The organism is Pseudomonas sp. NPDC077649 (assembly GCF_044542855.1).
Lineage (GTDB): Bacteria > Pseudomonadota > Gammaproteobacteria > Pseudomonadales > Pseudomonadaceae > Aquipseudomonas.
The window spans coordinates 110,092-166,155 of record NZ_JBITVF010000007.1; the positions used below are offsets into that span (position 1 = coordinate 110,092).

Genomic DNA, 56,064 nt, shown 5'->3' on the forward strand with positions numbered 1-56,064 from the left:
GCGATGCTGTCGCCGGGCCCGCGCCCTTCGACGCGGCGGATCAGCTCGCCGATCAGCCAGCCATAGGTAATGGGTGCGTAGCCATGGCCCTCGCCCAGCGGCCACCAGGGTTCTTCGGCGGCCAGCGCGGCGGTCATGGTCGGCCAGTCGTACAGCGCTTCGGCCGGCAGCATCTGATGCAGCGCCGGCAGGCCGGCCTGATGGCAGAGCAGGTGGCGCAGGGTGATGCGCTGTTTGCCGGCGGCGGCGAACTCGGGCCAGTAACGCGCCACCGGCGCGTCCAGCTCCAGCTTGCCCTCGCCGACCAGCTGCAGGGCGACCACGGCGGCGAAGGGTTTGGTGCAGGAGAACAGGTTGGCGATGGTGTCGCTGTGCCAGGCCTGCTGGCCGTCCTTGTCCATCACCCCGGCCCACAGGTCCACCACGGTCTCGCCGCCGATCTGCACGCAGAGCGCGGCGCCGCGCTCCTGCGGGTCGTCGAAGAGCGCGGCGAAGGCCTCCTTCACCGCTTCGAAGCGCAAGTCGAAATAACCCTGAACCTGCACGCCTGACTCCTAGCTCACTGAATTGCCGCGCATTGTTCCAGCCCGCGGGCGCCTTGGGAACCGCTGGCAATCGGCAATCAGCCCGCAGCCCGCGGGCTTCAGTGAATTTCCCGACGAAAGGGCGGCAGCGCATTGAGAATCGCCTTGCCGTAGCGCTGGGTGACCACCCGGCGGTCGAGCAGGGTGATGGTGCCGCGGTCGGCCTCGGTGCGCAGCAGGCGGCCGCAGGCCTGGACCAGACGCAGGGAAGCGTCGGGCACGGCGATTTCCATGAAGGGGTTGCCGCCGCGCGCCTCGACCCACTCGGCCAGCGCCGCCTCCACCGGGTCGTCCGGCACGGCGAAGGGGATCTTGGCGATCACCACGTGCTCGCAATAGGCGCCGGGCAGGTCGACCCCCTCGGCGAAGCTGGCCAGGCCGAACAACACGCTCTCCTCACCGGAATCGACCCGCGCCTTGTGCTTGTTCAGGGTCTCCTGCTTGGACAGGTTGCCCTGGATGAACACCCGCTTGCGCCAGTCGCGGTCGAGGCCGTCGAACACCTCCTGCATCTGCTTGCGCGAGGAAAACAGCACCAGGGTGCCGCGACTACCCGCCACCAGGCCGGGCAACTCGCGGACGATGGCCGCGGTGTGCGCCGCCGCCTCGCGCGGGTCGGCCTTGAGGTCGGGCACCCGCAGCACGCCGGCATCGGCATGGTGGAAGGGGCTCGGCACCACGGCGCTGACCGCCGCCTTGGGCAGGCCGGCGCGCATGCGGTAGCGGTCGAAGGTGCCCAAGGCGGTCAGGGTGGCCGAGGTCACCAGGGCGCCATGGGCGACGTTCCACAGATTGCGCCGCAGGGTCTCGGCGGCGAGGATCGGGCTGGCGTTGACCTCGATGTCGAACAGCGCGCCGCCATCGGCCAGGGTCAGCCAGCGCGCCATCGGCGGGCTTTCCTCGGGGTCTTCGGCGGTGAAGGCCAGCCACAGTTCCCAGTTGCCCTTGGCCCGCGCCAGCAGGCTGCCGAACAGCGGGTACCACTCCTCGGCCTGGTGGCTGGCGATGCCGTTGGCGCCCTCGCCGTCCATGGCCTCCTTGAGCAGTTCGGTGACGCCGGTGAACAGATCGTTGAGCTTGGAAAAGCCCTTTTTCAGCTCCAGGCCCAGCTCGCGCAGGTGCTCGGGGACCACGCCGCCGACGAAGCGGTGACGCGGGCGCTCGCGGCCTTCCATGTCCTCGCCGGCCTTGAAGTCGGCGAGCTGCTCGCAGGCGGCGAACATGAACTGCTGCTGGGTCTTGAGCTCGCGGGCCAGCTCCGGCACCTGTTCGATCAAGCGGCCGAGATCGCCCGGCAGCGGGTTCTGCGCCAGCAGCTTGGTCAGGTTCTTGTCGATCTGGGTCAACCAGTCGGCGGTGGAACGCAGGCGGGTGAAGTGGGCGAAGTGGCCGATGGCCTTGTCCGGCAGGTGGTGGCCCTCGTCGAACACGTAGATGGTCTCGCGCGGGTCGGGCAGCACCGCGCCGCCGCCGAGGGCCAGGTCGGCCAGCACCATGTCGTGGTTGGTGACGATCACGTCGACCTTGCCCATGCCTTCGCGGGCCTTGTAGAAGGCGCACTGCTGGAAGTTCGGGCAATGGCGGTTGGTGCACTGGCTGTGGTCGGTGGTCAGCTGCGACCAGCGGCTGTCCTCCAGCTCCTCGGGCCAGCTGTCGCGGTCGCCGTCCCACTTGTTGCCGGCCAGCTTCTCGATCATCGCGGTGAACAGCTTCTGGCCCTGCTCGTCGACGTCGATGCGAAAGCCTTCCTCCTCGAACAGCTGGGCAGTGGCGCTCTGCGCGGCGCCGTCCTGCAGCAGGTGGTCGAGCTTGGACAGGCACAGGTAGCGGCCACGGCCCTTGGCCAGGGCGAAGCTGAAATTCAAGCCGCTGTTGCGCAACAGGTCCGGCAGGTCCTTGTGCACGATCTGCTCCTGCAGGGCGACCGTGGCGGTGGCGATCACCAGGCGCTTGCCGGCCGCCTTGGCGGTAGGAATGGTGGCCAGGCTGTAGGCCACGGTCTTGCCGGTACCGGTGCCCGCCTCCACCGCGACCACGGCGGGCTCGCCCAGGCGCTTGCCCTCGTCGTCGGTCTTGATCGCGCCGAGCACCTTGGCGATCTCGGCGATCATCAGGCGCTGGCCATAGCGCGGCTTGAGCGACTTGGCCTCGAGAAAGCGGGAATAGGCGCCCTGGATCTGGGACTTGAGTTCGGTGCTGAGCATGGGATCTAGGGCGAAAAAGGCTGGATAAATTTTCAGTGTTTGAGCATCGGCCGCTATCATAGCGCGCTAATCGCTTCGGCGCAGATTCCATCGCGCCGCCCCTGCCTCGACCGGAGACGCCGCATGACGCCTTACGCCCCGCTCTACACCCTGCACCTGTTGGCCGCCCTGATCTGGGTCGGCGGCATGTTCTTCGCCTGGATGATCCTGCGCCCGGCCGCGGTTCAGGTGCTGGAGGCGCCGGCGCGGCTGCGCCTGTGGCTGAGCGTGTTCCAGCGCTTCTTCGTCTGGGTGTGGGCGGCGGTGCTGGTGCTGCCGGTCAGCGGCGTGGGCATGCTGCACCTGGGCTACGGCGGTTTCGATGCGGCGCCGCGCTACGTGCACATCATGATGGGGCTGTACCTGGCCATGCTGGCGCTGTTCCTGCGCATCCAGGCCCTGCAGCTGCCGGAACTGCGCCGCGCGGTGGAAGCCGAGAACTGGCCGGCCGGCGGCGAAGTCCTGGGCAGGATTCGCAAGGTGGTGGGCGGCAACCTGCTGATCGGCCTGCTCCTGGTGAGCATCGCGGCGCTGCGGCCGGGCTTCTGAGGCGAGCCGACGCCACCGACAGGGGATCGCCGGGCCAAGCCCTGCAGGCTGCCTGTTGGGCTTCGCCGGGCTCAGCGCCAACCTACCCATCGGCGCGCATCGCGCACCGGGCGGGCAGAGGCGCGCGGCTAGAAGCGCACCACCTGCAGTTCGCCTTCGCGCCCCGGGCTGCCTTGCCGGCCGGGTAGGCCCGGCTGGCCGTCGGCGGCGCCATCGACGCTGTACAGCAGACAGCCCTTGCTCGCACCGCCGCGCCCGGCCTTGCCGCCTACGCCGGGCACACCGCCGGCGCCGCCATCGAGCAGCACCTGGATGCTCTCCAGCGATGCCGCCTCCGGTACCTCCAGGCGCACCCGACCGCCCGCGGCGCCGGGTTTGCCGTCGCCGCCGTTCTGGCCTTCGTGGCCATGGCTGGCGCGCCCCCAGGTGCAGCCGCCGGCCTGGCCGTTGGCGCCGTCCAGGCCGCGATAGCCCGGCGCCCCGCGACCGCCGCGCACGTCCAGGGTCAACGACTGGATACTGGCCTGCTGCAGGCGCAGGCTCAGCTCGCGTCCCGCCGTGGCCGGCTTGAGCACCCCGCCCGGCGCGCCCTGAGCGCTGATCCAGACGTCCGCGGCGACCGTCGCCTGGAGCACCTCGAGACGCAGCGGCTGCTCGCCGGGGGCGATGCCGATGCGCGCCGCGGGCCCCAGATGCAGTTCGCCGATATGCAGCTCAGTGACGCCGGCCGGAATCAGCAGGGTGCCCTGCTCGGCCACTTCCAGGCGTGCCAGCTGCAGCCGCGCCTCGGTCGCGGGCAGGCGCAACAGGCTGTGGGAAGCGACGCTGAGGTGGTTTTCGGCCCAGGCCGAAGCGCTGGCGAGGCACAGCAGCAGGGCCAGGTTACGCATGGGCCACCTCCTCGCCGCCGAGCAGCGCCGGCTCCTGCTCCGGCATGGCCGATTGCAGGGCAAGCAGGTGGAACACGCCGAACAACAGGATCTGCACGCGATCCTGCCAGGGATTGGTGCGCCCCTTGAGCAGGGCGGCGAACAGCCAGAGTTCCAGGCCATGGATCACCAGCAGCAGCGCCGCCAGTAGATAGAGCAGTTGCTCGAAGGGGCTGCCCAGCCATTTCGCCAGGGCCGCGCCGAATGCCAGCCAGAACAATCCGGCCAGCGCCTTACCCAGCATCGTCAGTGCTTGCATCCCCGCCCTCGCCTGCTCTTTTTCTAGTTGTGCCGCACCTTAACCGCTTGCCCTCCGCATGACCAGAGCCAGAAAAAACACGGGGGCCTTGCGGCCCCCATTGGCAACACCGCACCGCTAGCGCGACACGTGCAGCTCGACGCGCCGGTTCTCGGCACGCCCGGCATCGCTGCCGTTGTCCGCCACCGGCTGACTCTCGCCGCGGCCTTCGGTGCTGACCTTGCCGGCCGGCACACCCTGGGCGATGACGAAATCCGCCACGCTGCGCGCGCGCCGCTCGGACAGGCCCTGGTTGTAGGCATCGCTCCCCACCGAGTCGGTATGCCCGACCACCCGGACGCTGACCAGGTTGGCGCCGGTCAGGCGCGTGGCGACGTCGGCGAGCAAACCGCGCGCCTCGCCGGTCAGCTCGGCCGAATCGAAGGCGAACAGCACGTTGCCCAGATCGCTAAGGACGATGACCTCGGCCTGCGGCGTCTCCATCGGCGGCGCCTCGGCGACGCTGGCCGGGTACTGCGGCAACGGGCAGCCGTTATGGCCGACCGCGGTACCGGCGGGGGTGTCGGGACAGCGGTCGCGGCGGTCGAATACGCCATCGCCGTCCTCGTCGCCGTCCTGCGCATAGCAGACGATGGTACCGAGCAGCGCACCGGCGACCGCGCCGCCGGCTGCCCAGGTGGAACTCTCGATTGCGCCCAGGCCGCCACCGGCCAAGGCACCAATCGCACTGCACAGGGGCCAGTTCCCCTGGTTGAGCGGCGCGTCTCCCGTACTGGAAGTCGTGGCACAACCGGAAAGAACACTGCTGACCAAGAGAAGGGGGATAAACCTGGGAAGGTTCGCTCTCATGGTGGGGTTCTCCTGTGTTACCGGCCTTATGCCGGTATCACTGGAGTAAAGACGGCCGCCCCCCGCTGCACAAGAAAGCCCGCACTGCCCAGGCAACCCTGGACAGCGCGGGCTCGGTTGCCACGCGGGGCCGGCTCAGGGCTGAGCTTCGACCTCGGCTTCCACCCGGCGGTTGATGGCGCGCCCCTCGCTGGTGGCGTTGTCGGCCACCGGGCGGCTTTCGCCATAGCCCACGGCCTGCACGCGACCGGACTCGACCCCGTACTGGTTGACCAGCACGTCACGCACCGCACCGGCACGGCGCTCGGACAGCCCCTGGTTGTAGGCATCGCTCCCCACCGAGTCGGTGTGTCCTTCGACCACGGTGCTGGTCTGCGGGTATTGCTTCATGAAATCGGCCAGGGCTTTGATATCGCCATAGCTCTCTTCCTTGACCTGAGCCTTGTCGAAGTCGAACTTGACGTCCAGCTCGACCCGCACCGCCTCGGCCGGTTCGGCCACCACGACCTCCTCGACCACCACTTCCTCGACCACGGCAACCTGCTCCTCGGCGCCATGCACCCAGCAGTAGGCCGCGGCCATACCGGCACCGAGCACGGCGCCGCCGCCGGCCCAGGTGGAACTTTCGATGGCCCCCAGCGCCGCGCCGCCAACACCGCCCACCGCCGCACAGGTGGGCCAGTCGGACTTCTGCAGGCCGGCACAGCCGGTCAACAGGGTACTGGCCAGAATCAGGGGTACAGCTTTCCTTGTGATGCTCATACTTTAGGTCTCCAATGTTCATCGGCCCATAACCGACTCAAGAGTAGTAAAGACAGGAGTTATGCAATCCGCCAGCTATAGAAGGCATAGCGCATAATTTCTCCTCGCTCTAGGCCGATTGCCGGCGCCACGTTAGTCTTTGCCGCCCTGTTCGAGGATGTTCGATGACTGCCAACCACTCTTCCCGTACCCCGCAGCAGGCCCTGGCCGCCCTGCTCGCCCGCTATACCCCGGAGAAACTGCTGTTGGTCGGGGCCAGCGAACTGCCCGCGCTGAGCGCCTTCCACGGCGCTCACCCGCAGTGCCGGGTGGCCACGGCGCCGGCCGCCGCCCTGCCGGCCGAGCTGGCCGCCCAGCGCTTCGACCTGGCGCTGCTGGTCGACTGCCTGGAACACCTGAGCAAGCGCGACGGCCTGCAACTGCTCGGCGGCATCCGCAACCTCAACGCCAGCCGCGTCGCCGTGCTGGTCGACCTGCAGGCCGCAGACTGGCGGGAAACCGATTTCTTCGCCCTGGCCATGCAGGCCAGCGAGCAGTTCCAGCGCGAAGGCCAGACTCTGCACCTGTTCACCTACGACCTGCTCGACTACAAGCAGGTGCCTGACTGGCTGAACGCCAAGTTCTGGGCCAACCCGGAAAACTTCGGCAAGTACTGGTGGTAACGCCATGAATCCACTCGACCCCGTTTGCCCCTGCGGTAGCGGCAACCCCCTCGGCCACTGCTGCGGCCCCTACCATGCCGGCACCGCCGCGCCCAGCGCCGAACTGCTGATGCGCTCGCGCTACAGCGCCTACGTGCTGGGCCTGGTGGACTACCTGGTCGCCACCACCCTGCCGGCCCAGCAGAGCGCGCTGGATCGCGCCGCCATGGCCGCCTGGAGCGCGCAGAGCACCTGGCTCGGCCTGGAGGTGGAGAGCAGCGAGCTGTTCGGCGGCCAGCCCGAGCATGCGCAGGTCTGCTTCGTCGCCCGCTGGCACGATGCGCAGGGCGAGCACAGCCACCGCGAACGCTCGGCCTTCGTCCAGGTCGGCGGGCGCTGGTATTTCCTCGACCCGAGCGTGCCGCTGAAAGCCGGACGCAACGATCCCTGCCCCTGCCGCAGCGGACAGAAGTTCAAGAAATGCTGCGCCGGCTACCTGGGTTGAACGCACGTACCTGACGCCTGCGGCCTTTTCTGCTTGAGTTGTGGGCGCCCGCGCCGGCACACCGCCGGGCGCGGACGCTCAACAAGGAGAAGGGCATGCACAAGCAAAGTGGTGTGGCGATCATCCTGGCCAGTCTGCTGTTCGGCTGCGCCAGCCAACTGTCCGGACAGCAGGGGGAGCGCCTCGATCTGGGCGACAGCGCGCGCGTCAGCCGCCTGTTCGCCTATCCCAACAACTGCAGCGTGATCTGCTACCGCGACTGGACGCTGGAGCAGACGGTGCAGCACTACCTCGAACAGAGCCTGGCGCGCGACGGTTACGCCGACGCCCGGGTGACCATCCAGCGCCAGGGCGAGCGCCTCTACGCCGACTTCGCCGGCACGCCCAAGGGCTACGGGCAACCGCTCAAGCAACTGCTCGACGCCGGCGACCTGGCCTACGATGGCGCCAACCAGCTCAACCGCGACGGCAAATGGCAGTACGACTGGTACTTCTTCCTGCCCCTGGGCATGGCCCTGGACAACCGCAAGAGCGTCGAGCTGCTGCATTTCCCCCCGGACTATTCGCTGACCCAGGCGCAGGACTACCTGCGCTCCAGCACCACCGATCGCTGGGCCGCGCTGCTGGTCAGCAACGGCGTGCCGGCGACGCAGACCCCGGCCTACCAAACCATCGTCGATATCGCCCCGATCGCCGCGCCGGCCAACGCCGGCAGCGCCCTGCAAGGGGTCTACGGTTATTTCAACGACTACCAGCAGCGCATGGTGCGCGAGCTGAGCGCCGGCAAGGGCGGCGGCAGCCTGCCCATGGTCGCCTTCGGCAGCCCGGTGCGCGACTGGGTCAAGCAGCAGTATGGCGTGCAGCTGGCGGTGCTCGGCCTCGGCCAGATCGAGGCCGCGCCGGGGCAGCAGGTCTCGGTGCTGGGCGCCAACCACCCCAGCTATATCTGGTACGCCGCCGATCCGGCCAACAACCAGGGCAGCCAGGCCAAGGCCGATGCCACCGGCATCCGGGTCATGGGCCAGGATCTCAGCGCCGCCTGCTGGCAAGCCGGCATGGGCCGGCAGCCCGCCGCCGACCCGCAGCAGACGCTCGCCAGCTGCCTGCAGAAATGGCAGGTCAACGACCAGCTGCAGACCTGCGAGCTGTTCTACGTCTCGGTGCGCAAGCTCGAGCCCGCAGAGGCCGAGGCCAAGTGCCAGGCAAGCTGAAACGATCGGGCCCGCAGTGGCGGGCCCGGTGTCATTCCTGCAGTTTCAGGTGCGAGGTATCCGGCGGCGGCGCGGCCGGCGCCGCCTTGGCCTGCCCCATGTCGCTGCCGACCGGCGCCAGGCTGAACTGCGATAGATCGACCTGCGGCGCGGCGGCCTCGGGCTTGGCGTCCTGCAGATCGGCGCCGACCGGGGCGATACCGAAGTCCGGCGCGTCCACCTCGCTGAAGGCGGCCATGTACTCGTCGCGCGGCGCCACCCGCAGGCGGCCGCCAGCGGCGCTCGCCGACGGCGCTGCAGGCGCAGGCTCGGCGGCGGGCGGCGGCGCCAGTTCCACCTCCTCCACCGGCAGATCCATGTCCACCACCTCGACCCGCGCGCCGGCGCGCTCCAGGGTGGCGCGATACTTCTCCGCCCCGGCGGCATCGAGGTTGTTCTTGATCACGATGCGCCGCCCGGAAAACAGCTGGGCGATGCGCTGGGCATCGGCCTGGAACAGCTTGGCCAGATTGGCCTTGACCAGCTCCGGCTGGGCACCCGGTACCAGTTGCCCGGAAAAGGCGATCTCGTAGCGACTCATGGTCACACTCCTGTCCTATTCGGCCCTCAGTATGGCGCAGGTTTTTTGGCGCTAACACCGCAGGCGTCTCATCCACCGCTTTTCCACCGACTTGGACAGGAACCTGCGGCAACCTCGCGGCAAAAAATAATGATGGAGTGCCCAGGTTGCAGCCGAGCGGTTGCTTGTTACACTGGGGGCGTTATCGGGGGTATGACATGCTTTATCAGGCGCAAATGATAAGAATTATCAGCCTATTGATGTTTTTCGGCCTGTGCTCGGGCCTCGCAGGATGCTCCACCTGGATGACGGGTGGTTTCAAGGACCCGGACGTCCAGCTCATCAAAGTTGATGTAATCAAGGCCAGGCTGCTCGAACAGGAGTTCCGCCTGCGCTTTCGGATCGACAACCCCAATGGCTTCAGCCTGCCGGTGCGCGGCCTCGACTACGCCGTACACCTCAACGAGATGAAACTGGCCGAGGGCTATTCCAATGAGTGGTTCACCGTGCCCGCGCATGGCCACCACAGCTTCGAGGTGCCGGTACGTACCAACCTCTGGCGCCACGTGCGGCAGATCGTGAAGATGCTGGAGAAACCCGACCAGCCGATCCGCTATCGCCTGCAGGGCGAAGTGAAAACCGGCATGTTGTTCGGCCGCAGCGTGCACATGTCGCGCAATGGCGAGATAATTCCCGGCGATTTCATCCCGGAGTAACCGCCATGAGCAACCAACCCCACGTCCACGGCCCCGACTGCAACCACGATCACGACCATCATCACGATCATGACCACGTCCACGGCCCGCATTGCAACCACGGCCATCAGGAGCCGGTGCGCAACGCGCTGAAGGACGTCGGCCGCAACGACCCTTGCCCCTGCGGCAGCCAGAAGAAGTTCAAGAAATGCCACGGCGCCTGAAGCCCCGATGAATGCGCCGACCCTCGCCCTGCTGCTCGCCGGTCTGCTGCTGATCGCGGCTCTGGCCGCCTATGCCTGGCATCTCTGGCGCCGCGTCTGGGCGCAGCAACGCAGCCAGGCCGCCGCCCAGCAGGAGCGCCAGCAGCGCCTCGGCGGCGACCTGACGATTCTCGCCGGCAGCCTGCTCGACGAGCAGTTGCCGCTGATCGAAGGCGCCATCCGCATCAAGGTGCTGCTGGACAACTACGACAGCGAACTGAGCCGCGACAGCCGTTGCCAGGTGTTCCACCTGCTGTTCGAGGCCACCGCCGAGGTGCCCACCCATGGCGCCTGGAAGGCGCTGGACAAGCACGAGCGGCGGCGCTTCGAGAAGCGCTTCAACGAGCTCGAGCTGCAGCACAAGGCCGCCGCCCGTACGGCCGCCCGCTGGTTGCTCGACGAAGGGCTGAAGAGCGCTCGGCGAAACGCCTGAACCCCCTCTTGCCAGGCTCTGCGCCCCTCATTACCGTGGCGACTTCATGGCCGATCGGCAGCGATCGGCCCGTCGCGCGCAGCCGCCGCACCCCGACCTATTGCCTGCCAAGGAATTTCGCCATGCGCACGCTGGCCTGCCTGACCCTTGCCGCCTCGCTGACCGGCCTCGCCGGCTGCCAGTCCCTGCTCAACAGTCGCTATGCCGACAGCGTGCCGCCGACGCGCGGCGTGGAACGCATCCAGGGCCTGGCGGAAAGCGCCTCGATCCGCCGCAACGCCCTCGGCATGCCGCTGATCGAGTCGGGCACCTTCCACGATGCGCTGTTCGCCCTGGGCTACGTGCATGCCGGCGACCGCCTCAGCCAGATGGTCGGCATGCGTCTGCTGGCAGAAGGGCGCCTGGCGGAAATGGCCGGCCCCGGCGTGCTGGAGATGGACAGGTTCATGCGCGCGGTGAACCTCAAGCGCAGCGCCGAGGAGCTCTATGCCGGCGCCTCGCCGCGGCTGAAACGCTTCTTCGAGGTCTACGCGCGCGGCGTCAACGCCTACATGTTCCGCTACCGCGAGCGCCTGCCGATGGACCTGGCCGAGTCCGGCTACCGGCCGGCCTACTGGAAGCCGGAGGACTCGGTTCTGCTGTTCTGCCTGCTCAACTTCGGCCTGGCGGTCAATCTGCAGGAGGAGATCGCCGCGCTGGTCATGGCCCAGCAGGTCGGCGCCGACCAGCTGCCCTGGCTGCTGCCGATCTACCCCGACGAGGCGCTGCCGTTCGACGAGGCGCAAAAGCTCGCCGGCCTCGACCTCAAGGGCCAGCTGCCCGGCCTGCAGGCCGTCGGCCAGGCCGCGGCGCAGATCGCCGCGCAGCACATGCTCGGCGTCGCCGCCTCGAACAACTGGGCCATCGCTCCCGAGCGTACGCGCGGCGGCAAGAGCCTGCTGGCCAACGACACCCACCTGCCGCTGGCGATGCCCTCGCTGTGGAATTTCGTGCAGATCCGCTCGCCCAAGTACCAGGCGGCCGGCATCTCGCTGGCCGGCGTGCCGGCCGTGGTCGCCGGCTACAACGGCAAGCTGGCCTGGGGCATGACCATGGTCATGGGCGACAACCAGGACCTGTTCCTCGAACGGGTCAAGCGCGAGGGCGGCCGCCTGCTGTACCTGGCCGACGGCCAGTGGCTGCTGGCCGGCGAGCGCCAGGAGACCTTCTTTATCAAGGGCCAGCGGCCGATCCGCGAGACACTTTACGAGACCCGCAACGGCCCGCTGCTGAACTCGGTGCTGGGCGAGCGCAAACACGCGCTGCAACCAATGCGCCTGGAGAGCGGCTACGGCCTGGCGCTGAAGACCACCCAGTTCGAGCGCGACGCCAGCCTCGACGCCTTCTTCGACCTGTCCCGCGCGCAGTCGGTGGACGCGGCCTTCGAGGCCACCCGCGAAATCCGCGCCATGCCGCTGAACATCGTCTTCGCCGACGCCCAGCACATCGGCTGGCAGGTCACCGGGCGCTACCCGAACCGCCGCGAGGGCCGCGGCCTGCTGCCCTCGCCCGGCTGGGACGCACGCTACGCCTGGGACGGTTTCACCGACCCGATGCTCCACCCCTACGACCAGGACCCGCCGCAGGGCTGGCTGGGCAGCGCCAACCAGCGCAGCGTGCAACCGGGCTACGGCATGCAGCTGTCCAGTTCCTGGTACTACCCCGAGCGCGCCGAACGCATCGCCGAACTGGCCGGCAGCGGTCAGCATGACGGCCGCAGCATGATCGCCATGCAGTACGACCAGACCTCGCCCTTCGTCGCCAAGCTGCAGGCCATGTTCAACGACCCGGGCATGCAGGGCCCGCTGCGCGACGCCATCGCCGCCCTGCCGGCCGCCCAGCGCCCGCGCGCCGAGGAAGCCCTGCAACGCCTGCTGGCCTTCGACGGCAGGTTGGCCGCCAGCTCCGCCGATGCGGCGATCTACGCCGCCTTCCTGCATGAAAGCGCACGGCAGACCTTCCTCGACGAACTCGGCCCGGACAGCAGCCCGGCCTGGCAGGCACTGGTGCAGACCGCCAACACCTCCTACTCGGCGCAAGCCGACCACCTGCTCGGCCGCCCCGACAGCCCGTTCTGGAACGACCTGCGCACCCCGCAGCAGGAAGACAAGCCGGCCATCCTCGCGCGCAGCCTGGCCGCCAGCATCGAGCTGCTGGAAAGCCGCCTGGGCCAGGAGCGCAGCGCCTGGCAATGGGGCAAGCTGCACAGCTACGCATGGATCACCGAGACCACCCGCCTGGCGCCCTATATGAGCGCCAGCCAGCGCGCCAGCATCAATGCGCTCAAGAGCTACCTGGACCGCGGCCCCTACCCGGCCGGCGGCGACCACAGCACGCTCAACGTCTCGGCCTATGCCTGGGGCCAGGACTTCGACACCTGGCTGATCCCGGCCATGCGCATCGTCGTCGACTTCGCCGCCGCCGAGCCGCTGCGCGGCGTCAACAGCTCCGGCCAGTCGGGCAACCCGGCCAGCCCGCACTATGCCGACGGCATCGAGGCCTGGCTCAAGGGCGGCTATATGAGCTTCCCGTTCCGGGCGGAGAACCTGGACAAGGTCTACGGCAACCAGCGCCTGCTGCTGATGCCGGCCAGGTGACGACCGTTCGTCGGGTGGCGCTGAACCTTTCCGTCGGTGCCTCACTCAGACTATTCGACTTACTCCATAGATCATCGTTTAAGGCGCCTCTGGCGCCTTTTCTTTTGCCTGCGCAAAAGTCGCAGCCAAAAGATGGCCTTTTTACATCATCGAATTGAACTTACCGCCGACGCCGGGTTCGGAACCTGTGCATCGATTGAAAGCTCCTGGCGCCTCTGGCGCCTATTTTTTTATGGCCTGCCATCCCTGGCGCCCCCTACGGGCCTTCGCTACGCGACGTTGAAAATGCCTCCCGGGCATTTTTTGTCCGCTCCTCGCGCCCGTCGCTCTCTAGCCTGCACTTTTCCCCTGGATCGACGTAAGCTCTAGCGCTTTCCGTTTCCCCGCTTTGCAGCGCCGACCCGCATCAAGGAGCCCGAGATGAGCAACCGCCAAGCCGAAATCGCCGCCGCCCTGGAGGTGGTGCCGCCCTTTGCCGACGAAACCGCCCTGGTCGCCGAGATCGAACGGCGCAAGGCCTTTATCAAGCAGTGCCTGCGCAACTCGGGGCTGAAGGTGCTGGTGCTCGGTATCAGCGGCGGCGTCGACTCGCTGACCGCCGGGCGCCTGGCGCAGTTGTCGGTGGAGGAGCTGCGCGCCGAAACCGGCGATTCGGCGTACCGCTTTATCGCCGTGCGCCTGCCGCACAACGCCCAGCACGACGAGCACGACGCCCAGGACTCGCTGAAATTCATCCGCGCCGATGAAGAGGACACCGTCAATATCGCCAGCAGCGTGCTGGGACTGGGCGAGCAGGTCACCCACCTGCAGAAACTGACCGACGCGCGCCGCGACTTCGTGGTCGGCAATATCAAGGCACGCATCCGCATGGTCGCCCAGTTCGCCATCGCCAACGCCAACAACGGCCTGGTGATAGGTACCGACCACGCCGCCGAGGCGGTGATGGGGTTCTTCACCAAGTTCGGCGACGGCGCCTGCGACCTGGCGCCGCTGTCCGGCCTGGTGAAGCATCAGGTACGCGCCATCGCCAAGCACCTGGGCGCACCGCAGCACCTGGTGATGAAGACCCCGACCGCCGACCTGGAAGAACTGCGCCCGGGCAAGCCGGACGAGGAAGCCCATGGCGTCAGCTACGCCGAGATCGACGCCTTCCTGCACGGCGAAAGGGTCAGCGAGGCGGCCTATGCCACCATCGTCCGCACCTTCGATGCCACCCGCCACAAACGCGAGCTGCCGCTGGTGCCCTGAGTGACTGCGCCGCGGGCTGGAATGCCCGCGGCAGGCTACGCTTTTTTGAAGTAACGGCCCGCCCCTAGTCGCGCGGGCTCGAGCCACTTCAGCAGGGGTACGCCGCATGTCGCCGAACGCCACGCCAGAACGGATCTTTAACCGTACCCTGCTCGACACCCTGATCCGCGCTGGCATGATCGCCGCCCTGGTGGTGGCCTGCTTCGAGGTGTTCAGCCCCTTCCTCAGCCTGATGTTCTGGGCGCTGATTCTCGCCGTCACCCTCTATCCGTTGCACAACCTGCTCAAGCCCCGCCTGGGCCGCAGCGACAGCCGTGCCGCCACCTTGATCGTGATCCTGGCGATCGCCGTCCTGCTGATCCCCATCTACCTGCTCGGCACCTCGCTGACCGAGTCGGTGCAGGTGGCAATTGCCACGGTCAAGTCGGGCGCCGTGCATATCCCGCCGCCACCGGATGCGGTCGCCCAGTGGCCACTGATCGGCAAGCAACTGCATGGCTTCTGGGCACAGCTCGCCTCCGACCTGACCGGCGTCCTGCAACGCCTGGCCCCGCATCTCAAAGACATGACCCTGGGCCTGCTCAGCAGGCTTGCCGGGGTGGGAGTCGGCATGCTGGTCTTCATCGCCGCGCTGATGATCGCCGGCATCATCATGGCCTACGGCGAAAACGGTCATCAGAGCGCCCGCCGCATCTCGGCGCGGATATTCGAGCCGGGTCGCAGCGATCAGCTGGTCGAGCTGTGCACAGCCACCATCCGCGCCGTGGCCCAGGGCGTGATCGGCATCGCCTTCATCCAGATGCTGCTGATCGGCGCCGGATTCATCTTCATGGGCGTTCCCGGCGCCGGCCTGCTGGCCCTGGCCGTCTTGCTGCTGGGGATCATGCAGCTGCCGGCCACGCTGATTACCCTGCCGGTGATCGCCTTCGTCTTCTTCAACGAAGGCGCCACCCTGGCCAGCATCGTCTTCGCCATCTACGTGTTCGTCGCCGGCCTCGCCGACAACGTGCTCAAGCCGCTGCTGCTCGGCCGCGGCGTGGACGTGCCGATGCCGGTGGTGCTGGTCGGCGCCCTGGGCGGCATGGTCAGCGGCGGCATCATCGGCCTGTTCATCGGCCCGGTGCTGCTGGCGGTGGGCTACAAACTGTTCTGGCAATGGGTCGACACCCCGCCCGCCAGCAGCGCGGCTGGCCCGCGGGATGGCGATTAAGCAGCGCCGCGCCTGGGCATTGCTGGCCGCAGCCAGCCTGGCTGGCTGCGTGCGCCTGGGGCCGGACTTCCAATCACCGCGGCAGGCCTGGATCGACCACTGGGACAGCCAGGCGCTGAACGCGGCCAGCCAACAGCACCCGCAGCCGGACAACCGGCAATGGTGGACGCAGTTCGACGACCCGCTGCTCGAGCGCCTGATCGCCGAAGCGGACGTCCACAACCCCAACCTGCGCATCGCCGCCCTGCGCATCATCGAGGCCCGCGCCCAGCTCGGCATCGCCCGCAGCGGGCGCTACCCGCAACTGCAGCAGGCCAGCGCCGACGCCTTCTACCTGGACCGCAACCAGTACGGTGGCGACACCGAGCTGGACAGCAGTGCCTGGCAGTACGGCGCCGGCTTCGACATCGGCTGGGAGCTGGACTTCTGGGGTCGCTACAGCCGCGCCATCGAATCCGCCGATGCCAGCTACTTCGCCGCCCGGGCCAACTACGAGGATGCCCTGGTGCTGCTGCGTGCCCAGGTGGCGCAGACCTACTTCGCCCTGCGAACCGCCGAGGCGCGCCTGGGCATCGCGCGCGACAACGCCAGGCTGCAGAAGCGCAGCCTGGAGATCACCGAACGCCTGTTCAACAGCGGCAACAGCGACGAACTCGACCTGCAGCAGGCCAAGACCCAGTACCTGGGCACCCTGAGCAGCGTGCCCGAGCTGGAGGCCCAGGCGGCGCAGACGCGCAACGCCCTCGCCGTGCTGATCGGCCAGCCGCCGGGCAGCCTGCCCGAGCTGAGCGCGCAGACCGGCCTGGTGCCGCTGGTCGACCAGGCCCTGCTCGACGACGTGCCGGCCAACCTGCTGCTGCGCCGCCCCGATGTACGCGCCGCCGAACTCCAGGTGGCCGCCCAGTCCGCCCTGATCGGGGTGGCCGAGAGCGACCTGTACCCCTCGCTCAGCCTGCTCGGCAGCATCGGTTGGTCGGCCAGCAGCCAGGCCGGCAGCCCCGATACGGTGAGCCTCGGCGCCGGCCCCAGCCTGACCTGGAACCTGTTCGACCACGGCCGCCTGCGCAACAACGTGCGCGTGCAGGATGCGCGCCTGCAGCAACTGATCGAGGCCTACCGCGACCGCGTGCGCCAGGCCGCGCGCGAAGCCGACGACGCCGCCACCGGCCTGAGCAAAGCCCTGGAGCGCGAGCGCATCCTGCGCGAGGCCGCGTTCTCGGCCCAGCGCTCGCTGACCCTGGCCAGCGCCCAGTACCGTGAGGGCTACTCCGACTTCCAACGGGTGCTGGACGCCCAGCGCGCCCTGTTCGCCCAACAGGATGGTTATCTGGTGGCGCGCAGCGCCGCACTGAGCAACCTGATCGACCTCTATCGCGCCCTCGGCGGCGGCTGGCACAGCAACCAGCCGTTGCTCGACAGTGCCACCCGCGAGCAGATGCGCCAGCGCACCGACTGGGGCGAGCTGCTCGACGAGCAATCACCACCGTCCGCCCAGGCAGCCACGCCATGATCGACAGCCCGGAAACCACCGACCAGCCAGCCGCCAAACCCGCGGGCAAGGAGCAAGATCCCAGCCGCCGCGGGGTGCAGATCACCCTCGCCGCGATCGGCCTGACCCTGGTCTGGTACCTGCTGGCCGACCGCTTCACCCCCTATACCCAGCAGGCGCGGGTGCAGGCCTACGTGGTCGCGGTGGCACCGGAGGTGGCCGGGCGCATCCAGCGGGTGCTGGTCGGCAACAACCAGACGGTCGAGGCCGGCCAGGTGCTGTTCGAACTCAACCCGCAGCCCTACGAGATCGCCGTGGCCAAGGCCCGCGCGGAGTTGGAAAACATGCGCGGCCAGGTCGGCGCCAGCACCGCCGCCATCGACTCGGCCCTGGCCTCGCAGCGCGCCGCCGAGGCCGGCGAGCTGGAAGCCAGGCAGGATCGCGAGCGTCTGGAACGCCTGTATCGCGAAGACCCCGGGACCATCTCCCTGCGCCGCCTGGAAATCTCCCGGGCCAATTTGCAGCAGGCCATCAGCCAGGTGGCCGCGGCCCGTGCCGAAGTGCAGCGCGCCCGCGAAAGCGAGGGCGGTAGCGGTGCGGACAACGCCCGCCTGCGCAGCGCCGCCGCGGCACTCGAGCAGGCCGAGCTGGATCTGAGCAAGACCCAGGTACGCGCCGCCTCCGCCGGGCTGATCACCGACCTGCGCAGCGAAGTCGGCCAGTATGCGGCGGCCGGCAGCCCGCAGATGACTCTGATCGGCCTCAACGACCTATGGATCAGCGCCGAGATGAGCGAGAACAACCTCGGCCACCTGCAGCCCGGCACGGCGGTTGCCATCGTCCTCGACGCCCGCCCCGGGCATGTCTATCGCGGCCGTGTGCGCAGCATCGGTTACGGCATCAGCGTCGGCCAGAGCACCCCGCCCGGCAGCCTGCCGACGGTGGAGAACAGCCGCGACTGGCTGCGCGCGGCACAACGCTTCCCGGTGATCATCGAGTTCGCCGAGGGCGAACTGGGCGACTACCAGGGCCTGCGCGTCGGCGGCCAGGCCGAGGTGATGGCCTTCCCCAGCGAAGGCAACCCGCTGAACCTGCTCGGCCGCGCCTTTCTGCGCGTGATGAGCTGGCTGTCGTTCGCCTACTGATGGCCGGCCCGACCGATCCGCGCCCGCAGCGCGCCCTGCGCCTGGCCTGCGGGGTGGCCTGTGGCACCGTGCTGGGCTTCGGCCTGGGCCTGCCGCTGCCGTTTCTCACGCCGGTGCTGGTGCTGCTCCTGCTGGCGATGAGCAACCAGCCGCTGACCCTCAGGGCCGGCCTGAGCCTGGCCCTGGTGGCCGCCCTGACCTGCGGCAGCGGCCTGCTGCTGAGCCCGCTGCTGCGTCACTCGCCGTTCAGCGGCGTGCTGCTGGTGGCACTCGGCCTGTTCTTCAGCTTTCGTTTCGCCCTGCGCGGCGGCAATGGCCTGCTGTCGACCTTGCAGGTCATCGGCCTGACCCTGATTACCGCTGCCGGCACCAGCTCCATGGCGCTCGGCCAGGAAGTGGTGATCGCGCTGATCAAGGCCGTGCTGCTGACCACCCTGTGCGTGGCGATCGGCCACTGGCTGTTTCCCGACCCCGCAGGACTGCCGCCCGCGGCCAAGCCGGCGGCCATGGGTCAGGCGCGTTCCGAGTGGATCGCCCTGCGCGCCATGCTGGTGGTGCTGCCGGCCTGGCTGCTGGCGCTGATCGACCCCGCCAGCTACATACCGCTGGTGATGAAAGCGGCCAGCCTCGGCCAGCAGGTGTGCGGCACCAGCGCCCGCGACGCCGGCCGTGAACTGCTCGGCTCGACCCTGCTCGGCGGCGCGCTGGCCATAGCCTTCTGGGCACTGCTGAGCATCCTGCCGCACCTGTGGCTGTTCTTCCTGCTGATGCTGCTGTTCATCCTGCTGCTGGCGCGGCGCCTCTACCAGTTGGTGGCCAACCGCCTGAGCCCCGGCTTCTGGCTGAACAGCGCGATGACCCTGATCATCCTGCTGGGCCAGTCGGTGCAGGACAGCGCCCTCGGCAAGGATGTCTACAGCGCCTTCGCCATCCGCATGGGCCTGTTCGTCCTCGTCACCCTGTACGCCTGCGCGGCGGTTTACCTGATCGACCGGCGCGTCACCATGCCCTCTGAGGAAAAGCCATGCTCCTGAACCTGCTGATCGGCCTGCCCATGACCATGCTGTGCCTGCTGCTGCAGGCCGTGATGGTCGCCCTCAGCCTGCGTCGTTATATCGACTATCGGCATGGCCTGAGCCGGCCATCGCTCGGCAGCACCATCCTGACCCTGAGCCTGGTGATGCTGTTCATGCTGTTCGGCAACTTCCTGCAGATGAGCATCTGGGCCGGGCTGTACGTCGTGCTCGGCGAATTCGAAACCTTTGCCCAGGCCCTGTACTTCTCCGGCGTGACCTTTTCCACCCTGGGTTACGGCGATCTGGTGCTCTCCCCGCCGCGGCAGCTGCTGAGCGCACTGGAGGCGGCCAACGGCATCCTCATGTTCGGCGTCTCCACGGCCGTGCTGACTGCCGCACTCGGCGACGTGCTCAAGCACTACGCCCAGCAGCGCAAGACCGCACAGGAGCCCTGAGGCACTGCGCCGGCTGGCAAACGGCTAACCGCTCGTCGCCAGCCGCTTATCGAGCGGGGCAAAGACGAAAAAGCCGAGCAGAGGCTCGGCTTTTTCGGATGCAGCGGCCATTCAGGCCTTGGGCAGGGTCACGCCCAGCTGGCCCTGGTACTTGCCGCCGCGATCCTTGTACGACACCTCGCAGGCCTCGTCCGACTGCAGGAACAGCATCTGCGCCACGCCCTCGTTGGCGTAGATCTTCGCCGGCAGGGTGGTGGTGTTGGAGAACTCCAGGGTCACGTGGCCTTCCCACTCCGGCTCCAGCGGCGTGACGTTGACGATGATGCCGCAGCGCGCATAGGTGCTCTTGCCCAGGCAGATGGTCAGCACGTCGCGCGGGATGCGGAAGAACTCCACGGTGCGGGCCAGGGCGAAGGAGTTCGGCGGGATGATGCAGACGTCGCTCTTCACGTCGACGAAGCTCTTCTCGTCGAAGTTCTTCGGGTCGACGGTGGCCGAGTTGATGTTGGTGAACACCTTGAATTCGTCGGCGCAGCGCACGTCGTAGCCGTAGCTGGACACGCCGTAGGAGATCAGCCGCTCGTTGCCTTCGGTGCGCACCTGGCGCTCCACGAAGGGCTCGATCATGCCGTGCTCGAGAGCCATGCGGCGAATCCACTTGTCCGATTTGATGCTCATGGCGAGGTGTCCTGAATGGGCGGTGGCGAAAAAAGTGAGCGCATCTTACCGACCCCGGCGCCCCGCTTCAAAGGCTGTCGACCGGCGTCACGACCGGCCGCCGCGAGTTATTTGCAAGAAAGACGCACGCAGCATTCGCACTCGACGATAAAAACACGTATGGTGTGCCCACTGTGCTGCATGTGTCACCGCGAATCGCTACTAGATGCCTAGATCTCGATCCAAACATCGTCCGACTCCTAGTACTCGTTGCACTCAGTCCCGGCCTGGGCTTTTCCAGGGCTGTTATTACTTTTGTTAGGAGACATCACATGTCCAATCGTCAGACTGGCACCGTTAAGTGGTTCAACGATGAGAAAGGCTACGGCTTCATCACCCCGCAATCCGGTGACGACCTGTTCGTACACTTCAAAGCCATCCAGAGCGATGGTTTCAAGAGCCTGAAAGAAGGCCAGCAAGTGACTTTCGTGGCCACCCGCGGTCAGAAAGGCATGCAGGCTGAGGAAGTTCAGGTTGTCTAACCTGAGCTGACCCGCTTGAAAAGAGCCCCGCCTAGTGCGGGGCTTTTTTATGGCCAGAGGAAATACCGGCCAATGGGAGACGACTGCAGGAATGCCAGAGGAGGCATGGCGATTCAGATCAAGCCCTCTCCCGCCCTTCGGGCACCCTCTCCCATAAATGGGAGAGGGTCATCAGAAGGCCGCTTTCAGTCGTCGCTGATCTCGATGCTCGGCATCGCCGGCTGGCCGGCCTGGGCGATGCGCGCGCCGACCTTGCGCGCCAGGTCCTGATAGATCATGGCGATCTGGCTTTCCGGATCGGCGATGGTGGTCGGCTTGCCGTCGTCGGCCTGCATGCGGATGGCCATCGACAGCGGCAGGGACGCCAGCAGCTCGACACCGTACTGCGCCGCCAGCTTCTCGCCGCCGCCCTCGCCGAACAGGTGCTCGGCATGGCCACAGTTGGAGCAGATGTGCACGGCCATGTTCTCCACCACACCCAGCACCGGGATATGCACCTTGCGGAACATCTCCACGCCCTTCTTGGCATCCAGCAGGGCCAGGTCCTGCGGCGTGGTGACTATCACGCTGCCGGCCACCGGCACCTTCTGCGCCAGGGTCAGCTGGATGTCACCGGTGCCCGGCGGCATGTCCACCACCAGGTAATCCAGGTCGTTCCAGGCGGTCTGGGTGATCAGCTGCAGCAGCGCGCCGCTGACCATCGGCCCGCGCCAGACCATCGGCGTGTTGTCGTCGGTGAGAAAGGCCATGGACATCACCTGCACGCCATGCGCCTCGAGCGGTACGAACCACTTCTGTTCGCGCACCTGCGGCCGCGTACCTTCGGCGATGCCGAACATGATGCCCTGGCTGGGGCCGTAGATATCGGCATCGAGAATGCCCACCCGCGCGCCTTCGCGGGCCAGGGCCAGGGCCAGGTTGGCCGCGGTGGTGGACTTGCCCACCCCGCCCTTGCCCGAGGCCACGGCGATCACGTTCTTCACCCCGGCCAGCGCCGGCACCTGGCCCTGGCCCTGGTGCGAGTCGATGACGCAGTCGACCTGCACGCGCGCATTGTCGACGCCATCGAGGTTCTCCAGCGCCATCTGCAGCATCTGCGCCCAACCGTTCTTGAACAGCCCGGCGGCGTAGCCCAGCTGCAGACGCACATTGACCTGGCCACCCTGGATCTCGACCTCGCGCAGACAGCCGGCGCTAACCGGGTCCTGGTCCAGATGGGGGTCGGTGAACCGACGCAGACAGGCTTCGACCGCTTCGCGGGTGACGGCACTCATGCAAGAACTCCAAGAACAAGGCAGGGCAGAAACAGGCGCCCATCATAGCAGCAGCGCCATCGGGCGATGGAGCACGGCGCTTTTCCGTGGCGCAGGTAGCTTGAAGCTTGTCGCTTCCCTTATAGTTGCCGACTTCCCTCGTTTTACCAGTGCAGCCGATCACCATGACCGAAGCCCGCAAGATTCTCGTTACCAGCGCCCTCCCCTACGCCAACGGCTCGATCCACCTCGGCCATATGCTCGAGTACGTGCAGACCGACATGTGGGTGCGCTTCCAGAAACTGCGCGGCAACCAGGCGATCTACGTGTGCGCCGACGATGCCCACGGCTCGGCCATCATGCTGCGCGCCGAGAAGGAAGGCATCACCCCCGAGCAGCTGATCGCCAATGTGCAGGCCGAGCACACCGCCGATTTCGCCGACTTCGGCGTGGACTTCGACAACTACCACTCGACCCACTCGCGGGAGAACCGCGAGCTGTCGGCGGCGATCTACCTCAAGCTGCGCGACGCCGGGCATATCGCCACCCGCTCGGTGACCCAGTACTTCGACCCCGAGAAGGGCATGTTCCTCGCCGACCGCTTCATCAAGGGTACCTGCCCCAAGTGTGCGGCCGAGGACCAGTACGGCGACAACTGCGAGAAATGCGGCGCCACCTACGCCCCCACCGAGCTGAAGGACCCGCGCTCGGCGATCTCCGGCGCGGTGCCGGTACTCAAGGACTCCAAGCACTTCTTCTTCAAGCTGCCGGACTTCGAGGCCATGCTCAAGCAGTGGACCCGCAGCGGCAGCCTGCAGGAGGCGGTGGCCAACAAGATCGCCGAATGGCTCGACGGCGGCCTGCAGGAATGGGACATCAGCCGCGATGCGCCCTACTTCGGCTTCGAGATTCCCGACGAGCCGGGCAAGTACTTCTACGTCTGGCTGGACGCACCGATCGGCTATATGGCCAGCTTCAAAAATCTTTGTGCGCGCCGCCCGGAGCTTTCCTTCGACGCCTTCTGGAACAAGGATTCGACCGCCGAGCTGTATCACTTTATCGGCAAGGACATCGTCAACTTCCACGCCCTGTTCTGGCCGGCCATGCTCGAAGGCGCCGGCTACCGCAAGCCCACCGCGGTCAATGTGCACGGCTACCTGACGGTGAACGGGCAGAAGATGTCCAAGTCGCGCGGTACCTTTATCAAGGCCAGGACTTATCTCGATCACCTGAACCCGGAATACCTGCGCTACTACTACGCCAGCAAGCTGGGCCGCGGTGTCGATGACCTCGACCTGAACCTCGAGGACTTCGTGCAGAAGGTCAACTCCGACCTGGTCGGCAAGGTGGTCAATATCGCCAGCCGCTGCGCGGGCTTTATCCACAAGGGCAACAATGGGGTGCTGGTCGCCGCCAATCCCGAGCCCGAGCTGTGGGCCGCCTTCCAAGCCGCCGCACCGAGCATCGCCGAGGCCTACGAGGCGCGCGACTTCTCCCGCGCCATGCGCGAAATCATGGCCCTGGCCGACCGCGCCAATGCCTGGATCGCCGACAAGGCGCCCTGGGCGCTGAACAAGGTGGAAGGCAAGCAGGCCGAAGTGCAGGAAATCTGCGCCCTGGGCGTCAACCTGTTCCGCCAGCTGGTGATCATGTTGAAACCCGTGCTGCCGAAGCTGGCCGCCGACGCCGAAGCCTTCCTCAATGTCGCCCCGCAAACCTGGGCCGACCTGACGCAGCCGCTGGCCAACCACCAGCTCAACCCGTTCAACCCGCTGCTGACCCGTATCGAACCCGCGAAGATAGACGCCATGATCGAAGCCTCCAAGGAAGACCTGGCCGCAGAAAGCGCCAAGCCTGCCGGTAACGGCGAGCTGACCAAGGACCCGCTAGCCGCCGAGATCGCCTTCGACGCCTTCGCCGCCGTCGACCTGCGTATCGCCCTGATCGAGAAGTGCGAGTTCGTCGAGGGCGCCGACAAGCTGCTGCGCCTGTCGCTGGATATCGGCGACGCCAAGCGCAACGTGTTCTCCGGGATCAAGTCCGCCTACCCGGACCCGAGCAAGCTGGAAGGCCGCCTGACCCTGTACGTGGCCAACCTGGTGCCGCGCAAGATGAAGTTCGGCGTGTCCGAAGGCATGGTGCTGGCCGCCGGTCCCGGCGGCGAGGAAATCTACCTGCTCAGCCCGGACAGCGGCGCCAAACCGGGCCAGCGCGTCAAGTAAGCGCCAGCTAGGCTTATAGGCGTCGAACAAGCCGGCCAATGCCGGCTTGTTTGCTTCTGCGCGCTTCCCGATAATAAGCGCCCTTTTTCTATGGCCTTTTCGAGCACAACGGCAACCCGATGACCGAACTCGTCCTGATCATGGTCAGCGCCATCCTGGTCAATAACTTCGTGCTGGTGCAGTTCCTCGGCCTGTGCCCCTTCATGGGCGTGTCGAAGAAGATCGAGACGGCCATCGGCCTGTCCCTGGCCACCACCTTCGTGCTGACCCTGGCCGCCATGTGCAGCTATCTGGTGCAGCAGTACGTGCTCAGACCGCTGGACCTGGAGTACCTGCGCACCATCAGCTTCATCCTGGTGATCGCGGTGACCGTGCAGTTCACCGAGATGGTGGTGAACAAGACCAGCCCGCTGCTGTACCGCGTGCTGGGCATCTTCCTGCCGCTGATCACCACCAACTGCATCGTTCTCGGCGTGGCCCTGCTCAACGCCAACAAGGCCGAGTTCACCTTCGTCAGCGCCACCGCCAACGGCTTCGCCGCCGGCCTGGGCTTCTCCCTGGTGCTGGTGCTGTTCGCCGCCATGCGCGAGCGCATCGCCATCGCCGACGTGCCCAAGTCGTTCCAGGGCGCGGCCATCGGCATGATCACCGCGGGCCTGATGTCGTTGGCGTTCATGGGCTTTACCGGGTTGATCAAGCTATGAACCTGGTTCTCGTCGCCGTCCTCGCCCTGCTCGGCCTGTGCCTGCTGGCCGGCGCCATCCTCGGTTTCGCCGCGGTGCGCTTCAAGGTCGAGGGCGACCCCATCGCCGAGCAGATCAACGCCCTGCTGCCGCAGACCCAGTGCGGCCAGTGCGGCTACCCCGGCTGCAAGCCCTACGCCGAGGCAATCGCCGGCGGCGACAAGATCAACAAGTGCCCGCCCGGCGGCGAGGCGACCATCGCCGCCTTGGCCGACCTGCTCGACGTCGAGCCCGAGCCGCTGGACGCGGTGGAAGGCGAGAAGCCGCAGATGGTCGCCTATATCCGCGAGGCCGAGTGCATCGGCTGCACCAAGTGCATCCAGGCCTGCCCGGTGGACGCCATAGTCGGTGCGGCGCGGCAGATGCACACGGTGATCGCCAGCGAATGCACCGGCTGCGACCTGTGCGTGGAGCCCTGCCCGGTGGACTGCATCGACATGCTCGAAGTGGGCGGCAGCGTACAGAGCTGGAAATGGGACAAGCCGCTGGCGCCCGGCCAATTGATCGCCAGCGACCGGGAGCAGGCGGCATGAGCGCACAAGAGCGTATCTGGGATATCCCCGGCGGCATCCATCCGGCCGAGCGCAAGGAACTGTCAAACCGCACGCCAATCCAGCAGGCGCCGTTGCCGGCCCGCCTGAGCTTGCCGCTGGGCCAGCATATCGGCGCCGTCGCCGAGCCTTGCGTGGTGGTCGGCGAGCGGGTGCGCAAGGGGCAGAAGATCGCCGAGGCCACCGGTTTCGTCAGCGCGCCGCTGCATGCGCCGACCTCCGGCACGGTCAGCTTTATCGGCCCGCAGCCCTACCCGCATGTCTCCGGCATGCTGGCGCCGGCCATCGTGATCGACAGCGACGGCCTGGACGAGTGGATCGACCTGACCCCGCATCCCGACTACCGGCATATGGACTCCGCCGAACTGCTGGCGCTGATCCGCGAGGCCGGCATCAGCGGCCTGGGCGGCGCGGGCTTCCCCACCGCGGTGAAGCTCACCGCGCGGCCGACGCAGAAGATCCACACGCTGATCATCAACGGCACCGAGTGCGAGCCCTATATCACCGCCGACGACCTGCTGATGCGCGAACGCGCAGCTGAGCTGGTTTCCGGCATCGATATCCTGGTGCAGCTGATCCAGCCCGAGCAGGTGCTGATCGGCATCGAGGACAACAAGCCCGAGGCCATTGCCGCGGTGCGCGGCGCCTGCCGCGAGCGCAGCTACCAGGTGCGGGTGTTCCCCACCAAGTACCCCTCCGGCGGCGAGAAGCAGCTGATCCAGATCCTCACCGGTGTCGAGGTGCCATCGGGCGGCCTGCCGGCCGATATCGGCATACTCTGCCAGAACGTCGGCACCTGCGTGGCCGTGCACGAGGCCGTGGTGCACGGCAAGCCGCTGATCTCGCGCATCACCACCCTGACCGGCGAGGCCCTGGCGCGCCCGGGCAACGTCGAGGCACTGCTCGGCACCCCGGTTGGCGAGCTGCTGGAATTTGCCGGGCTCGACCGGAGCAAGCTCAATCGCCTGATCATGGGCGGACCGATGATGGGCTTCACCCTGCCCAGCCTCGAAGTGCCGCTGATCAAGACCGCCAACTGCCTGCTGGCCAGCACCGCCGCCGAGCTGCCGCCACCGCCGCCGGCGCTGCCCTGCATCCGCTGCGGCGAATGCGCCGAAGCCTGCCCGGCCAGCCTGCTGCCGCAGCAGCTGCATTTCTTCGCCCTGGGCCAGGAGCACGAGCAGCTCAAGGCACACAACCTGTTTGACTGCATCGAGTGCGGCGCCTGCGCCTATGTCTGCCCCTCGAGCATCCCGCTGGTGCAGTACTACCGCGCGGCCAAGGCGGAAATCCGCGAACTGGAGCAGAAGCAGCTCAAGGCCGAGCACTCCAAGCAGCGCTTCGAGCAGCGCCAGGAGCGCCTGCGCCGCGCCGAGGAACAGAAGGAAGCCGAACGCAAGGCGCGCGCCGAGAAGGCCGCCCGCGCCAAGGCGGCGCAGGCCGAGGCGCCGCCGGCTGCCGCCGCCCCGGCCGACGAGGCGCTGAAGAAACTCAGGATCGAGGCCAGCATGGCCCAGGTCGCCCTGAAGAAGGCGGAAAAACAGCTGGCAGCCCACGACACGCCGGAGCTGCAGGCCCAGGTCGCCGAGCTGCGCACCGCTGCCGAAGCCGCACAGAAGGCCCTGGCCGACGCACAAGCGGCTGCCCCTGCCCCGGCGCCTAAACCGGCCGGTGACGAAGCGCTGAAAAAGGCCAAGATCGACGCCGCCATGCTCAAGGCGCAGCTGCGCAAGCTGGAGAAGCTCGAGGCCCCGGACGACGACCAGCAGGCCGAACTCGCCCGCCTGCGCCAGCAGCTGGAAGCAGCCGAGAAGGCCCTGGCCGATCTGGAAAGCCAGGCGCCCGCCCCGGCCGCCAAACCCGCCGGCGACGAAGCGCTGAAAAAGGCCAAGATCGACGCCGCCATGCTCAAGGCGCAGCTGCGCAAGCTGGAAAAGATCGAAAACCCGGACGACGACCAGCAGGCCGAACTCGTCCGCCTGCGCCAGCAGCTGGAAGCAGCCGAGAAGGCCCTGGCCAGCCTGGAAAGTCAGGCGCCCGCCCCCGCCGCCAAGCCGGCCGGCGACGAGGCGCTGAAAAAGGCCAAGATCGACGCCGCCATGCTCAAGGCCCAGCTGCGCAAACTGGAAAAGATCGAAAACCCGGACGACGACCAGCAGGCCGAACTCGCCCGTGTGCGCCAGCAGCTGGAAGCAGCCGAGAAGGCCCTGGCCAGCCTGGAAAGCCAGGCGCCCGCCCCCGCCGCCAAGCCGGCCGGCGACGAGGCCCTGAAAAAGGCCAAGGTCGAGCTGGCGATGAAGCGTGCCGAACTGAAGAAGGCCGGCGCCGACGAAGCCGCACTGCAGCCGCTGCGCGATGCCTTGGTCGCCGCCGAGCAAGCCCTGCACGCCGCCGAGGCGGCTTCGGACAAGCCGGCGCCGGAGCTGGTACGCCGCGAACGCCCCGGCGTGGACGAAACGCTGAAAGCCCTGAAAACCGAAGTGGCCTTCGCCCGCGCCGACCTACGCAAGCTGGAGCGCGACGACAACGCCGCCAGCGAGGCGCTGGAACAGGCCCGCACGCGCCTGGCCGAGGCCGAACGCCAACTGGCCGAATACCAACCCTGACATCCACCCCGGACGCAATCCGGGGACAAACACCACACCCGACAGCGCAGCGACAGCAACGACCGGAGCGCCAATGGCCCTGCCCCGCATCACCTCGCCCCACGCCAAGGGCAGCAATCGCACCCAGCAGGTCATGCTGCAGGTGCTGCTGGCCACGGTGCCGGGCATTCTCGCCCTGACCTGGCTGTTCGGCGCAGGCACCCTGTTCAATCTGGCCCTGGCCAGCCTGTTCGCCCTGGCGTTCGAGGCGGCGATCCTGGCCGCGCGTCAGCGTCCGCTGGCGTTCTTCCTCAAGGATTACAGCGCCCTGGTCACCGCTGTGCTGCTGGCCCTGGCGCTGCCGCCCTACGCGCCCTGGTGGCTGACCCTGGTGGCAGTGGGTTTCGCCATCGTCTTCGGCAAGCAGCTCTACGGCGGCCTTGGGCAGAACCCCTTCAACCCGGCCATGCTCGGCTACGTGGTGGTGCTGATCTCCTTTCCGGTGGAGATGACCAGCTGGCCCGTGCCGCATGGCGTCGCCCTGCTCGATGGCCTGCAGCACATCCTCGGTATCGCCGCGCTGCCCGACGGTTGGGCCCAGGCCACCGCGCTGGACGCGCTGAAGGTCAACAAGAGCCTGACCATGGACGAGCTGCGCGCCGCCAACCCGGCCTTCGGCCACTTCGGCGGCGCCGGCAGCGAGGCGGTCAACCTGGCCTTTCTCGCCGGCGGCCTGTACCTGCTGCACAAGCGCATCTTCAGCTGGCACGCGCCGGTCGGCATGCTCGGCGCCCTGGCCGTGATGAGCCTGCTGTTCTGGAACGGCAGCGGCTCGGACTCCAACGGCTCGCCGCTGTTTCACCTGCTCAGCGGCGCCACCATGCTCGGCGCCTTCTTCATCGTCACCGACCCGGTGTCCGGCGCCACCAGCAACCGCGGCCGCCTGGTGTTCGGCATCGGCGTCGGCGTACTGGTCTACGTGATCCGCGCCTGGGGCGGCTACCCGGACGCAGTGGCCTTCGCCGTGCTGCTGATGAACCTGGCGGCACCGACCATCGACTACTACACCCGGCCGCGCAGCTACGGCCACCGCAAGCCCAATAGCGGCTTCAAGCTGGGAGAATGAGCATGCTGCCGGAAATCAGCCGCTCGATGCTGAAGAACGCCCTGGTGCTGGGCCTGTTCGCCATCGCCACCGTCGGCAGCGTGGCCCTGTTGCAACAGGCCACCGCCAGCCGCATCGCCGCCGCCGAGCGCGAGGCGCAGGTGCGCGCCCTGGGCGAGATCCTGCCGGCCGGCAGCTACGACAACCACCTGCTGGACAACCGCATCGAGGTCAACGCCCGCGAACTCGGCCAGCGCAGCCCGCAGTCGGCCTACCTGGCGCTCAAGGACGGGGCGCCCAGCGCGCTGATCCTGCCGGTCACCGCCCCGGACGGCTACAGCGGCGCCATCCACCTGCTGGTCGGCATCTTCGCTGACGGCCGCCTGGCCGGCGTGCGCGTGCTCGGCCACAAGGAAACCCCGGGGCTGGGCGACAAGATCGAACTGGCCAAGAGCCAGTGGATTCGCAGCTTCGACGGCAAATCCCTGAGTAACCCCGGCGCAGAGGGCTGGGCGGTGAAGAAGGATCGCGGCGAGTTCGACCAGTTCGCCGGTGCCACCATCACCCCGCGCGCGGTGGTCAAGGCCGTGCACGGCGCCCTGCAGTATTTCGACGCACACCGCGCCCAGCTGCTGGGCCTGGCGGAGGACGCGCAATGACCAGCTACCGCGAGATCACAATCAACGGCCTGTGGAAGAACAACCCGGCGCTGGTGCAACTGCTCGGCCTCTGCCCGCTGCTGGGGGTGAGCAACTCCACGGTCAACGCCCTTGGCCTGGCGCTGGCCAGCGCGGTGGTGCTGGTGTGCTCCAACACCGCGGTGTCGCTGGTGCGCGGCGTGGTCAACACCGCCGTGCGCCTGCCCGCCTTCGTCATGATCATCGCCGCGCTGACCACCTGCATCGAGCTGCTGATGCAGGCCTTCACCTACGAGCTGTACCAGATCCTCGGCATCTTCATCCCGCTGATCACCACCAACTGCGTGATCCTCGGCCGCGCCGACGGCTTCGCGGCGAAGAACGCGCCGCCGCGCGCCGCCTACGACGGCCTGATGATGGGCCTGGGCTTCGGCGCGGTGCTGGTGCTGATCGGCGCCGCCCGCGAGCTGCTCGGCACCGGCGCCCTGCTGGCCAACATGCACCTGCTGTTCGGCCCGGTTGCGGCCGACTGGCAGATCACCCTGGTCAGCGACTACAAGGGTTTTCTGCTGGCCATCCTGCCGCCGGGCGCCTTTATCGTCCTCGGCCTGCTGATCGCCGGCAAGAACCGCATCGACCAGGTATTGGCCGAGCGGGCCAAGGCCGCAGCCCCCGAGGCGCCCGCGCCAAGCCGTCGCGTGCGAGTGACCGGAGTGATCGAGTGAACGCCGCCAAACGCCTGGAAATCTTCCGCCGTCTGCACGAGGACAACCCGGAGCCGAAGACCGAGCTGGCCTACAGCACGCCCTTCGAGCTGCTGGTAGCCGTCACCCTGTCAGCCCAGGCCACCGACGTCAGCGTCAACAAGGCCACCGCCAAGCTGTTCCCGGTAGCCAACACCCCGGAGGCCATCCATGCCCTGGGTGTCGAAGGGCTTAGCGAGTACATCAAGACCATCGGCCTGTACAACAGCAAGGCGAAGAACGTCATCGAGGCCTGCCGCATCCTCATCGAGAAGCACGGCAGCCAGGTGCCGGACAACCGCGAAGACCTCGAAGCCCTGCCCGGCGTCGGCCGCAAGACCGCCAACGTGGTGCTCAACACCGCCTTCCGCCAGCTGGCCATGGCGGTGGACACCCATATCTTCCGGGTCAGCAACCGTACCGGCATCGCCCCCGGCAAGAACGTGCTGGAGGTGGAGAAGAAGCTGCTCAAGTTCGTGCCCAAGGACTATCTGCTCGACGCCCACCACTGGCTGATCCTGCATGGCCGCTACGTCTGCACCGCGCGCAAACCGCGCTGCGGCGCCTGCCGCATCGAGGATCTGTGCGAGTACAAGGCGAAGACCTCGGACGATTGATCGACCATTGATCCGAGCGATCGTCCGATTGAAAAAATCTTTTTTACCCGCTCTATTTTTGCCGCTATAAGGTGCGCAAATGGCCCCGGAGCCTGGAGTGGAACATATGAGCACTGACAAAGAAGACCTCGAACTGGACGAAGACTTTGTCGCGGAAGAATCGGACGATGCCGAGCCTGCGGTGGAAGTCGCCAAGACCAACCTGACCAAGCGCCGCATCATCGACAACTTCCTCGAAGAGCGACGCCTGCACAAGCAGCTGGCCGAGTACGACTTCGACATCTGAAGGTCGAGTCGGATAAAAAAAGCCCCGCACAATGCGGGGCTTTTTCGTGGCGGCGATAACTTCAGTCCTTGCGCGACGGCGACAGCAGCTCGATCTTGTAGCCGTCCGGATCTTCCACAAAGGCCAAGATGCTCGAACCGTGCTTCATCGGCCCCGGTTCGCGGGTGATCTTGCCGCCGCGCGAGCGGATGTCCTCGCAGGCCTTGTAGACGTCGGCCACTTCCAGGGCGATATGGCCGTAGCCGGTGCCCAGCTCGTAGCTGTCCACGCCCCAGTTGTGGGTCAGTTCGATCACGCTGTTGTGCGCCTCGTCGCCGTAACCGACGAAGGCCAGGGTGAACTCGCCGTCCGGGTAGTCCTTGCGGCGCAGCAGGGTCATGCCCAGCACTTCAGTGTAGAAGGCGATGGATTTGTCCAGGTTGCCGACGCGCAGCATGGTATGCAGCAGTCTCATCAGGTTTCTCCTCAACGATTGGCCGTGATCTCGGCCCTAAAAAGAAACCCCGGCTCGTGGCCGGGGTTCCTCTGACACGGTGCAAGCAGTCTATCAGATCAGCTTGCGGCCCTTGCCGGCGGCGATGCGCATGCGCAGGGCGTTGAGCTTGATGAAGCCGGCCGCGTCCTGCTGGTTGTAGGCGCCGCCATCTTCTTCGAAGGTGGCGATATTGGCGTCGAACAGCGAGTCGTCGGACTTGCGGCCGGTGACGATGACGTTGCCCTTGTACAGTTTCAGGCGCACCACGCCGTTCACGTTGGCCTGGGAGGCGTCGATCATCTGCTGCAGCATCAGACGCTCCGGGCTCCACCAGAAACCGTTGTAGATCAGGCTGGCGTATTTCGGCATCAGCTCGTCTTTCAGGTGGGCCACTTCGCGGTCGAGGGTGATCGACTCGATGGCGCGGTGGGCGCGCAGCATGATGGTGCCGCCGGGCGTCTCGTAGCAGCCGCGCGACTTCATGCCGACATAGCGGTTTTCCACGATGTCCAGACGGCCGATGCCGTTGGCGCCGCCGATGCGATTCAGCTCGGCCAGCACCTGAGCCGGCGTCATGGCCTTGCCGTCGATGGCGACGATGTCACCGGCCTGGTAGGTCAGCTCGATATAGGTCGGTGCGTCCGGAGCTGCCTCAGGCGAGACAGTCCATTTCCACATGTCTTCTTCGTGCTCGGTCCAGGTGTCTTCCAGCACGCCGCCCTCGTAGGAGATGTGCAGCAGGTTGGCGTCCATGGAGTACGGCGATTTCTTCTTGCCGTGACGCTCGATCGGGATGGCGTGCTTCTCGGCGTAGTCCATCAGCTTCTCGCGCGACAGCAGGTCCCACTCGCGCCAGGGGGCGATGACCTTCACGCCCGGCTTCAGTGCGTAGGCGCCCAGCTCGAAGCGCACCTGGTCGTTGCCCTTGCCGGTGGCGCCGTGGGAGATGGCGTCGGCGCCGGTCTCGTTGGCGATCTCGATCAGGCGCTTGGCGATCAGCGGACGGGCGATGGAGGTACCCAGCAGGTACTCGCCTTCGTAGATGGTGTTGGCGCGGAACATGGGGTAGACGAAATCGCGGACGAACTCTTCGCGCAGGTCGTCGATGTAGATTTCCTTGACGCCCATCGCCTGGGCCTTGGCACGGGCCGGCTCGACCTCCTCGCCCTGGCCGAGGTCGGCGGTGAAGGTCACCACTTCACAGTTGTAGGTATCTTGCAGCCACTTGAGGATCACCGAGGTGTCCAGGCCACCGGAATAGGCCAGAACTACCTTTTTGACGTCCGCCATGCCATCACTCCACGGGTTGTACGGTAAAACCTGTGATTCTACTGACCCTGCGGGCCAATTTACAGGGGCGCGACAGCTTGTGACGACGAAGCGACGCCGTTTTTCGCCTCAGGACGGCGTGCTGCCGGCCGGATCGACCGGGGCGCTCGGCGCAGTGTCAGGCGCCGTGCTCGGCGGCGCGACCTCGGCCGGCGGCAGGCGCTCCAGGCGCAGGGTGGCGCGGCGGTTCTTGGCGCGGTTGGCCTCGCTGTTGTTGGGTGCCAGCGGGTAACGCTCGCCATGAAAACGCAGGGTGATCTGCTCGACCGGCACGCCGCCGGCCACCAGGTACTCCTGCACCGCCAGGGCGCGGCGGCGCGACAGGTCGCGGTTGGTCAGGCGGTTGCCGCTGTTGTCGGCGTGACCGTCGATCTGGAAGCTGTTGATGCTGGGGTCGGCCTTGATGAAGTCGAGCACGATGTCCAGCTTGGCGCGGGCCATGGCGTCCAGCTCGACACCGCCGCCGGGAAAGCCGATCTGCGCCTGGCGGATCTGCTCGAAGTTGACCGGCAGCAGCTTGGCCGTGCAGGCCTGGTAGTCCTCGTAGGCCTTGTGGAACTTCACCGGCAGCAGGCGTACCTCGAGGCTATCGCCGCCGTTGAGGGTGCGGTGGCGCACCAGCGGGCTGCGCCCTTCCAGCAGACCGGTGAGCAGCCGCGCGCCCTGCTCATGGGAGCTGTTGAACGGTACCTCGCCGTTGCCGACGCTGACCACGCCCAGGTGGATGTCGCCGCGCCCCGGTTGCCAGGGCGCTGCCGCCGCCAGCAGGGTCGCCGAGCCGGCGCCGAGCCAGCGTTCACGCGCCTTGAGGCGGAAGGTCACCTGCTCGCCGGCACGGCGCACGAACTCGCCGCTGCCGAACTGACTGATCGGCTGGCTCAGGCGGCACTCAAACTGATCGCCCTCGACCTTCCATTCCACCTGTTCCAGGCGGGTCTGAAAGCTGACGGCGTGCGCCGGCAGGCTCAGGGCCAGGCCGGCCAGCAGACAGGAAAGGACAAGACGGGGCTGGCGCACGACGGGCTCCACGAATACACGGTTCTCCCTAGGTATCGGTGCCTTGGCGAAAAACTGTAGGGGCGAATTGCTTCGCGCACCGCTCGTGTCGGCACGCAAAATCCGCCGGCGCGACGTCGTCCGTCCCGCCCACAGCGCATTTTCCGGCGGTTTCCGGTAGCATTCCGCTCACGTTTTACCCGCCTGGAAGCCCCCATGTCCGACCGCCTGACTCTCCTGCGTCCCGATGACTGGCACATTCACCTGCGCGATGGCGCGGTGCTGCCGCACACCGTCGGCGACGTCGCGCGCACCTTCGCCCGCGCCATCATCATGCCCAACCTGGTACCGCCGGTACGCAACGCCGCCGAGGCCGACGCCTATCGCCAGCGCATCCTGGCCGCGCGCCCGGCCGGCAGCCGCTTCGAGCCGCTGATGGTGCTCTACCTCACCGACAACACCAGCCCCGAGGACGTGCGCCAGGCCAAGGCCGCCGGCTTCGTCCACGCCGCCAAGCTGTACCCGGCCGGCGCCACCACCAACTCCGATTCGGGCGTGACCAGCATCGAAAAGATCTTCCCGGTGCTGGAAGCCATGGCCGAGGTGGGCATGCCGCTGCTGGTGCACGGCGAGGTGACCCGCGCCGAGATCGACGTGTTCGACCGCGAGAAGGCCTTTATCGACGAGCACCTGCGCCGTGTGGTCGAGCGCTTCCCCACGCTGAAAGTGGTGTTCGAGCACATCACCACCCGCGACGCGGTGCAGTTCGTCGAGGCCGCGCCGGCCAACGTCGGCGCCACCATCACCGCCCATCATCTGCTGTACAACCGCAACCACATGCTGGTCGGCGGCATCCGCCCGCACTTCTATTGCCTGCCGATCCTCAAGCGCAACGTGCACCAGGAAGCCCTGCTCGACGCCGCCGTCAGCGGCAGCCGCAAGTTCTTCCTCGGCACCGACTCGGCGCCGCACGCCAAGCACGCCAAGGAAGCCGCCTGCGGCTGCGCCGGCTGCTACACCGCCTATGCCGCCATCGAGCTGTACGCCGAGGCCTTCGAGCAGCGCGGTGCGCTGGACAAGCTGGAAGGCTTCGCCAGCTGCCACGGCCCGGACTTCTACGGCCTGCCGCGCAACAGCGACTCGATCACCCTGGTGCGCCAGGACTGGACCGCCCCGGCCAGCCTGCCGCTGGGCGAGCAGACGGTGATCCCCCTGCGCGCCGGCGAAACCCTGCGCTGGAAGCTGCTGGAGGGCCAGGCGTGAGCGAAGAGCATTACGACGACGAACTCGATCCCAGCCTGCCGTCCGGCCCGCGCACGCCCATGGCGGCGCGCTTTCGCGGCTACCTGCCGGTGGTGGTGGACGTCGAGACCGGCGGTTTCAACTGCGCCACCGACGCCCTGCTGGAGATCGCCGCAACCACCATCGCCATGGACGAGAGCGGCTTCCTCTACCCGGATCACACCCACTTCTTCCGCATCGAGCCGTTCGAAGGCGCCAATATCGAGGCGGCGGCGCTGGAGTTCACCGGGATCAAGCTGGATCACCCGCTGCGCATGGCGGTGAGCGAAGAACACGCCCTCGGCGAGATCTTCAAGGGCCTGCGCAAGTCGATCAAATCGGCCGGCTGCAAGCGCGCCATCCTGGTCGGCCACAACAGCAGCTTCGACCTGGGTTTCCTCAACGCCGCGGTGGCCCGTTGCGGCATCAAGCGCAACCCCTTCCACCCCTTCTCCAGCTTCGACACCGCCACCCTGGCCGGCCTCGCCTACGGCCAGACCGTACTGGCCAAGGCCTGCCAGACCGCCGGCATCGAGTTCGACGGCAAGGAGGCGCACTCGGCGCGCTACGACACCGAGAAGACCGCCGAGCTGTTCTGCGGCATCGTCAACCGCTGGAAGGAAATGGGCGGCTGGGACGAATTCGACCAGTAAGCCGTTGCGCGGCAATCAGTCCCCACCAGAAACCGGCCTCGCGCCGGTTTTTTGCCGATGCCCCATCGCGTCTGGCCGCCCGGCCTCGCAGGCTGCAGCCCAGTGATGCGCACCACCCGCCGCGGCCACTCGACCCTTTTGCCTGCTGCCGGCCGTCGCCAGGCGCAGTCAAAAACTCTTCCGGATTTTTTCTGGCCGCGGCCGCCACGGCGGCAACCGTTCGTCAGCCAGCCAGGTCTCTAGCGCGGGCATTTGCAAGAGTTCTTTGACAAGCATTCTCATTAACATTAGTATCCGTCGCATCAAACAGATCCACCAAGACGAGCCTTGCTTATGTACGTCTGCCTCTGTGAAGGTGTCACCGATACGCAAATCCGCGACGCGGTCTATGAAGGCTGCTGCAGCTACCGTGAAGTGCGCAGCACCCTCGGCATCGCCAGCCAGTGCGGCAAGTGCGCCTGCCTGGCCAAGCAGGTGGTCCGCGAAACCATCGGCGAAGTGCAGAGCAGCCAGGCCGCCCTGGCCTACCCCGCCGGCTTCGTCGCCGCCTGAGTCAGCCCGCTCGCATAAGAAACCGGATCGGCGATCCGGTTTTTTTATGCCCTGCCATCCCGGTGCCCCCGCCAAGGCCGCTACAAACGCGCACCCGCAGCCCGGATGCAATCCGGGGCAGGCGTCCCGATTGCATGCGGCATACGCCAGGCCAATAAAAAACCGGATCGAGGATCCGGTTTTTCGTTGGGGCGAAGAACCTTGGACTCAGCGATAAGCCTCGAACAGCCCCGTCGCCCCCATGCCGCCGCCAACGCACATGGTAACGATGCCGTAGCGCAGCTGGCGGCGCTGCAGCTCGCGCGCCAGATGGCCGACCTGGCGCGAGCCGGTCATGCCGAAGGGGTGGCCGATGGAGATGGAGCCGCCGTTGACGTTGTACTTGGCGTTGTCGATCTCCAGCTTGTCGCGGCAGTACAGGCACTGCGAGGCGAAGGCTTCGTTGAGCTCCCAGAGATCGATGTCGTCGACCGTCAGGCCCTTGGCCTTGAGCAGCTTGGGCACCGAGAACACCGGGCCGATGCCCATCTCGTCCGGCTCGCAGCCAGCCACAGTAAAACCACGGAAATACGCCTTGGGCGTCAGGCCCAACTCGAGCGCTTTCTCCAGGCTCATCACCAGGGTCATGGAGGCGCCGTCGGACAGCTGCGAGGCATTGCCGGCGGTGACGCTGCCGGCCGGATCGAAGGCCGGCTGCAGCGCGGCCAGGGATTCGAGGCTGGTGTCCGGGCGGTTGCAGTCGTCCGCCTCGACCACGCCGTCGAGAATCTTCTTCTCGCCGCTGGCCTTGTCCTCGACCTGGTACTTCACCGCCATCGGAACGATTTCGTCGGCGAACAGCCCCTCGGCCTGGGCGCGGGCGGTGCGCTGCTGGCTCTGCAGGGCGTAGGCGTCCTGGGCCTCGCGGGAGATGCCGTAGCGGTTGGCGACGATCTCGGCGGTCTTGCCCATGGGGTAGTAGATGCCGGGGTTGTCCTTTTGCAGCAGCGGGTTGAACAGCTTGTCCATGTTCATGCTTTTCAGGGTCATGGTGATGGACTCGACGCCACCGGCGACGATGATATCGCTGCAGCCGGACGCCACCTGGTTGGCGGCGATGGCGATGGCCTGCAGGCCCGAGGAACAGAAGCGGTTGAGGGTCATGCCCGCCACCGGGTTGCCCAGGCCGGAGAGCACCGCGACGTTGCGGCCGATGTTCATGCCCTGCGCGCCCTCGTTGGAGCCGGCGCCGACGATGCAGTCGTCGACCTGCTTCGGATCGATGCCGTTGCGCACCAGCAGCGCGTCGACGCAGTGGGCGGCCATGTCGTCCGGCCGGGTCAGGTTGAACTTGCCGCGGAAGGACTTGGCCAGGCCAGTCCGCACGCTGTCGACTATCACCACTTCACGCATGACGCACCTCGTTGTTATTGGATGGCGGATATGGCGAAGATAAATCCGTCCGATCCCAGGGCGCGACCATCATTGATCCGGCGTATGCACCTCAATCCTTGGCGAAGGCCGCCTCGATCGCCTGGTTGATGGTGCGCAGCACCTTGACCCGGGCAAAGCGCTTGTCGTTGGCTTCCACCAGGGTCCAGGGGGCGATCTCGGTGCTGGTGCGGTCGACCATGTCGCCCACCGCGTCGGCGTATTGCGGCCACTTGTCGCGGTTGCGCCAGTCTTCCTCGGTGATCTTGAAACGCTTGAAGGGGATCTGCTCGCGCTCCTGGAAACGCGCCAGCTGAGTGTCCTGGTCGATGGACAGCCAGAACTTGACCAGGATCGCCCCGGCGTCGCTCAGTTGCTCCTCGAAGTCGTTGATCTCGCCGTAGGCGCGCAGCCAGTCGGCCTCGCTGCAGTACCCCTCGACCCGCTCCACCAGCACCCGGCCATACCAGCTGCGGTCGAAGATGGTGAACTTGCCGCGCGCCGGGATATGCCGCCAGAAGCGCCACAGGTAGGGCTGGGCGCGCTCTTCCTCGGTGGGCGCGGCCACCGGCACGATGCGGTACTGGCGCGGATCCAGCGCGCCGGTGACGCGGCGGATGGCGCCGCCCTTGCCGGCCGCGTCGTAGCCCTCGAACACCGCGATCAGCGCGTGCTTGCGCATGCGTTTGTCGCGCATCAAACCGGACAGACGCGCCTGCTCGACGGTCAGTTGCTCCTTGTAGTCGTCCTTGTCCAGCGCCTGGGTCATGTCCAGGCTGGCCAGCAGAGCGCTGCTGTCCAGGCTCGACACCAGCGGCGCGGCATGCGGCTGGCGCTGCGCGCGCTGCTGGCTGGCCAGCGCCGCCTGCAGCCCCTCGAGGAGGATGCGCCCGACGGTCAGGCTGCGGTAATACTCGTCGACCCCCTCGACCACGTACCAGGGCGCGTAGTCGCGGCTGGTGCGGCGCAGCACACGCTCGCCGTAGTGGACGAACTTGTCGTAGGTCTTCGACTGCTGCCAGTCCAGCGGGCTGATGCGCCAGCTGTGCAGCGGGTCGTCCTTGAGCGCCTCCAGGCGCGCCTTCATATGCTGCTTGGACAGGTGGAACCAGAACTTGAAGATCAGCGCGCCCTCGTCGCAGAGCATGCGCTCCAGGCGCTCGGCGCCATCGATGGCCTGATCCAGCACGGCGTCCTTGAAGCGCCCATGCACCCGGCCCTGAAGCATCTGGCTGTACCAGTTGCCGAAGAACACGCCGATGCGCCCCTTCGGCGGCAGCTGACGCCAGTAGCGCCAGGCCGGCGGCCGGGCCAGTTCCTCGTCGGTCTGCACGTCGAAGGTGCTGACCTGGATCAGCCGCGGGTCCATCCACTCGTTGAGCAGCTTGACCGTCTCGCCCTTGCCGGCGCCCTCGATGCCGTTGATCAGCACGATCACCGGAAAACGCGCCTGCTGCTTCAACTCGTACTGCGCCTCCAGCAGCGCCTCGCGCAGCGCCGGCTCTTCGGCTTCGAACCTGGCTTTATCGATGCTGCGGCCGATTTCGGCGGATTCGAACATGCGGCAACCTCCCTGGAATGATCACCACAGCGTAACGGATGATGCCCGCCTTTGCCCGTCGGCGCGGCGCGGTAGAATCGCCGCACGATCCAGCGGAACCCCTCCATGTCAGAACCTCATCACGCCCAGCTCGACTGGGACGAACGCGGCCAACCCCTGTCGCGTCACTTCGGCGACGTCTACTTCTCCCAGCAAGACGGCCTGGAAGAGACCCGCTACGTCTTCCTCGCCAACAACGACCTGGCGGCGCGCTTCGCCGCCCTCGGCAACGGCGAGTGCCTGTGCATCGGCGAAACCGGCTTCGGCACCGGGCTGAACTTCCTCTGCGCCTGGCAGCTGTTCGAACAGCAGGCGCCGGCCGGTGCGCGCCTGCACTTCGTCAGCGTGGAAAAGTACCCGCTGCAACTGGCCGACCTGCAGCGCGCCCTGGCCCTGTGGCCGGAGCTGGCGCCCCAGGCCGAGCAATTGCTGGTGCAGTACCGCGCCATTCACCCCGGCTACCAGCGCCTGCTGCTGGCCGATGGCCGCATCGCCTTGACCCTGCTGATCGGCGACGCGTTGGAGCAGCTGGCGCAACTGGATGCACGCATCGACGCCTGGTTCCTCGACGGCTTCAACCCGGCGAAGAACCCGCAGATGTGGACGCCCGAGCTGTTCGCCGAACTGGCGCGGCTGTCCGCTCCCGGCGCGACCCTGGGCACCTTCAGCAGCGCCGGCGTGGTGCGCCGGGCGCTGAACGACGCCGGCTTCCGGATGAAACGTGTACCCGGCCTGGGCAAGAAATGGGAGGTACTCAAGGGGCGCTTCATCGGCGCCACGGGAGACGAGACCAAACCCTGGTTCGCCCGTCCTCCCCGCCCGGCGCGGGACAAACACGCGGTGGTGATCGGCGCCGGCCTGGCCGGCTGTGCCACGGCCGCCAGCCTGGCCGCACGCGGCTGGCGGGTAAGCCTGCTGGAACGCCACGGCGAGGTGGCCGCCGAGGCCTCGGGCAACCCGCAGGGGGTGCTCTACCTCAAGCTCTCGGCCCACGGCACGGCGCTGTCGCAACTGATAGTCGCCGGCTTCGGCCACACCCGGCGCCAGCTCGAACGCCTGCAACGCGGCGCCGACTGGGACGCCTGCGGCGTGCTGCAACTGGCCTTCGATGCCAAGGAAGCCGCGCGCCAGGCCAAGCTGACCGCGGCCTTTCCCAGCGAGCTGCTGACGCCGCTGACGCGCGAGCAGGCCGAGGCCCTGGCCGGCATTGGCCTGCCGGCTGGCGGCCTGTTCTACCCGGACGCCGGCTGGGTGCACCCGCCGGCGCTATGCCGGCTGCTGGCCGCGCATCCTTCGATCGACCTGCTGACGCACAGCGAGGCGCTGGAGCTGCGGCGCCATGACGACCAGTGGCAGGTACTGGCAGGCCAGCAGGAGCTGGCCCGCGCGCCGGTGCTGGTGCTGGCCGCTGCCGCGGAAATCCGCCGATTCGCGCAGAGCGCCGGCCTGCCGCTCAAGCGCATCCGCGGGCAGATCAGCCGTCTGCCGGCCAATTCGGCCAGCCGCGCCCTGCGCACCGTGGTCTGCGCCGACGGCTATGTCGCTCCGCCACGCGACGGCGAGCACACCCTGGGCGCCAGCTTCGACTTCCACAGCGACGACCTGACGCCGAGCGTCGCCGAACATGCCGGCAACCTCGAGCTGCTAAAGGATATCTCCAGCGATCTGGCCGAGCGTCTGCAGGCCGACCAGCTCGACCCGGCGCAGCTCGAAGGCCGCGCCGCCTTCCGCTGCACCAGCCCGGACTACCTGCCCATAGTCGGGCCGCTGGCCGATGCCGAGGCCTTCGCCGAACGCTACGCGGTGCTGGCCAAGGACGCCCGCCAGGTGCCACAGGCGCCCTGCCCCTGGCTGCCCGGCCTGTACGTCAACAGCGGCCACGGCTCGCGCGGGCTGATTACCGCGCCGCTGTCCGGCGAGCTGATCGCCGCCTGGCTGGAAGGCGAACCCCTGCCGCTGCCACGCGCGGTGGCCGAGGCCTGTCACCCCAATCGCTTTGCCCTGCGCCGCCTGATTCGCGGCGAGTAAGTCCCTTCCTGGCACCTTCCCGCGACACTGCGTCGCGGGGCTGGTGGCTGCTCGCCGAAAATACCTAATGAAACAAATTCGTATTTACATTATCTTTACAAGCTCTTTCTAACCCCTCCTGCCGTATCGGAGCCGTCGCATGCACCGCAAGACCCGCCTCTGCCTCGCCATCAGCCTCGCCTGCCTGGGCAGCAGCGCCCTGGCCGAAGACAACCGCGAGCAACAGCTCGAACTGGACGCCATGACCATCAGCGCCACCCGCGGCCACAGCCAGGTGGGCAAGACGCCGCAGAAGATCACCGTCATCAGCCGCGAGCAGATCGAACAGCAACTGGCGATCACCAGCGACCACGGCCAGGTGCTGAGCAACCTGATTCCCTCCTACTCGCCGAGCCGGCAGAAGCTGAGCAACGCCGGCGAGACCTTCCGCGGCCGCGCCGCGCTGGTGATGATCGACGGCGTGCCGCAGTCCACGCCGCTGCGTGCCGGCGGCCGCGACGGCTACACCATCGACCTGGCGATGGTCGAGCGCATCGAGGTGATCCACGGCGCCAGCGCCGAGCATGGCCTGGGCGCCACCGGCGGCATCATCAACTACGTCACCCGCCGGCCACAGGGCGGCAGCCTCAGACAGCACGCCGGCGTCAGCCTGGAGGCGGGCGACGACTTCGACGGCGACGGCCTGGGCTACAAGCTGGACTACCGCGTCGAAGGCAACCAGGGCAGTTGGGACTACCTGGCCGCCATCAGCGGCCAGACCCGGGGCATGTTCTACGACGCCGACGGCGAGCTGATCGGCGTCGACGACACCCAGGGCGACATCATGGATTCCACCAGCAGCGACCTGCTGGTCAAGCTCGGCTACTGGTTCGACGCCGAGCAGAACCTCGAACTGATGGTCAACCGCTTCCAGCTCGAGGGCGAGCACGACTACGTCAACGTGCCCGGCAACCGCGCCGCCGACGTGCCGACCACCTCGCGCAAGGGCCAACCGCCGGGCAAGGCGCCGCAGAACGAAGTGCTGGCCACCAGCCTGACCTACAGCAACGCCGACCTGGCCGGCAACCAGTTCACCGCCCAGCTGTACAGCCAGCGCTTCCGCGCCCGCTACGGCGGCAACATCCTGCCCAGCTTCCAGGACCCGGCCATCGCCCCGGTCGGCACCCTGTTCGACCAGTCGCAGAACGAGTCGGACAAATACGGCGGCAAGCTCTCGCTGAGCCGCGACGACATGTTCGATGGCCTGCTCAAGCTCACCGGCGGCCTGGACTTCCTGCAGGACACCACCAGCCAGATGCTGATCGCCACCGACCGCGAGTGGGTGCCGGAAACCGTGTTCAACAACCTCGCGCCCTTCCTCCAGGCCGAGGTGCGTGCCCACGAGCGCCTGACCCTGCACGGCGGGGTGCGCCACGAGTTCGCCAAGCTGGAGGTCGATCCGTTCCGCACCATCGCCTCCACCACCACGCCGCCGGGCGGCGTATCCGTCGAGGGCGGCGAACCGGACTTCGAGGAAACCCTGTACAACGTCGGCCTGGTGTTCCAGGCCAGCGACTGGGCGCAGGTGTTCGCCAACTACTCGGAAGGCTTCGGCATGCCCGACGTCGGCCGCGTGCTGCGTGGCATCAACCAGCCCGGCCTGAGCGTGGACAGCTTCCTCGACCTGCAGCCGATCGTCACCGACAACCGCGAGATCGGCCTGCGCCTGAACCATGGCCCCTTCGATGCCGAAATCAGCTACTTCGAATCCGACTCCGACCTCGGCTCGCGCCTGGAGAGCGTCGGCGGCGTGTATCAGGTGCGTCGCGAACGCACCGAGATCGATGGCATCGAGGCCAGCGCCGGCTGGCAGATCGACGCCGTGCATCGTCTGCAGGCCAGCTACGCCAAGCTCAACGGCCAGTCGGACACCGACGGCGACGGCAAGGTGGACACCGACCTGGACGGCGCCAATATCGCCCCCGACCGCTACGGCATGAGCTGGCAGGCCAAGTGGAGCGACAAGCTCAACACCCGGGTGCAGGCCAACCACTACGCCAGCCGCAGCTTCGACACCCCCGGCCTGGACTTCGACGGCTACAGCCTGGTGGATGCCTCGGTCGGTTACCGCCTGCCGGTGGGCGAAGCCAGCCTGGGCGTGGAGAACCTGCTCAACCGCGACTACATGACCTACTACGCGCAGGCGGCCAGCACCCGCAACGACCAGTACTTCGCCGGCCGTGGTCGCACCTTCACCCTCGGCTATCAGCTCGACTTCTGAGTCGCCCAGCGACGGCCGCGCCAGGCGGCCGTCGCTGACTCAGGCGGTGCGCGCCGCTGCCAGCACCGCCTTGGGTTTGCGAAACACCAGCACGTTGCCCGCCATCACCAGCGCCAGGCCCAGCAGCGCCGGGGCCGTCCACTGGTAGCCCTCGACGAACACCGAGATATTCAGCGCCACCACCGGGAACAGCACGGTGCAGTAGGCCGCGCGCTCCGGCCCCATGCGCCCGACCAGGGTCAGGTAGGCGGTGAAGCCGATCACCGAGCCGGGAATCGCCAGGTACAGCAGCGAGCCGACGTAACGCGCGTTCCATTCGAAGGCGAACGGCGTACCGCTGACCAGGCAGATGCCCACCAGCATCAGCGCGCCATAGAGCATGCCCCAGGCATTGGTGGTCAGTGGCTTGAGCCCGGCCTTCTGCTGCAGGCTGGAAAGCATGTTGCCGGCGGAGAAGAACAGCGTGCCGAGCAGCGCCAGGCCGATGCCCAGCAGGCTCTCGCGGCTGGTTTCGTGGCCGGCCAGCTCCGGCCAGAACAGCAGCCCCAATCCGACCAACCCCAGCGCGCCGCCGAGCAGCACGTTGGCGGCGATGCGCTGCCGGAAGAACAGCCGCGCATTGAGCGCGTTCCACAGCGTCGCGGTGGAGAAGATCACCGCCACCAGGCCGCTAGGTATCCACTGGCTGGCGGTGTAGAAGCAGAGGAAATTGAGGCAGAACAGGCATAGCCCCTGCACCAGGCAGATCGCCTGGCCGCGCCGATCCAGACGCTGCAGCCGCCCGCTGAGCCAGAGCAGGGCGAACAGCACCGCGGCGGCCAGGGCGAAGCGGTAGGCGATGGAGGCGGCGACGGCCACCTCGCCCATCTGGAACTTGATGGCGATCCAGGTGGTGCCCCAGATCAGCACGGTAAGCAGGTAAAGCGACAGATTCATCGAGCATCTCCCATGACTGCCGCCAGTCTGCGGCCAGCCCGCGGGGGCGCGCTTGCATAAAGTTGCGCTTTTAAACCTGCGCCATCACTGCCTGCCATCGCCGCCCAGGCTTTATCATGCGGGCTTTGCCGATCAGGTCATTCCCTCCGCATGCTATCCGCCGTCGCGCGCTACCAGAAACTGCTGTCCAGCGCCCTCGCCCGTTACTTCCCCCGCACCACCGCCTACCTGCGCGCCGAGCGCGAGGCCGCCCAGCCGCGCCAGCCGGCGCGCAAACCGGCGAAGAGGAAAACCGCCGGCGGCAAAGCCGGCAAGCGCCAGCAAAAGGCCGACAACCCCGGCCCCGCGGGTATCTACCCCGCTGCCAGGCTCAAGGTGGACGATGCGCAGATCCAGGCCATGCGCCAGCGCGTCGCCGAGGCGGTGCGCGCCGGGCTGATCGGCGCCCCCTCGGACGAGCAATGGGCGATGATCCTCTGCCGCGCGCCGCTGACGCGCATCTTCGCCGGCGCCGGCTCGGGCAAGTCCAGCACCCTGGTACTGCGCGTGGTGTTCATGCTCTGCCACCTGCATATCGACCCGGCGCGGCTGACGGTGATTTCCTTCACCAACGCCTCCTGCGCCGAGCTGCGCGAACGCCTGCAGCGGCTGCTGGACTTCTGGCGCTACCCGCACGATACGCGCCAGTGCGTGCGCACCTTCCACTCGGCGATGGCGACGCTGGCCAAGGAGGAGCTGGGCAACCCGCGCTGGTTCGAGCAACTCGACGAACCCGGCGAGGAACCGGACAACCCGCTGGCCGGCGGCCGCCTGCGTCCGGCGCAGCAGCGCCTGCTCAAGCAGGCCTACCAGAGCGCCTATGCCGCGGACGCGCGCTTTCGCACCCTGGTGCATCGCCTGCTCAGGCTGCCCGCGCCGCAGGAGCCGCCGCAGGGCAAGCCCAAGGCGCCGCTGGACGCCTGCAAGCTGGCCGGCGAATTCGCCGCGCAGCCGCTGTTCGAGCTGCTACACAGTCAGGCCGGTTTCGCCGAAAGCCTGGGTCTGCGTCTCGACCGTCTGGACGTCAAGGCGCTCGACTGCGGCGTGCGCGAGCGCGACTTCATCGAGGCCATGCAGCTGTTCCACGGGCACTTCGACGCCCTGCTGCAACGCCAGGGGCTGATGAGCTTCAACGGCGCCTTCCAGCGACTGAGCGAGCGCCTGCAGCGGGACGGCGGCAAACCGGGCCAGGCCCTGCTCGCCCTCGGCCATCTGCTGATCGACGAATTCCAGGACATCTCGCCGCAGATCCTGCAGTGGCTGCAAGCCGTACACAGAGAACTCGCCCGACATGGCGAGACGCTCAGCCTGATGGCCATCGGCGACGACTGGCAGTCGATCTACGGCTGGCGCGGCAGCTCGCCGGAGCTGTTCATCGACTTCGACCGCCACTTCCCCTGCAAGGGCCGCGGCAAGAGCACCACCCTGCTATTAAGTACCAACTACCGCAGCGTCGAGGCGGTGATCCGCGACGGCGAACGGGTACTGGCCGGCGTGGCACGCAAGCAGGACAAGACCAGCATCGCGCACAAGGCCATGCAGCCGGGCGATCACGGCGTCAAGCTGATCCAGCGTTTCGAGCTGGCCAGCGGCATGCCGCGCCTGCTCGCAGACATCGGCGCGCAATGCGCCCACGTCGCCACGCGCGCCAACGCCGACCGCACCGCCGTGCTGCTGCTGAGCCGGCGCAACGAGCCGCTGCAGCAGATCCGCGCGCAGCTGGACAAGCAACTGCCGGTCAAGACCATGACCATCCACCGCGCCAAGGGCCTGCAGGCCGAGGTGGCGATCATCCTCGACGACTGCCTGCCGGCGGAGCCACACCCGCTGCGCAACGCCCTCTACGCTCACTGTGGCTTCTTCGCCGGCAGCTACGATCAGGCCATGCAGGACGAGACCCTGCGCCTGGCCTACGTGGCCATCACCCGCGGGGTGAGCCGGGTGCTCTGGTATACGCGCAAGGCGCAGGGGGCGACGCGCGCGCTTCAGGGCGGCTGAGCCGACGCCGAGCAATGCGCCGGGACTTTTTCGCCGGCAAGCAAGAATTGCCTGGAGCAGCTCCTGACGCCGCCCGCGACGGCCCCGAGGTGTGCCGCCAAGGCCGGTTATCGCTCCTGCAAAACCGGCATTTCCGCCATCCCTGGCGGTCAAATGGCAGGCAACAAAAAATCGTCAGGAACGATTTTTGACGTCGCTTGCGACGGCCCCAAGGGTTGCCGCCATGGATGGCAGGCAACAAAAAACCCGCCGAAGCGGGTTTCTTCCCAACCATCCGACATCCTGTCGGTGGCCATCCGGGCCTGGTCATCGTCCTTGATCCTCAGCGATCCGTCGCTGCAGGGGATGGGTGTAGATTAAGGCGCCAGCTGGGGTGGCGACAGCGGCCAATGCCGTCGGCGCGTGTAAGACATTGGCTATAGCGCCTCAGCGCGCCCGCCCGATCATCCGCCCCAGCACGTCTGCCTCGCCCTGACGGCGATGGATCAGGGCCATCGCCGCGTGGCCGAGGATCAGCGCCAGCAGCAGCCAGCCGAGGTTGCCGTGCAGCAGGTTGGCCGGGGCCATCAGCCATTCGATCTTCGGCCCGCTGAAACCGGCCATCAGTTCGATGCCGAAGGCGCTGAACTGGCGTCCGGAGCCGTACTGGCGCAGCAGCGCGAGCAGCGGCACCAGCAGCATCAGCGCATACAGTGCCAGGTGACCGAGCCGCGCCATGGCGTTGAGCGAGGCCGGCCGCCGGCTGCGGTTGGCCAGCGCCCAGAGCAGACGAACCAGCACCAGCGCCATCAGCAGCACGCCGGTGGGCTTGTGCGTGGCCCAGGCGAACTCGTCGAGGCTGGATTCCGCCAGCAGCAGGTGAACGAGGGTGGTGAAGAATTGCCAGCCCAACAGCGCGGCCATGCCCCAGTGCAGGATGCGGCTGACCAGGCCGTAGTGCTGGGCGGAGTCGTGGAGTGACGACATCGTGGTTCCTCTCGAATGTCAGAAGCGGGTGAACACAGGCTCAGGCATAACCCCGGCGCAGCGCCTTGACCTCGATCAAGGCCGGCGGCCGGGGTCATTACCGACCCGGTTCGGCGCACAGGGTGCCGCATGTCACGGGCCGCCGGCCGCGCCCAGATGTAAACAACTGTGTCGACGCCCGGCGCACCGGGCGCCGGCTCAGCGCTCGCGCAGCGCGGCGTGGGCGTCTCGCCACGCCTGCTGCCGGGCATCCTGCCAGATGCGCGCATGCAGGCGCGCCATGCCGTCGGGGTCGTTGAGCAGCCGCCAGCGGGTCGCCTCGACGCTGCCATGCGGGCCGGCGGCGAGGATTTCCGCGAGGCGCGCCTCGCGCAGCGCCTCGGCTGCCGGCACCACCTTGGCGTGGCGGGCCCGGGCCATGGCGCAGACCAGGGCGTTGTACAGCGGGTCGACCGCCGCGCGCAGGAAGCCCTGCTGCAGCGCCCGCGCACTGTTCAACCGTTCGTACTCGGCGGTGCTGCGCAGCTCGCGCGGCACCTGGTGTTCCTCGGGGATGAGGAACAGTCCGGCGCGGCGGGTGGCCAGCCCCGGCGCGGTACGACTGGTTAGCACCGAGACCAGCGGCGAAAGGATCAACGACACCACGATGGGCGCCAGCCACCAGAGAAAATCCGGGTTGAGCCAGGCCACCAGGGCGGTCCAGGCGACGCCGATCAGCACCTGCGAGCCGTGCCGGCGCAGCGCCTCGCTCCAGGGCGTGGCGTCGTCGACGCGCTGCGGCGAATTCCACTGCACCGACCAGCCGAGGAAGGCGGCGGTGACGAACAGGCTGTGGAACAGCATGCGCACCGGCGCCAGCAGCACCGAGCAGAACGCCTCCAGCAGCATCGACAGCAGTACCCGCAGGCGCCCGCCATAGGCCTCGGCGCCCTGGATCCAGATCAGCAGCACGCTGAGCAGCTTGGGCAAAAACAGCAGGATCATGGTCGCGGAGAACAGCGCGATGGCCTCCTCCGGCTGCCAGCGCGGCCACAGCGGGTAGAGCTGGTTGGGCTGCAGGAAATACTCCGGCACCATCAGCGTGTGGATCGCCAGCAGGCCGGTGGACAGCAGCAAAAACAGCAGCCACAGCGGCGCCGACAGGTAGGACATGACGCCGGTGAGGAATACCACGCGGTGCACCGCGTGCATGCCGCGCACCAGGAACAGGCGGAAGTTCATCAGGTTGCCCTGGCACCAGCGGCGGTCGCGCTTGAGCTCGTCGAGCAGGTTCGGCGGCAGCTCCTCGTAGCTGCCCGGCAGGTCGTAGGCGATCCACACCCCCCAGCCGGCGCGGCGCATCAGCGCGGCCTCGACGAAGTCGTGGGAGAGGATCGCCCCGGCGAAGGCGCCGGTGCCCGGCAGCGGCGCCAGGGCGCAGTGCTCGATGAAGGGTTTGACCCGGATGATCGCGTTGTGACCCCAGTAGTGCGACTCGCCGAGCTGCCAGAAGTTGAGCCCGGCGGTGAACAGCGGGCCGTAGACGCTGGTGGCGAACTGCTGCAGGCGCGCGTAGAGGGTGTCCATGCCCGAGGCCTTGGGCGCGGTCTGGATGATGCCGGCGCCGGGGTTGGCCTCCATCAGGCGCACCAGGCGGGTCAGGCATTCGCCGCTCATCACGCTGTCGGCGTCGAGCACCACCATGTAGCGGTAGTTGCTGCCCCAGCGGCGGCAGAAGTCGTCGATGTTGCCGCTCTTGCGCTTCACCCGCCGCCGGCGACGGCGGTAGAAGATCTGGCCGAAGCCCTCCACCTCGCGGCACAGCTCCAGCCAGGCCTGCTGCTCGGCGACGCAGATGTCCGGGTCGTTGCTGTCGCTGAGGATGAAGAAGTCGAAATGATCGAGCTGGCCGGTTTCGCGCAGCGACTCGAAGGTCGCGCGCAGGCCGGCGAACACCCTGGGCACGTGCTCGTTGGCGATCGGCATGACCAGCGCGGTGCGCGCCCGCGGCGAGATCGGCTCGTCGCCGCAGCTGCTGGCCGAGATGCTGTAGCGGTCGCGCCCCTTGAGCAACTGGAGGAAGCCCATCAGCGCGGTCCAGAAGCCCATCGACACCCAGCAGAACAGCAGGGCGAACAGCGCCAGGATGCTGGTCTGCACCAGATACGGCAGGATCTGCCGCGCCGATTCCTGCCAGGGCTGCTCGAACACCAGGCCCAGGTCGACCAGCGACCAGCCCTGGTAGGGCAGCACCGACTTCATGTACCAGGTGGCGACCACCGTCTGCACCAGCATCAGCACCAGCAGCGCGCTGCGCCGCACGGCGGCGACGTGGCGCCAGTGCGCCTCGCTGAAATCCTCGGCCTCGCGGGTGCGCGGTCGCGGCGCCGGCTGCTCGCCCTTCAGGCGGCGCCAGCCGCGCTGCAGAATATTGGTCTGCCAGGGCTCGGGCACCATGCGCGTGCGCTTGATCGGCGGGGTGGAATCGATGGCGGGACGGCCCTGGTGATCCTGCACGATGCGGCAGCCGCGTTCGAGCGCATCCGGCCAGCCGAGCGCCAGGCGCGCCGGCACCGAGTCGAGCAGTTCGCGGGTCTCCCCGAGCGCCTCGGGCGACGCCGGCTCCGGGGTCTGCAGCGCGTGGTGCAACGCGGCCAGGTCGCCGCCCTGCTCGAGCTGGCGCGCCAGTGCCTGCTGGCGCTCGGGGTCGAGCGGCAGTTCGTCGAGGTAATGCTGGATCAGCGTGGCGTCAGGGGAGTTATTCATGGGCAGGCAGCTGATAGCTCCAGGTTTCCGACAGGGGTTTGCCGTCCTCGACCAGGGCGGCGCGCATTTCCACCGGCTGCGCCGGGTCCTTGATCTTGACCCGCAGGGTCAGGCGCCAGCCCCGGCTCACCGGGTTGTAGCGCAGGCTGTTTTCCAGCAGCTCGGCGTTGCCGTCGACGCTGGCCTGCACCGTCGGCGGCGCCTCGGCCTTGCGCTTGGCCAGCCGCGGGCCGACGAAATCCACCAGCAGGGCGGTGCTGCCGTCGGGCTGGCGGATCAGGTTGGCCTGCTTGACGTCGCCCTCCGACAGCCGGGTCTGGCTGACCCAGGCCAGCTGCGGGTCGTGCAGCGCCGCCTCGTCGCGACTGAAGTGCAGACGGTAGGCGATATCCAGCGGCTGGCCGACCGCGGGCAACGTATCGGGGCGCCACAGAGCGACGATGTTGTCGTTGGTCTCGTCGGGGGTGGGAATCTCCACCAGCTCGACGTGGCCCGGGCCCCAGTCGCCGAGGGTCTCGACCCAGGCGCTGGGACGCAGCTCATAGCGGTCGTCGAGATCCTGGTACTGGGCAAAGTCGCGGCCGCGCTGGAGCAGGCCGAAGCCGCGCGGGTTGTCGATGCGGTAGCTGCTGACGTTGAGCCGCTGCGGGTTGTTCAGCGGGCGCCACAGCCACTCGCCGTTGCCGGCGTGGATGGCCAGGCCGTCGGAGTCGTGCAGCTCGGGCCGGTAGTTGGGCCGCGGCCAGGGCTGGTTGGCGCCGAACAGGTACATGCTGGTCAGCGGTGCGATGCCGAGCTTCTCCACCGAGTCGCGCAGATACAGCTTGGCCTCGACGTCGAGCACGCTGTCCGCGCCCGGCTTGATTTCCATGCGGTAGGCGCCGGTGGCGCGCGGCGAGTCGAGCAGCGCGTAGATCACCAGGCTGCGTCGGTCGGCCTGCGGCTGCTCGATCCAGAACTCGCTGAAGCGCGGGAATTCCTCGCCGGACGGCAATGCGGTGTCGATCGCCAGGCCGCGTGCTGACAGGCCGTAGACCTGGCCCTTGCCGACGACGCGGAAGTAGCTGGCGCCGAGCACGCTCATCAGCTCGTCATGCTTGTCCGCCGCGTTCAGCGGGTGGATCACCTTGAAGCCGGCGAAACCGAGGTTCTCCAGTTCGCCGGGCTGCACCGGCAGATCGGCGAAGTCGAACATGGCCGGATCGTAGCGAATCTCGCGCACGCCCTTGGCGGTGACTTCGTTGATCTTCACCGGCAGGTCGAAGTGCATGCCCTGGTGGAAGAAATACAGCTGGAACGGCGTCTTGCCGTCGCGCCAGTGCGCCTGGTCCTCGCGAAAGCGCAGCTTCTGATAGTCGGCGAAGGCCAGCTCGCGCAGCGCCCCCGGCAGATTGCTCTGCGGCGCGTTGTAACCCTCGGCGGCCAGGGCCTTGGCCTTGACCGCCACATCGTCCAGATCGAACGCCCAGCTGTGGGCGGCGAACAGCAGGGGAACCGCCCAGAGGGCCAGCTTGCCGGCCTTGCCCAGACGGGTTGCAGAACAACGACTCATTGACACAGGGCCTCCGGGGCGACACGGATTGACGGGCAGCGGCCGACCCACGGGACGCCGCTGCACGGAAATTGGAATCAGGCGAATGATGCAAAGACAACGCGAGCGCCGTGCAGACGGTCGACCGGACGGCGACGCCCCTGCATGCGCGATTTTTCTGCGCATTATTAGCAGATCGCGGTGCCCGGTACAGGGGCCCGCACAGCTATATTTTCGCCTGCCCGCAGCGCCCGCTCAGTCGCGCGGCAGCAGCTCGAAGCGCGCCTCCTGCACGGTGGCCGAATCCAGCCCGAGCTGCACGCGGAAAGTCCCCGGTTCGCTGATGTAACGCAGCTCGGCATCGAAGAAACGCAACATGCTCTCGTCGATCTCGAAGCTCAGCTCGCGCGCCTCGCCTGCTTCCAGCTTGACCCTGCGAAAATCCTTGAGTTCCTTGACCGGGCGGATCACCGAGGCGGCCTCGTCGTGCAGATACAGCTGCACCACCGTGGCGCCGGCGCGCGGGCCGCGGTTGTGCAGGGTGACGCTGACCTGGATCTTCTCTCCCGGGCGCAGGCGCTCGGCGGACAGCCGCGGCGGCGACAGCGAGAAGTCGCTGTAGCTCAGGCCGTAGCCGAACGGATAGAGCGGGCCGTTGCGCTCCTCGAAGTACTGCGAGGTGTAGTTGCCGGGATCCCCGCCGTACGGCCGGCCCAGGCGCAGGTGGTTGTAGTAGGTGGGGATCTGCCCCACCGAGCGCGGGAAGGAGATCGGCAGCTTGCCCGCCGGGTTGTGCGCGCCGAACAGCACGTCGGCGATGGCGTGGCCGCCCTCGATGCCGCTGTACCAGGTCTCGAGTATGGCGTCGGCGTTGGCCTGCTCCCAGCCCAGGGACAGCGGCCGGCCATTCATCAGCACCAGCACCAGCGGCTTGCCGGTGGCCTTGAGCGCGCGCAGCAGGGCCTGCTGGCTGTCCGGCAGGTCCAGGCGGGTGCGGCTGGAGGACTCGTGCGACATGCCGCGGGCCTCGCCCACCGCGGCGACTATAACGTCGGCCTGCTGCGCCACGCGCACCGCCTCGTCGAGCATGGCCGCCGGGCTGCGCGCGTCCTGCACCACCTCCGGGCGGTCCCAGTTGAGGTGGTTGAGGTACTCGACCACCCGCGCATCGTCGGTGACGTTGGCGCCGCGCGCGTACAGCAGCTGGCCCTGGCCGCCGAGCGCGGCTGCCATGCCCTGGCGCAGGGTCACCGCCTGTTCGGCGCGGCCGGCCGCCGACCAGCTGCCGAGCATGTCCACCTGGGAGTCGGCCAGCGGACCGATCAGGGCGATGCGCCTGTCCTTGCGCAGCGGCAGGGTGGCGTCGCGGTTTTCCAGCAGCACCAGGGCGTCGCGCGCCATCGCCCGCGCCGCGGCGCGGTGCAGACGGTTTTCGGCGTAGACCTCGGCAGGATCGTCGGCGGCGCGGCCGATGCGCCGGAACGGATCGTGGAACAGGCCGAGGTCGTACTTGGCGCCCAGCACCGCGGCCACCGCCTCGTCGAGCAGCGCCTCGTCCACCTCGCCGCTGCGCACCAGGCCGGGCAGTTCCTCGAGGTAGAGGCTGTCGGCCATGCTCATGCCGATACCGGCCTTGAGCGCCAGGCGCGCGGCCTCGCGGCCGTCGGCGGCGACGCCGTGGCGGATCAGCTCGGAGATGGCGCCGTGGTCGCTCAGCACCACGCCGCGAAAGCCCCAGTCGCGACGCAGCAGGTCGCGCAGCAGCCAGCTGTTGGCCGATGCCGGCACGCCGTTGATCGCGTTGAGCGCCACCATCACCCCGCCGGCGCCGGCCTCCAACGCCGCGCGGTAGGGCGGCAGGTAGTCCTGGTGCATGCGCAGCGGGCTCATGTCGACCACGTTGTAGTCGCGCCCGCCCTCCACCGCTCCGTACAGGGCGAAGTGCTTGACGCTGGCCATGATGCGCTGCGGATCGCTCGGCGCGACGCCCTGGAAGCCGCGCACCATGCGCGCGGCGATCCGCGAGACCAGCTGCGGGTCCTCGCCGAAGCCTTCGGAGGTGCGCCCCCAGCGCGGGTCGCGGGAAATGTCCACGGTGGGCGCGAAAGTCATGTCCAGGCCGTCGGCGCTGGCTTCCAGCGCCGCGATGCGGGCGCTGTTCTCGATCGCCTCGAGGTCCCAGCTGGAGGCCAGGCCGAGGCCGATGGGAAAGGTGGTGCGATGGCCGTGGATCACGTCGTAGGCGAAGAACAGCGGGATGCCCAGGCGGCTGCGCAGCGCGGCCTGCTGCATCGGCCGGTTGTCCTGGCGGGTCACCGAGTTGAAGGTGCCGCCGATGCGCCCGGCGGCGATCTCCTCGCGGATGCGCGCGGCGCTCATGTCGCCGCCGATGCTGATCAGGCGCAGCTGGCCGATCTTCTCCTGCAGGCTCATGCGTGCGATCAGCTCACTGATCAGCGCCTCGCGCTCGGCCACCGGCGGCGCCGCGAGGAGCAGGCCGGGTGCGGCGATCAGGGTGGCGAACAGCAGGTGGCGCAGGCGTTTCATCGAGGGCGGCATCCGGGCGCAAGGGCTGGGCAAAATTGCCGCCACGATACTCCGACTCCAAGCGGCGCGCGCCGGGGGCGGGGAAAAATTCCGCGCTTGCACAAAGTTGCGCTTTTTCGCCCCCGGGGGCTGGCGAGGCGGCAGCGGCGGCGTAGCATGGCGGCATCAGCGGAGATGACGATGGCGCAACTCGATCACTTGCAGGTCTTCCAGAGCATGAGCCGCTCGGCCAATGCGCGTCTGCACGCCCTCGCCGAGCTGGGCCAGGGCCTGGCGGTGGCGCGCTGGAGCAATGCCCACGACGCCCGCGACTACCTGGCGCCCAGCCATCACACCCTGTCCTGCTACCTGGCCGGCGGCACCGGCACCTTCCGCCGCGAGCGACCGGGTGCCAAGGGCGCGCCGGACAAGCTGTGCATCCTGCCGGCTGAGCACCAGTCGGCCTGGATCATCAACGGCGAGATCCAGTTGGCCCACCTCTATGTCGAGCAGGAGCGCTTCGCCCTCGGCGCGGTCGCCCTGCTCGACCGCGAACCGCGCAGCCTGCAACTGGAGGAGGCGACCTTTCTCGAGGACGCCGCGCAAGCCAGGCGTTTTCGCCGGCTCTGTGCGCTCGACTGGCAGGAGCCGGGCGAGCGCCTGCTGGCCAGCAGCCTGGCCCACGAGCTGCTCGATCATGCCCTGCTCACCCAGGTCGGCCTGCGCCACGGCCTGCGCCTGAAGGGCGGCCTGGCGCCTGCCCTGCGCAAACGCCTGCGCGACTTTATCGAGCAGCACCTGGCCGAGCCGCTGCCGCTGGGCCAGTTGGCCGCGCTCTGCGCGCTGTCGGAATACCACTTCGCGCGCATGTTCCAGGCCAGCTTCGGCCTGCCGCCGCACCGCTACGTGCTGGCCCGGCGCCTGGCCCGCGCCTGCCACTTGCTGCGCCAATCGGCACTGCCGCTGGGCGAGGTCGCCCTGGCCTGCGGCTTCGCCAGCGCCAGCCACTTCAGCAATCGCTTCCGCCAGGCCCTGGGCGCGACGCCGGGGCAGTACCGCGCCGCCTTCGAGCCCTGAGCCGACTGCACGTCGGCAATCGCCTCGCGGCGTCTGCTA

General features: G+C 67.6%; 50 protein-coding genes and 1 pseudogene (1 of these 51 only partly in view). 32 read left to right on the forward strand and 19 right to left on the reverse strand.

The features are described 5' to 3' along the window. Both ACIGFL_RS19625 and dinG read right to left on the reverse strand, forming a co-directional pair. Window positions 1-545, reverse strand: partial view of a serine hydrolase domain-containing protein gene (locus tag ACIGFL_RS19625; RefSeq protein ID WP_397498268.1) — the start only. The gene continues 601 nt to the left of window position 1, outside the view; 545 of the gene's 1,146 nt are visible here — the first part of the coding sequence; its start codon is at window positions 543-545; its stop codon lies beyond the left edge, outside the window. A 98-nt stretch (window positions 546-643) separates the two neighbouring features. After that, window positions 644-2,788: an ATP-dependent DNA helicase DinG gene (dinG, locus tag ACIGFL_RS19630; RefSeq protein ID WP_397498269.1), complete on the reverse strand. Its 2,145-nt coding sequence runs from the start codon at window positions 2,786-2,788 to the stop codon at window positions 644-646. Window positions 2,789-2,911: 123 nt separating this feature from the next. On the opposite strand from dinG, the gene ACIGFL_RS19635 reads away from it, so the two are divergent. Continuing rightward, on the forward strand, window positions 2,912-3,376 hold the full coding sequence (locus tag ACIGFL_RS19635) for a CopD family protein (protein WP_397498270.1): 465 nt from the start codon (window positions 2,912-2,914) through the stop codon (window positions 3,374-3,376). Window positions 3,377-3,504: 128 nt separating this feature from the next. On the opposite strand, the gene ACIGFL_RS19640 is transcribed toward ACIGFL_RS19635, so the two are convergent. From ACIGFL_RS19640 to ACIGFL_RS19655, 4 genes and pseudogenes are all read right to left on the reverse strand, one after another. Further along, window positions 3,505-4,266, reverse strand: coding sequence for a collagen-like protein (locus ACIGFL_RS19640; RefSeq protein WP_397498271.1), 762 nt, complete (start codon window positions 4,264-4,266; stop codon window positions 3,505-3,507). Next, on the reverse strand, window positions 4,259-4,564 hold the full coding sequence (locus ACIGFL_RS19645; protein WP_122108690.1) for a DUF1145 domain-containing protein: 306 nt from the start codon (window positions 4,562-4,564) through the stop codon (window positions 4,259-4,261). Before ACIGFL_RS19645 ends, ACIGFL_RS19640 begins: the two co-directional genes overlap by 8 nt. A 117-nt stretch (window positions 4,565-4,681) precedes the next feature. Beyond that, window positions 4,682-5,413 carry an OmpA family protein gene (locus tag ACIGFL_RS19650; protein ID WP_397498272.1) on the reverse strand — a complete coding sequence of 244 codons (732 nt, stop codon included), beginning with the start codon at window positions 5,411-5,413 and terminating at the stop codon, window positions 4,682-4,684. Between the two features lie 135 nt (window positions 5,414-5,548). Then, window positions 5,549-5,902, reverse strand: a pseudogene (locus ACIGFL_RS19655) (OmpA family protein); the annotation flags it as partial. 437 nt (window positions 5,903-6,339) lie between these two features. Between ACIGFL_RS19655 and ACIGFL_RS19660 the strand changes: the two are divergent. The 3 genes from ACIGFL_RS19660 (at window position 6,340) to ACIGFL_RS19670 (ending at window position 8,532) form a co-directional block, all read left to right on the forward strand. Next, on the forward strand, window positions 6,340-6,837 hold the full coding sequence (locus ACIGFL_RS19660; protein ID WP_397498273.1) for a DUF6231 family protein: 498 nt from the start codon (window positions 6,340-6,342) through the stop codon (window positions 6,835-6,837). A gap of 4 nt (window positions 6,838-6,841) precedes the next feature. Beyond that, the gene (locus ACIGFL_RS19665) at window positions 6,842-7,321 is read left to right on the forward strand and encodes a YchJ family protein (protein ID WP_021444979.1); all 480 of its coding nucleotides are present in this window, start codon (window positions 6,842-6,844) and stop codon (window positions 7,319-7,321) included. A 95-nt stretch (window positions 7,322-7,416) separates the two neighbouring features. Beyond that, the gene (locus ACIGFL_RS19670; RefSeq protein ID WP_397498274.1) at window positions 7,417-8,532 is read left to right on the forward strand and encodes a hypothetical protein; all 1,116 of its coding nucleotides are present in this window, start codon (window positions 7,417-7,419) and stop codon (window positions 8,530-8,532) included. Window positions 8,533-8,563: 31 nt separating this feature from the next. Here ACIGFL_RS19670 and ACIGFL_RS19675 read toward each other — a convergent pair whose 3' ends face one another. Next, window positions 8,564-9,112 carry a hypothetical protein gene (locus ACIGFL_RS19675; protein WP_397498275.1) on the reverse strand — a complete coding sequence of 183 codons (549 nt, stop codon included), beginning with the start codon at window positions 9,110-9,112 and terminating at the stop codon, window positions 8,564-8,566. 197 nt (window positions 9,113-9,309) lie between these two features. Between ACIGFL_RS19675 and ACIGFL_RS19680 the strand changes: the two genes are divergently transcribed. The 10 genes from ACIGFL_RS19680 to ACIGFL_RS19725 all read left to right on the forward strand — a co-directional run bounded on the left by ACIGFL_RS19680 (window position 9,310) and on the right by ACIGFL_RS19725 (window position 19,681). Next, complete coding sequence (locus ACIGFL_RS19680; RefSeq protein ID WP_397498276.1) at window positions 9,310-9,807, forward strand: LEA type 2 family protein; 498 nt, start codon at window positions 9,310-9,312, stop codon at window positions 9,805-9,807. Window positions 9,808-9,812: 5 nt separating this feature from the next. Then, a complete protein-coding gene (locus tag ACIGFL_RS19685) occupies window positions 9,813-10,010 on the forward strand; it encodes an SEC-C metal-binding domain-containing protein (RefSeq protein ID WP_021444498.1) in 198 nt (65 codons plus the stop codon). Window positions 10,011-10,017: 7 nt separating this feature from the next. Beyond that, complete coding sequence (locus ACIGFL_RS19690) at window positions 10,018-10,482, forward strand: DUF2489 domain-containing protein (protein ID WP_021444499.1); 465 nt, start codon at window positions 10,018-10,020, stop codon at window positions 10,480-10,482. A gap of 122 nt (window positions 10,483-10,604) precedes the next feature. Beyond that, on the forward strand, window positions 10,605-13,118 hold the full coding sequence (locus ACIGFL_RS19695; protein ID WP_397498277.1) for a penicillin acylase family protein: 2,514 nt from the start codon (window positions 10,605-10,607) through the stop codon (window positions 13,116-13,118). A gap of 420 nt (window positions 13,119-13,538) precedes the next feature. Then, window positions 13,539-14,366 carry an ammonia-dependent NAD(+) synthetase gene (gene nadE / locus ACIGFL_RS19700; RefSeq protein ID WP_397498278.1) on the forward strand — a complete coding sequence of 276 codons (828 nt, stop codon included), beginning with the start codon at window positions 13,539-13,541 and terminating at the stop codon, window positions 14,364-14,366. A 106-nt stretch (window positions 14,367-14,472) separates the two neighbouring features. Then, window positions 14,473-15,576, forward strand: a complete 1,104-nt coding sequence (locus ACIGFL_RS19705; RefSeq protein WP_122108700.1) for an AI-2E family transporter — start codon at window positions 14,473-14,475, stop codon at window positions 15,574-15,576. Further along, window positions 15,566-17,086 carry an efflux transporter outer membrane subunit gene (locus tag ACIGFL_RS19710; protein WP_397498279.1) on the forward strand — a complete coding sequence of 507 codons (1,521 nt, stop codon included), beginning with the start codon at window positions 15,566-15,568 and terminating at the stop codon, window positions 17,084-17,086. The genes ACIGFL_RS19705 and ACIGFL_RS19710 overlap by 11 nt, the downstream gene beginning before the upstream one ends. Continuing rightward, complete coding sequence (locus ACIGFL_RS19715) at window positions 17,083-18,210, forward strand: HlyD family secretion protein (protein WP_397498280.1); 1,128 nt, start codon at window positions 17,083-17,085, stop codon at window positions 18,208-18,210. The genes ACIGFL_RS19710 and ACIGFL_RS19715 overlap by 4 nt, the downstream gene beginning before the upstream one ends. Beyond that, window positions 18,210-19,244: a DUF2955 domain-containing protein gene (locus ACIGFL_RS19720; RefSeq protein ID WP_397498281.1), complete on the forward strand. Its 1,035-nt coding sequence runs from the start codon at window positions 18,210-18,212 to the stop codon at window positions 19,242-19,244. The genes ACIGFL_RS19715 and ACIGFL_RS19720 overlap by 1 nt, the downstream gene beginning before the upstream one ends. Further along, a complete protein-coding gene (locus ACIGFL_RS19725; protein WP_397498282.1) occupies window positions 19,235-19,681 on the forward strand; it encodes a potassium channel family protein in 447 nt (148 codons plus the stop codon). The genes ACIGFL_RS19720 and ACIGFL_RS19725 overlap by 10 nt, the downstream gene beginning before the upstream one ends. Window positions 19,682-19,792: 111 nt before the next feature. Here ACIGFL_RS19725 and dcd read toward each other — a convergent pair whose 3' ends face one another. Then, entirely contained in the window at window positions 19,793-20,359 is a 567-nt protein-coding gene (gene dcd, locus ACIGFL_RS19730) for a dCTP deaminase (RefSeq protein WP_021446086.1), read from the reverse strand. Between the two features lie 311 nt (window positions 20,360-20,670). On the opposite strand from dcd, the gene ACIGFL_RS19735 reads away from it, so the two are divergent. Beyond that, window positions 20,671-20,880, forward strand: a complete 210-nt coding sequence (locus tag ACIGFL_RS19735; RefSeq protein WP_004423761.1) for a cold-shock protein — start codon at window positions 20,671-20,673, stop codon at window positions 20,878-20,880. 185 nt (window positions 20,881-21,065) lie between these two features. Here ACIGFL_RS19735 and apbC read toward each other — a convergent pair whose 3' ends face one another. After that, complete coding sequence (gene apbC, locus ACIGFL_RS19740; protein WP_397498283.1) at window positions 21,066-22,154, reverse strand: iron-sulfur cluster carrier protein ApbC; 1,089 nt, start codon at window positions 22,152-22,154, stop codon at window positions 21,066-21,068. A gap of 164 nt (window positions 22,155-22,318) precedes the next feature. Here apbC and metG point away from each other — a divergent pair, with 164 nt between their 5' ends. From metG to ACIGFL_RS19785, 9 genes are all read left to right on the forward strand, one after another. Continuing rightward, on the forward strand, window positions 22,319-24,355 hold the full coding sequence (gene metG, locus ACIGFL_RS19745) for a methionine--tRNA ligase (protein ID WP_397498284.1): 2,037 nt from the start codon (window positions 22,319-22,321) through the stop codon (window positions 24,353-24,355). Between the two features lie 119 nt (window positions 24,356-24,474). Beyond that, a complete protein-coding gene (gene rsxA, locus ACIGFL_RS19750) occupies window positions 24,475-25,059 on the forward strand; it encodes an electron transport complex subunit RsxA (RefSeq protein WP_122108704.1) in 585 nt (194 codons plus the stop codon). Beyond that, window positions 25,056-25,631 (forward strand): electron transport complex subunit RsxB, encoded by a 576-nt coding sequence (gene rsxB, locus ACIGFL_RS19755; RefSeq protein WP_122108705.1) that lies wholly within the window; start codon window positions 25,056-25,058, stop codon window positions 25,629-25,631. The genes rsxA and rsxB overlap by 4 nt, the downstream gene beginning before the upstream one ends. Then, a complete protein-coding gene (gene rsxC, locus ACIGFL_RS19760; RefSeq protein ID WP_397498285.1) occupies window positions 25,628-28,255 on the forward strand; it encodes an electron transport complex subunit RsxC in 2,628 nt (875 codons plus the stop codon). The genes rsxB and rsxC overlap by 4 nt, the downstream gene beginning before the upstream one ends. 73 nt (window positions 28,256-28,328) lie before the next feature. Beyond that, entirely contained in the window at window positions 28,329-29,360 is a 1,032-nt protein-coding gene (locus tag ACIGFL_RS19765) for an RnfABCDGE type electron transport complex subunit D (RefSeq protein WP_397498286.1), read from the forward strand. Window positions 29,361-29,362: 2 nt separating this feature from the next. Continuing rightward, window positions 29,363-29,998: an electron transport complex subunit RsxG gene (gene rsxG, locus ACIGFL_RS19770; RefSeq protein ID WP_031302995.1), complete on the forward strand. Its 636-nt coding sequence runs from the start codon at window positions 29,363-29,365 to the stop codon at window positions 29,996-29,998. Continuing rightward, window positions 29,995-30,702: an electron transport complex subunit E gene (locus ACIGFL_RS19775; protein ID WP_021443588.1), complete on the forward strand. Its 708-nt coding sequence runs from the start codon at window positions 29,995-29,997 to the stop codon at window positions 30,700-30,702. The genes rsxG and ACIGFL_RS19775 overlap by 4 nt, the downstream gene beginning before the upstream one ends. Then, window positions 30,699-31,337, forward strand: a complete 639-nt coding sequence (gene nth / locus ACIGFL_RS19780; RefSeq protein ID WP_122108708.1) for an endonuclease III — start codon at window positions 30,699-30,701, stop codon at window positions 31,335-31,337. The genes ACIGFL_RS19775 and nth overlap by 4 nt, the downstream gene beginning before the upstream one ends. Window positions 31,338-31,443: 106 nt before the next feature. Further along, complete coding sequence (locus tag ACIGFL_RS19785; protein ID WP_017677837.1) at window positions 31,444-31,623, forward strand: PA3496 family putative envelope integrity protein; 180 nt, start codon at window positions 31,444-31,446, stop codon at window positions 31,621-31,623. 61 nt (window positions 31,624-31,684) lie between these two features. On the opposite strand, the gene gloA is transcribed toward ACIGFL_RS19785, so the two are convergent. The 3 genes from gloA to ACIGFL_RS19800 form a co-directional block, all read right to left on the reverse strand. Continuing rightward, window positions 31,685-32,077, reverse strand: coding sequence for a lactoylglutathione lyase (gloA, locus tag ACIGFL_RS19790; protein WP_397498287.1), 393 nt, complete (start codon window positions 32,075-32,077; stop codon window positions 31,685-31,687). A gap of 93 nt (window positions 32,078-32,170) precedes the next feature. Then, window positions 32,171-33,388 (reverse strand): argininosuccinate synthase, encoded by a 1,218-nt coding sequence (locus tag ACIGFL_RS19795; protein WP_021443585.1) that lies wholly within the window; start codon window positions 33,386-33,388, stop codon window positions 32,171-32,173. Between the two features lie 108 nt (window positions 33,389-33,496). Continuing rightward, window positions 33,497-34,444 (reverse strand): OmpA family protein, encoded by a 948-nt coding sequence (locus ACIGFL_RS19800; protein WP_397498288.1) that lies wholly within the window; start codon window positions 34,442-34,444, stop codon window positions 33,497-33,499. A 195-nt stretch (window positions 34,445-34,639) separates the two neighbouring features. Here ACIGFL_RS19800 and pyrC point away from each other — a divergent pair, with 195 nt between their 5' ends. From pyrC to ACIGFL_RS19815, 3 genes are all read left to right on the forward strand, one after another. Then, window positions 34,640-35,686 (forward strand): dihydroorotase, encoded by a 1,047-nt coding sequence (pyrC, locus tag ACIGFL_RS19805; protein WP_397498289.1) that lies wholly within the window; start codon window positions 34,640-34,642, stop codon window positions 35,684-35,686. Next, window positions 35,683-36,357 carry a ribonuclease T gene (rnt, locus tag ACIGFL_RS19810; protein WP_021443379.1) on the forward strand — a complete coding sequence of 225 codons (675 nt, stop codon included), beginning with the start codon at window positions 35,683-35,685 and terminating at the stop codon, window positions 36,355-36,357. Before pyrC ends, rnt begins: the two co-directional genes overlap by 4 nt. 333 nt (window positions 36,358-36,690) lie before the next feature. Further along, window positions 36,691-36,909 (forward strand): bacterioferritin-associated ferredoxin, encoded by a 219-nt coding sequence (locus tag ACIGFL_RS19815; protein ID WP_021443380.1) that lies wholly within the window; start codon window positions 36,691-36,693, stop codon window positions 36,907-36,909. Window positions 36,910-37,116: 207 nt separating this feature from the next. Here the strand turns inward: ACIGFL_RS19815 and ACIGFL_RS19820 are convergent, their stop codons facing one another. Beyond that, on the reverse strand, window positions 37,117-38,301 hold the full coding sequence (locus ACIGFL_RS19820; RefSeq protein ID WP_397498290.1) for a thiolase family protein: 1,185 nt from the start codon (window positions 38,299-38,301) through the stop codon (window positions 37,117-37,119). A gap of 91 nt (window positions 38,302-38,392) precedes the next feature. Then, window positions 38,393-39,880, reverse strand: a complete 1,488-nt coding sequence (pap, locus tag ACIGFL_RS19825) for a polyphosphate:AMP phosphotransferase (RefSeq protein ID WP_021443382.1) — start codon at window positions 39,878-39,880, stop codon at window positions 38,393-38,395. Window positions 39,881-39,985: 105 nt separating this feature from the next. Here pap and mnmC point away from each other — a divergent pair, with 105 nt between their 5' ends. Beyond that, complete coding sequence (gene mnmC, locus ACIGFL_RS19830) at window positions 39,986-41,947, forward strand: bifunctional tRNA (5-methylaminomethyl-2-thiouridine)(34)-methyltransferase MnmD/FAD-dependent 5-carboxymethylaminomethyl-2-thiouridine(34) oxidoreductase MnmC (RefSeq protein WP_397498291.1); 1,962 nt, start codon at window positions 39,986-39,988, stop codon at window positions 41,945-41,947. Window positions 41,948-42,086: 139 nt separating this feature from the next. Then, window positions 42,087-44,207 (forward strand): TonB-dependent receptor, encoded by a 2,121-nt coding sequence (locus ACIGFL_RS19835; RefSeq protein WP_397498292.1) that lies wholly within the window; start codon window positions 42,087-42,089, stop codon window positions 44,205-44,207. A gap of 39 nt (window positions 44,208-44,246) precedes the next feature. Here the strand turns inward: ACIGFL_RS19835 and ACIGFL_RS19840 are convergent, their stop codons facing one another. Then, window positions 44,247-45,143, reverse strand: a complete 897-nt coding sequence (locus ACIGFL_RS19840; RefSeq protein ID WP_397498293.1) for a DMT family transporter — start codon at window positions 45,141-45,143, stop codon at window positions 44,247-44,249. Between the two features lie 150 nt (window positions 45,144-45,293). Between ACIGFL_RS19840 and ACIGFL_RS19845 the strand changes: the two genes are divergently transcribed. Then, window positions 45,294-47,180 carry a UvrD-helicase domain-containing protein gene (locus ACIGFL_RS19845; RefSeq protein WP_397498294.1) on the forward strand — a complete coding sequence of 629 codons (1,887 nt, stop codon included), beginning with the start codon at window positions 45,294-45,296 and terminating at the stop codon, window positions 47,178-47,180. Between the two features lie 153 nt (window positions 47,181-47,333). Next, entirely contained in the window at window positions 47,334-47,540 is a 207-nt protein-coding gene (locus ACIGFL_RS19850; protein WP_156350864.1) for a hypothetical protein, read from the forward strand. A gap of 66 nt (window positions 47,541-47,606) precedes the next feature. On the opposite strand, the gene ACIGFL_RS19855 is transcribed toward ACIGFL_RS19850, so the two are convergent. From ACIGFL_RS19855 to bglX, 4 genes are all read right to left on the reverse strand, one after another. Then, window positions 47,607-48,146, reverse strand: coding sequence for a cytochrome b (locus tag ACIGFL_RS19855; protein WP_397498295.1), 540 nt, complete (start codon window positions 48,144-48,146; stop codon window positions 47,607-47,609). 198 nt (window positions 48,147-48,344) lie between these two features. Then, window positions 48,345-50,891 (reverse strand): glucans biosynthesis glucosyltransferase MdoH, encoded by a 2,547-nt coding sequence (gene mdoH / locus ACIGFL_RS19860; protein WP_397498296.1) that lies wholly within the window; start codon window positions 50,889-50,891, stop codon window positions 48,345-48,347. Then, on the reverse strand, window positions 50,884-52,443 hold the full coding sequence (locus ACIGFL_RS19865; RefSeq protein ID WP_397498297.1) for a glucan biosynthesis protein G: 1,560 nt from the start codon (window positions 52,441-52,443) through the stop codon (window positions 50,884-50,886). The genes mdoH and ACIGFL_RS19865 overlap by 8 nt, the downstream gene beginning before the upstream one ends. Before the next feature lie 234 nt (window positions 52,444-52,677). Beyond that, entirely contained in the window at window positions 52,678-54,969 is a 2,292-nt protein-coding gene (gene bglX, locus ACIGFL_RS19870) for a beta-glucosidase BglX (protein WP_397498298.1), read from the reverse strand. A 180-nt stretch (window positions 54,970-55,149) separates the two neighbouring features. Here bglX and ACIGFL_RS19875 point away from each other — a divergent pair, with 180 nt between their 5' ends. After that, complete coding sequence (locus ACIGFL_RS19875; RefSeq protein ID WP_397498299.1) at window positions 55,150-56,025, forward strand: helix-turn-helix domain-containing protein; 876 nt, start codon at window positions 55,150-55,152, stop codon at window positions 56,023-56,025. The last annotated feature ends 39 nt before the right edge of the window (window positions 56,026-56,064 follow it).

Excerpts from the sequence above, each read along its gene's own strand:
- ACIGFL_RS19725 (WP_397498282.1), top strand. The coding sequence starts at position 19,235 with ATGCTCCTGAACCTGCTGATCGGCCTGCCCATGACCATGCTGTGCCTG.
- dcd (WP_021446086.1), bottom strand. The coding sequence starts at position 20,359 with ATGAGCATCAAATCGGACAAGTGGATTCGCCGCATGGCTCTCGAGCAC.
- ACIGFL_RS19710 (WP_397498279.1), top strand. The coding sequence starts at position 15,566 with ATGGCGATTAAGCAGCGCCGCGCCTGGGCATTGCTGGCCGCAGCCAGC.
- ACIGFL_RS19850 (WP_156350864.1), top strand. The coding sequence starts at position 47,334 with ATGGCAGGCAACAAAAAATCGTCAGGAACGATTTTTGACGTCGCTTGC.
- ACIGFL_RS19835 (WP_397498292.1), top strand. The coding sequence starts at position 42,087 with ATGCACCGCAAGACCCGCCTCTGCCTCGCCATCAGCCTCGCCTGCCTG.
- metG (WP_397498284.1), top strand. The coding sequence starts at position 22,319 with ATGACCGAAGCCCGCAAGATTCTCGTTACCAGCGCCCTCCCCTACGCC.
- ACIGFL_RS19875 (WP_397498299.1), top strand. The coding sequence starts at position 55,150 with ATGGCGCAACTCGATCACTTGCAGGTCTTCCAGAGCATGAGCCGCTCG.
- gloA (WP_397498287.1), bottom strand. The coding sequence starts at position 32,077 with ATGAGACTGCTGCATACCATGCTGCGCGTCGGCAACCTGGACAAATCC.
- rsxG (WP_031302995.1), top strand. The coding sequence starts at position 29,363 with ATGCTGCCGGAAATCAGCCGCTCGATGCTGAAGAACGCCCTGGTGCTG.
- rsxB (WP_122108705.1), top strand. The coding sequence starts at position 25,056 with ATGAACCTGGTTCTCGTCGCCGTCCTCGCCCTGCTCGGCCTGTGCCTG.
- ACIGFL_RS19715 (WP_397498280.1), top strand. The coding sequence starts at position 17,083 with ATGATCGACAGCCCGGAAACCACCGACCAGCCAGCCGCCAAACCCGCG.
- ACIGFL_RS19735 (WP_004423761.1), top strand. The coding sequence starts at position 20,671 with ATGTCCAATCGTCAGACTGGCACCGTTAAGTGGTTCAACGATGAGAAA.
- ACIGFL_RS19670 (WP_397498274.1), top strand. The coding sequence starts at position 7,417 with ATGCACAAGCAAAGTGGTGTGGCGATCATCCTGGCCAGTCTGCTGTTC.
- ACIGFL_RS19775 (WP_021443588.1), top strand. The coding sequence starts at position 29,995 with ATGACCAGCTACCGCGAGATCACAATCAACGGCCTGTGGAAGAACAAC.
- apbC (WP_397498283.1), bottom strand. The coding sequence starts at position 22,154 with ATGAGTGCCGTCACCCGCGAAGCGGTCGAAGCCTGTCTGCGTCGGTTC.
- mnmC (WP_397498291.1), top strand. The coding sequence starts at position 39,986 with ATGTCAGAACCTCATCACGCCCAGCTCGACTGGGACGAACGCGGCCAA.
- pyrC (WP_397498289.1), top strand. The coding sequence starts at position 34,640 with ATGTCCGACCGCCTGACTCTCCTGCGTCCCGATGACTGGCACATTCAC.
- ACIGFL_RS19635 (WP_397498270.1), top strand. The coding sequence starts at position 2,912 with ATGACGCCTTACGCCCCGCTCTACACCCTGCACCTGTTGGCCGCCCTG.
- ACIGFL_RS19685 (WP_021444498.1), top strand. The coding sequence starts at position 9,813 with ATGAGCAACCAACCCCACGTCCACGGCCCCGACTGCAACCACGATCAC.
- ACIGFL_RS19695 (WP_397498277.1), top strand. The coding sequence starts at position 10,605 with ATGCGCACGCTGGCCTGCCTGACCCTTGCCGCCTCGCTGACCGGCCTC.
- rsxC (WP_397498285.1), top strand. The coding sequence starts at position 25,628 with ATGAGCGCACAAGAGCGTATCTGGGATATCCCCGGCGGCATCCATCCG.
- ACIGFL_RS19640 (WP_397498271.1), bottom strand. The coding sequence starts at position 4,266 with ATGCGTAACCTGGCCCTGCTGCTGTGCCTCGCCAGCGCTTCGGCCTGG.
- ACIGFL_RS19705 (WP_122108700.1), top strand. The coding sequence starts at position 14,473 with ATGTCGCCGAACGCCACGCCAGAACGGATCTTTAACCGTACCCTGCTC.
- ACIGFL_RS19855 (WP_397498295.1), bottom strand. The coding sequence starts at position 48,146 with ATGTCGTCACTCCACGACTCCGCCCAGCACTACGGCCTGGTCAGCCGC.
- ACIGFL_RS19820 (WP_397498290.1), bottom strand. The coding sequence starts at position 38,301 with ATGCGTGAAGTGGTGATAGTCGACAGCGTGCGGACTGGCCTGGCCAAG.
- ACIGFL_RS19650 (WP_397498272.1), bottom strand. The coding sequence starts at position 5,413 with ATGAGAGCGAACCTTCCCAGGTTTATCCCCCTTCTCTTGGTCAGCAGT.
- dinG (WP_397498269.1), bottom strand. The coding sequence starts at position 2,788 with ATGCTCAGCACCGAACTCAAGTCCCAGATCCAGGGCGCCTATTCCCGC.
- ACIGFL_RS19865 (WP_397498297.1), bottom strand. The coding sequence starts at position 52,443 with ATGAGTCGTTGTTCTGCAACCCGTCTGGGCAAGGCCGGCAAGCTGGCC.
- ACIGFL_RS19845 (WP_397498294.1), top strand. The coding sequence starts at position 45,294 with ATGCTATCCGCCGTCGCGCGCTACCAGAAACTGCTGTCCAGCGCCCTC.
- ACIGFL_RS19765 (WP_397498286.1), top strand. The coding sequence starts at position 28,329 with ATGGCCCTGCCCCGCATCACCTCGCCCCACGCCAAGGGCAGCAATCGC.
- ACIGFL_RS19645 (WP_122108690.1), bottom strand. The coding sequence starts at position 4,564 with ATGCAAGCACTGACGATGCTGGGTAAGGCGCTGGCCGGATTGTTCTGG.
- ACIGFL_RS19795 (WP_021443585.1), bottom strand. The coding sequence starts at position 33,388 with ATGGCGGACGTCAAAAAGGTAGTTCTGGCCTATTCCGGTGGCCTGGAC.
- ACIGFL_RS19690 (WP_021444499.1), top strand. The coding sequence starts at position 10,018 with ATGAATGCGCCGACCCTCGCCCTGCTGCTCGCCGGTCTGCTGCTGATC.
- bglX (WP_397498298.1), bottom strand. The coding sequence starts at position 54,969 with ATGAAACGCCTGCGCCACCTGCTGTTCGCCACCCTGATCGCCGCACCC.
- nadE (WP_397498278.1), top strand. The coding sequence starts at position 13,539 with ATGAGCAACCGCCAAGCCGAAATCGCCGCCGCCCTGGAGGTGGTGCCG.
- rsxA (WP_122108704.1), top strand. The coding sequence starts at position 24,475 with ATGACCGAACTCGTCCTGATCATGGTCAGCGCCATCCTGGTCAATAAC.
- ACIGFL_RS19675 (WP_397498275.1), bottom strand. The coding sequence starts at position 9,112 with ATGAGTCGCTACGAGATCGCCTTTTCCGGGCAACTGGTACCGGGTGCC.
- pap (WP_021443382.1), bottom strand. The coding sequence starts at position 39,880 with ATGTTCGAATCCGCCGAAATCGGCCGCAGCATCGATAAAGCCAGGTTC.
- ACIGFL_RS19660 (WP_397498273.1), top strand. The coding sequence starts at position 6,340 with ATGACTGCCAACCACTCTTCCCGTACCCCGCAGCAGGCCCTGGCCGCC.
- mdoH (WP_397498296.1), bottom strand. The coding sequence starts at position 50,891 with ATGAATAACTCCCCTGACGCCACGCTGATCCAGCATTACCTCGACGAA.
- ACIGFL_RS19665 (WP_021444979.1), top strand. The coding sequence starts at position 6,842 with ATGAATCCACTCGACCCCGTTTGCCCCTGCGGTAGCGGCAACCCCCTC.
- ACIGFL_RS19785 (WP_017677837.1), top strand. The coding sequence starts at position 31,444 with ATGAGCACTGACAAAGAAGACCTCGAACTGGACGAAGACTTTGTCGCG.
- ACIGFL_RS19815 (WP_021443380.1), top strand. The coding sequence starts at position 36,691 with ATGTACGTCTGCCTCTGTGAAGGTGTCACCGATACGCAAATCCGCGAC.
- ACIGFL_RS19720 (WP_397498281.1), top strand. The coding sequence starts at position 18,210 with ATGGCCGGCCCGACCGATCCGCGCCCGCAGCGCGCCCTGCGCCTGGCC.
- ACIGFL_RS19680 (WP_397498276.1), top strand. The coding sequence starts at position 9,310 with ATGCTTTATCAGGCGCAAATGATAAGAATTATCAGCCTATTGATGTTT.
- ACIGFL_RS19840 (WP_397498293.1), bottom strand. The coding sequence starts at position 45,143 with ATGAATCTGTCGCTTTACCTGCTTACCGTGCTGATCTGGGGCACCACC.